The 57,671-nt window shown below is 47.2% G+C and carries 51 protein-coding genes and 1 tRNA gene (1 of these 52 running past the window's edge); 24 read left to right on the top strand and 28 right to left on the bottom strand.

Features of this window, described 5'->3' with window-relative positions:
* The 4 genes from MD588_RS08260 to MD588_RS08245 all read right to left on the bottom strand — a co-directional run.
* A protein-coding gene (locus MD588_RS08260) for a glutathionylspermidine synthase family protein (protein WP_265696608.1) crosses the window boundary here: on the bottom strand, nt 1-279 show its 5' portion. It extends 885 nt beyond the left edge of the window; 279 of the gene's 1,164 nt are visible here — the first part of the coding sequence; the start codon lies at nt 277-279; its stop codon lies beyond the left edge, outside the window.
* A 435-nt stretch (nt 280-714) separates the two neighbouring features.
* Nucleotides 715-1,389: a ChrR family anti-sigma-E factor gene (locus MD588_RS08255; RefSeq protein ID WP_265696607.1), complete on the bottom strand. Its 675-nt coding sequence runs from the start codon at nt 1,387-1,389 to the stop codon at nt 715-717.
* The gene (locus MD588_RS08250) at nt 1,382-1,951 is read right to left on the bottom strand and encodes a sigma-70 family RNA polymerase sigma factor (RefSeq protein ID WP_265696606.1); all 570 of its coding nucleotides are present in this window, start codon (nt 1,949-1,951) and stop codon (nt 1,382-1,384) included. The genes MD588_RS08255 and MD588_RS08250 overlap by 8 nt, the downstream gene beginning before the upstream one ends.
* Nucleotides 1,952-2,031: 80 nt before the next feature.
* Nucleotides 2,032-2,643 carry a hypothetical protein gene (locus tag MD588_RS08245; RefSeq protein WP_265696605.1) on the bottom strand — a complete coding sequence of 204 codons (612 nt, stop codon included), beginning with the start codon at nt 2,641-2,643 and terminating at the stop codon, nt 2,032-2,034.
* A gap of 190 nt (nt 2,644-2,833) precedes the next feature.
* Here MD588_RS08245 and MD588_RS08240 point away from each other — a divergent pair, with 190 nt between their 5' ends.
* On the top strand, nt 2,834-4,180 hold the full coding sequence (locus MD588_RS08240) for a DUF4397 domain-containing protein (RefSeq protein WP_265696604.1): 1,347 nt from the start codon (nt 2,834-2,836) through the stop codon (nt 4,178-4,180).
* A gap of 65 nt (nt 4,181-4,245) precedes the next feature.
* On the opposite strand, the gene MD588_RS08235 is transcribed toward MD588_RS08240, so the two are convergent.
* The 3 genes from MD588_RS08235 to MD588_RS08225 all read right to left on the bottom strand — a co-directional run bounded on the left by MD588_RS08235 (nt 4,246) and on the right by MD588_RS08225 (nt 7,670).
* Nucleotides 4,246-4,494, bottom strand: a complete 249-nt coding sequence (locus MD588_RS08235; protein ID WP_265696603.1) for a CG2 omega domain protein — start codon at nt 4,492-4,494, stop codon at nt 4,246-4,248.
* A 124-nt stretch (nt 4,495-4,618) separates the two neighbouring features.
* A complete protein-coding gene (locus MD588_RS08230) occupies nt 4,619-6,526 on the bottom strand; it encodes a methyl-accepting chemotaxis protein (RefSeq protein ID WP_265696602.1) in 1,908 nt (635 codons plus the stop codon).
* Nucleotides 6,527-7,058: 532 nt separating this feature from the next.
* Complete coding sequence (locus MD588_RS08225; protein WP_265696601.1) at nt 7,059-7,670, bottom strand: TetR/AcrR family transcriptional regulator; 612 nt, start codon at nt 7,668-7,670, stop codon at nt 7,059-7,061.
* A 106-nt stretch (nt 7,671-7,776) separates the two neighbouring features.
* On the opposite strand from MD588_RS08225, the gene MD588_RS08220 reads away from it, so the two are divergent.
* Together MD588_RS08220 and MD588_RS08215 are read left to right on the top strand one after the other, a co-directional pair.
* Nucleotides 7,777-8,949 (top strand): MBL fold metallo-hydrolase, encoded by a 1,173-nt coding sequence (locus MD588_RS08220; RefSeq protein ID WP_265696600.1) that lies wholly within the window; start codon nt 7,777-7,779, stop codon nt 8,947-8,949.
* 143 nt (nt 8,950-9,092) lie between these two features.
* A complete protein-coding gene (locus tag MD588_RS08215) occupies nt 9,093-9,569 on the top strand; it encodes an arsenate reductase/protein-tyrosine-phosphatase family protein (protein WP_265696599.1) in 477 nt (158 codons plus the stop codon).
* A gap of 63 nt (nt 9,570-9,632) precedes the next feature.
* Here the strand turns inward: MD588_RS08215 and MD588_RS08210 are convergent, their stop codons facing one another.
* Together MD588_RS08210 and MD588_RS08205 are read right to left on the bottom strand one after the other, a co-directional pair.
* Nucleotides 9,633-10,184, bottom strand: a complete 552-nt coding sequence (locus MD588_RS08210) for a porin family protein (RefSeq protein ID WP_265696598.1) — start codon at nt 10,182-10,184, stop codon at nt 9,633-9,635.
* A 115-nt stretch (nt 10,185-10,299) separates the two neighbouring features.
* Nucleotides 10,300-11,199: a LysR family transcriptional regulator gene (locus MD588_RS08205; RefSeq protein ID WP_265696597.1), complete on the bottom strand. Its 900-nt coding sequence runs from the start codon at nt 11,197-11,199 to the stop codon at nt 10,300-10,302.
* A 95-nt stretch (nt 11,200-11,294) separates the two neighbouring features.
* Here MD588_RS08205 and MD588_RS08200 point away from each other — a divergent pair, with 95 nt between their 5' ends.
* Both MD588_RS08200 and MD588_RS08195 read left to right on the top strand, forming a co-directional pair.
* Complete coding sequence (locus MD588_RS08200) at nt 11,295-11,894, top strand: short chain dehydrogenase (protein ID WP_265696596.1); 600 nt, start codon at nt 11,295-11,297, stop codon at nt 11,892-11,894.
* Between the two features lie 244 nt (nt 11,895-12,138).
* Nucleotides 12,139-13,419 (top strand): cytochrome-c peroxidase, encoded by a 1,281-nt coding sequence (locus MD588_RS08195; protein ID WP_265696595.1) that lies wholly within the window; start codon nt 12,139-12,141, stop codon nt 13,417-13,419.
* Between the two features lie 93 nt (nt 13,420-13,512).
* On the opposite strand, the gene MD588_RS08190 is transcribed toward MD588_RS08195, so the two are convergent.
* The 9 genes from MD588_RS08190 to tal form a co-directional block, all read right to left on the bottom strand.
* Nucleotides 13,513-14,130 carry a DUF1190 family protein gene (locus MD588_RS08190; protein WP_265696594.1) on the bottom strand — a complete coding sequence of 206 codons (618 nt, stop codon included), beginning with the start codon at nt 14,128-14,130 and terminating at the stop codon, nt 13,513-13,515.
* A gap of 11 nt (nt 14,131-14,141) precedes the next feature.
* Nucleotides 14,142-14,558, bottom strand: coding sequence for a DUF350 domain-containing protein (locus MD588_RS08185; RefSeq protein ID WP_265696593.1), 417 nt, complete (start codon nt 14,556-14,558; stop codon nt 14,142-14,144).
* Between the two features lie 45 nt (nt 14,559-14,603).
* The gene (locus tag MD588_RS08180; RefSeq protein WP_265696592.1) at nt 14,604-15,239 is read right to left on the bottom strand and encodes a YjfK family protein; all 636 of its coding nucleotides are present in this window, start codon (nt 15,237-15,239) and stop codon (nt 14,604-14,606) included.
* Between the two features lie 89 nt (nt 15,240-15,328).
* A complete protein-coding gene (locus tag MD588_RS08175; protein WP_265696591.1) occupies nt 15,329-16,354 on the bottom strand; it encodes a potassium channel family protein in 1,026 nt (341 codons plus the stop codon).
* A gap of 63 nt (nt 16,355-16,417) precedes the next feature.
* Nucleotides 16,418-17,104, bottom strand: a complete 687-nt coding sequence (locus tag MD588_RS08170) for a PspA/IM30 family protein (protein ID WP_265696590.1) — start codon at nt 17,102-17,104, stop codon at nt 16,418-16,420.
* Nucleotides 17,104-17,502, bottom strand: a complete 399-nt coding sequence (locus MD588_RS08165; RefSeq protein ID WP_265696589.1) for a DUF2170 family protein — start codon at nt 17,500-17,502, stop codon at nt 17,104-17,106. The genes MD588_RS08170 and MD588_RS08165 overlap by 1 nt, the downstream gene beginning before the upstream one ends.
* A gap of 246 nt (nt 17,503-17,748) precedes the next feature.
* Nucleotides 17,749-18,225 carry a TetR/AcrR family transcriptional regulator gene (locus tag MD588_RS08160; protein WP_265696588.1) on the bottom strand — a complete coding sequence of 159 codons (477 nt, stop codon included), beginning with the start codon at nt 18,223-18,225 and terminating at the stop codon, nt 17,749-17,751.
* Nucleotides 18,226-18,663: 438 nt separating this feature from the next.
* Nucleotides 18,664-20,658 carry a transketolase gene (tkt, locus tag MD588_RS08155; RefSeq protein ID WP_265696587.1) on the bottom strand — a complete coding sequence of 665 codons (1,995 nt, stop codon included), beginning with the start codon at nt 20,656-20,658 and terminating at the stop codon, nt 18,664-18,666.
* 99 nt (nt 20,659-20,757) lie between these two features.
* Nucleotides 20,758-21,708, bottom strand: coding sequence for a transaldolase (gene tal, locus MD588_RS08150; protein WP_265696586.1), 951 nt, complete (start codon nt 21,706-21,708; stop codon nt 20,758-20,760).
* Nucleotides 21,709-22,324: 616 nt separating this feature from the next.
* Between tal and MD588_RS08145 the strand changes: the two genes are divergently transcribed.
* From MD588_RS08145 to MD588_RS08125, 5 genes are all read left to right on the top strand, one after another.
* The gene (locus tag MD588_RS08145) at nt 22,325-23,476 is read left to right on the top strand and encodes an efflux RND transporter periplasmic adaptor subunit (RefSeq protein WP_265696585.1); all 1,152 of its coding nucleotides are present in this window, start codon (nt 22,325-22,327) and stop codon (nt 23,474-23,476) included.
* 133 nt (nt 23,477-23,609) lie between these two features.
* Nucleotides 23,610-24,836, top strand: coding sequence for a TolC family protein (locus tag MD588_RS08140; protein WP_265696929.1), 1,227 nt, complete (start codon nt 23,610-23,612; stop codon nt 24,834-24,836).
* Nucleotides 24,833-26,050 (top strand): ABC transporter permease, encoded by a 1,218-nt coding sequence (locus tag MD588_RS08135; RefSeq protein WP_265696584.1) that lies wholly within the window; start codon nt 24,833-24,835, stop codon nt 26,048-26,050. Before MD588_RS08140 ends, MD588_RS08135 begins: the two co-directional genes overlap by 4 nt.
* Nucleotide 26,051: 1 nt before the next feature.
* Nucleotides 26,052-27,332, top strand: a complete 1,281-nt coding sequence (locus MD588_RS08130) for an ABC transporter permease (protein ID WP_265696583.1) — start codon at nt 26,052-26,054, stop codon at nt 27,330-27,332.
* Nucleotides 27,333-27,360: 28 nt separating this feature from the next.
* Entirely contained in the window at nt 27,361-28,050 is a 690-nt protein-coding gene (locus MD588_RS08125) for an ABC transporter ATP-binding protein (RefSeq protein ID WP_265696581.1), read from the top strand.
* Between the two features lie 60 nt (nt 28,051-28,110).
* Here the strand turns inward: MD588_RS08125 and MD588_RS08120 are convergent, their stop codons facing one another.
* The 3 genes from MD588_RS08120 to MD588_RS08110 form a co-directional block, all read right to left on the bottom strand.
* Nucleotides 28,111-28,503, bottom strand: a complete 393-nt coding sequence (locus tag MD588_RS08120) for a SirB2 family protein (protein WP_265696579.1) — start codon at nt 28,501-28,503, stop codon at nt 28,111-28,113.
* 98 nt (nt 28,504-28,601) lie between these two features.
* Complete coding sequence (locus tag MD588_RS08115; protein ID WP_265696577.1) at nt 28,602-28,745, bottom strand: hypothetical protein; 144 nt, start codon at nt 28,743-28,745, stop codon at nt 28,602-28,604.
* Nucleotides 28,742-31,015 (bottom strand): nitric-oxide reductase large subunit, encoded by a 2,274-nt coding sequence (locus MD588_RS08110; protein WP_265696576.1) that lies wholly within the window; start codon nt 31,013-31,015, stop codon nt 28,742-28,744. Before MD588_RS08110 ends, MD588_RS08115 begins: the two co-directional genes overlap by 4 nt.
* A gap of 340 nt (nt 31,016-31,355) precedes the next feature.
* On the opposite strand from MD588_RS08110, the gene norR reads away from it, so the two are divergent.
* On the top strand, nt 31,356-32,891 hold the full coding sequence (gene norR / locus MD588_RS08105) for a nitric oxide reductase transcriptional regulator NorR (protein WP_407676557.1): 1,536 nt from the start codon (nt 31,356-31,358) through the stop codon (nt 32,889-32,891).
* A gap of 78 nt (nt 32,892-32,969) precedes the next feature.
* Here norR and MD588_RS08100 read toward each other — a convergent pair whose 3' ends face one another.
* The 7 genes from MD588_RS08100 to MD588_RS08070 form a co-directional block, all read right to left on the bottom strand.
* Nucleotides 32,970-34,388: a YfcC family protein gene (locus tag MD588_RS08100; RefSeq protein WP_265696574.1), complete on the bottom strand. Its 1,419-nt coding sequence runs from the start codon at nt 34,386-34,388 to the stop codon at nt 32,970-32,972.
* Nucleotides 34,389-34,443: 55 nt separating this feature from the next.
* Nucleotides 34,444-35,508, bottom strand: coding sequence for an alanine/ornithine racemase family PLP-dependent enzyme (locus MD588_RS08095; protein ID WP_265696573.1), 1,065 nt, complete (start codon nt 35,506-35,508; stop codon nt 34,444-34,446).
* A 168-nt stretch (nt 35,509-35,676) separates the two neighbouring features.
* Nucleotides 35,677-36,612 carry a LysR family transcriptional regulator gene (locus tag MD588_RS08090; RefSeq protein WP_265696572.1) on the bottom strand — a complete coding sequence of 312 codons (936 nt, stop codon included), beginning with the start codon at nt 36,610-36,612 and terminating at the stop codon, nt 35,677-35,679.
* A 214-nt stretch (nt 36,613-36,826) separates the two neighbouring features.
* Nucleotides 36,827-39,649 carry an ATP-binding protein gene (locus MD588_RS08085; protein WP_265696928.1) on the bottom strand — a complete coding sequence of 941 codons (2,823 nt, stop codon included), beginning with the start codon at nt 39,647-39,649 and terminating at the stop codon, nt 36,827-36,829.
* 234 nt (nt 39,650-39,883) lie between these two features.
* Nucleotides 39,884-41,374: a lactate dehydrogenase gene (locus MD588_RS08080; protein WP_265696571.1), complete on the bottom strand. Its 1,491-nt coding sequence runs from the start codon at nt 41,372-41,374 to the stop codon at nt 39,884-39,886.
* Between the two features lie 385 nt (nt 41,375-41,759).
* Nucleotides 41,760-42,470: a purine-nucleoside phosphorylase gene (gene deoD, locus MD588_RS08075; protein ID WP_265696570.1), complete on the bottom strand. Its 711-nt coding sequence runs from the start codon at nt 42,468-42,470 to the stop codon at nt 41,760-41,762.
* Between the two features lie 42 nt (nt 42,471-42,512).
* Complete coding sequence (locus MD588_RS08070) at nt 42,513-42,683, bottom strand: XapX domain-containing protein (protein WP_265696569.1); 171 nt, start codon at nt 42,681-42,683, stop codon at nt 42,513-42,515.
* Nucleotides 42,684-43,302: 619 nt separating this feature from the next.
* On the opposite strand from MD588_RS08070, the gene MD588_RS08065 reads away from it, so the two are divergent.
* The 13 genes from MD588_RS08065 (at nt 43,303) to MD588_RS08005 (ending at nt 57,546) form a co-directional block, all read left to right on the top strand.
* Nucleotides 43,303-43,818, top strand: coding sequence for a porin family protein (locus MD588_RS08065; protein ID WP_265696568.1), 516 nt, complete (start codon nt 43,303-43,305; stop codon nt 43,816-43,818).
* 196 nt (nt 43,819-44,014) lie between these two features.
* The gene (locus MD588_RS08060; RefSeq protein ID WP_265696567.1) at nt 44,015-44,803 is read left to right on the top strand and encodes a hypothetical protein; all 789 of its coding nucleotides are present in this window, start codon (nt 44,015-44,017) and stop codon (nt 44,801-44,803) included.
* A gap of 337 nt (nt 44,804-45,140) precedes the next feature.
* Nucleotides 45,141-47,282, top strand: a complete 2,142-nt coding sequence (locus MD588_RS08055) for a YfaP family protein (protein ID WP_265696565.1) — start codon at nt 45,141-45,143, stop codon at nt 47,280-47,282.
* Nucleotides 47,283-47,358: 76 nt separating this feature from the next.
* Nucleotides 47,359-47,565, top strand: coding sequence for a DUF3283 family protein (locus MD588_RS08050; RefSeq protein ID WP_265696564.1), 207 nt, complete (start codon nt 47,359-47,361; stop codon nt 47,563-47,565).
* A gap of 364 nt (nt 47,566-47,929) precedes the next feature.
* A complete protein-coding gene (locus MD588_RS08045; RefSeq protein ID WP_265696563.1) occupies nt 47,930-48,655 on the top strand; it encodes a response regulator in 726 nt (241 codons plus the stop codon).
* Between the two features lie 37 nt (nt 48,656-48,692).
* The gene (locus tag MD588_RS08040) at nt 48,693-50,135 is read left to right on the top strand and encodes an ATP-binding protein (RefSeq protein WP_265696562.1); all 1,443 of its coding nucleotides are present in this window, start codon (nt 48,693-48,695) and stop codon (nt 50,133-50,135) included.
* A 24-nt stretch (nt 50,136-50,159) separates the two neighbouring features.
* Entirely contained in the window at nt 50,160-51,407 is a 1,248-nt protein-coding gene (locus tag MD588_RS08035; protein ID WP_265696561.1) for an ABC transporter substrate-binding protein, read from the top strand.
* Nucleotides 51,408-51,581: 174 nt separating this feature from the next.
* A complete protein-coding gene (locus tag MD588_RS08030) occupies nt 51,582-52,094 on the top strand; it encodes a SixA phosphatase family protein (RefSeq protein ID WP_265696560.1) in 513 nt (170 codons plus the stop codon).
* 95 nt (nt 52,095-52,189) lie between these two features.
* Nucleotides 52,190-52,280, top strand: a tRNA-Ser gene (locus tag MD588_RS08025).
* Between the two features lie 87 nt (nt 52,281-52,367).
* The gene (locus MD588_RS08020; RefSeq protein WP_265696559.1) at nt 52,368-53,645 is read left to right on the top strand and encodes a site-specific integrase; all 1,278 of its coding nucleotides are present in this window, start codon (nt 52,368-52,370) and stop codon (nt 53,643-53,645) included.
* Nucleotides 53,646-53,794: 149 nt separating this feature from the next.
* Nucleotides 53,795-54,949: a tyrosine-type recombinase/integrase gene (locus tag MD588_RS08015; RefSeq protein WP_265696558.1), complete on the top strand. Its 1,155-nt coding sequence runs from the start codon at nt 53,795-53,797 to the stop codon at nt 54,947-54,949.
* A 177-nt stretch (nt 54,950-55,126) separates the two neighbouring features.
* Nucleotides 55,127-56,668 carry a coiled-coil domain-containing protein gene (locus tag MD588_RS08010; RefSeq protein WP_265696557.1) on the top strand — a complete coding sequence of 514 codons (1,542 nt, stop codon included), beginning with the start codon at nt 55,127-55,129 and terminating at the stop codon, nt 56,666-56,668.
* Nucleotides 56,669-56,763: 95 nt separating this feature from the next.
* Nucleotides 56,764-57,546 carry a DNA-binding protein gene (locus tag MD588_RS08005; protein WP_265696556.1) on the top strand — a complete coding sequence of 261 codons (783 nt, stop codon included), beginning with the start codon at nt 56,764-56,766 and terminating at the stop codon, nt 57,544-57,546.
* Nucleotides 57,547-57,671: the final 125 nt, after the last annotated feature.

Genomic DNA, 57,671 nt, shown 5'->3' with positions numbered 1-57,671 from the left:
GCGCTGCCAGGAATCAAGCACGTTTTGCCACATCGATTCAGGGATTTGGAATCGCTGCAGCCAGAACTCGTTGCGAACAACCGTATCGACAACGTCGAGGCACATTTGATGGATTTCTTCGGTGGGATCTTCAAGATCACGCTCGATCTGCTCCAGAGTGAATTGATAGTAGGCCGTTTCATCCCAGTAAGGCTGGTCATACATGCTATGGAATCCAAACCCGTATTCCTTGGCAAGATCTCGCCAGTGTGGCCGTTCCTTACTATCAATTCGAAGCATGTTCCATCCTTATGCTGCTGTTTCTTTTAAGATATTTAGACTAAACCCACATGTCAGTATACATCGCTTAGCTTTGAGCGGCTGTGGCTTAAATAGCAGATTTGGGAAAGCTATAATGCTTCTGGGACGTAGAGCGGAGAAGAAGGCCTCTTCAATGGTTGGTTAGTGATGGAGAGAGGCCTTGTACCAATCGAGGACGCTAGTCATTAGGTACGAATTTCCCGAAGGAATGCATGACAGAGCGTAGATAATCCGGTTAGAGCAAACAATCTAATTGATGGTTTTATGAACAGTTTTGACCTGACTGACTCCATTTAAAAGACCGTTGATGCCTTCGCTGTAAACGCGGGTGGCTAACTTATTTTTTTAAATCAGCAGCTTAAATGCCGTCCATTTGTGGTGGACGGCATTTACTTGAGGCTCTAGCCCGATGAATTAACGAAAAAATAATTGGCTAAACGGGTTGAGCAATGTGGCTAGCCCTGAGGTAAAGTGCAGTGGAGCATCAAGCAGCGTCAAGCAAAGACAGTCTTGGTCAGCTCGGGTTTTGGGTGAGTGTTTATGCTCTGAAGTTTGGATGATGAAGTCCCCTGGGCGATAGGTGGCTTGTTCGTCCATAAACTCCCCGGCAAGTACCAAGGTAATTTCCTGCCCCTGATGTGTATGCTGCGGAAGAACGCTGTCACAATCCATATAGATGAAGTTCATCTTGCTCTGACCGGCCGTTGAAACATGGGCTCGTTTAATTTTTCCTGGTAAGCGTGTCCATGGCCCGATTTGATCTTGATGATTTTGTAGCACCCTTGGCAGATGAAACCTTCTGTTATCAAGTTCCAAATAGGTTGCTGTAGGCTCATTTGTTTCCAGTTGTGGTTCAGGGCTGTGGGCCAGGATTTTTTCAAGCATTGCATTCATGTCGTTAGACAGCGGTTCTGCAGTTGAAAGATCCAGTTCTCTGGCCAAGTTTTCTTCCATATCAGCAACTCGATGTCGGCAGTGGCTGCAAAATTCCAAATGGGCACTCATCATAATGCTCGACGCCGAGTCAAGATCGCCAGAAGCATATAGAGCTAGAGTTTCATTTGTAGGGTGGAAATGAATACTAGTCATCTAAAGCCTCCTTCATTTTCTGTAGTGCTAAGCGCAGCCGGCTTTTAACCGTGCCTAATGGGATACCTAATGCCTCTGCGACTTCTTGGTGCGATACTCCTTGCAGGCAAATGAGTCGAACCACTTCAGCCTGCTGTGGCGGCAAGGTATTAACTAGGTCGTCCAATTCACGGCTAACAATCGAGCGAAATTCTTTGGGTAGGCGTTCACTGTCTTGATCTTCGCAAAGTGTTGGCCAAAGATCGTCACCCTGTACCCAGTCTTGCTGGTGTTTAGACTTACGTAACATGTCAAATTTCACGTTTCGTGCAACAGAATATATCCACGTTAAAGCGGCACCCTTAGATTCATCATAAAGGTGTGATTTTAACCAGATTTTCAACATGGTTTCCTGAACTATCTCCATTGCCATCGACTCATCCCTCAACTGTTTGCGAGTAAAGTTGAGAAGTTTGGGAGCAACTAAAACAAATAACGTTTCATAGCTCCTTTTGCAGCGCGAATGTGCAATGTTGAACAACAGGGTTGCCACATCGGGTGCTGGCACGGCTTCGTTGAACATGGGCTCCTTAGTCTTTTCGGAGTCAGATAATCGGCTGAGTTTTATCATTGTTCTACTGCAAGCATGGGATCCATAACCGTTTAACGCAACACTTGGGTGTAAAGATCACTTTGATGAATAATTATTTTTAGATAGCGTAGACATAGCTTTGGGTTGGTTCGCTTTAATAAACGTTGTTTTATTTTTAAGGGAAGTGGCAGCAATTCCAGCCAGCGCCAGCATAGCCAACATGGATCTCGAAAATCAGCAGAGGTATCGACCATTAGCGGTGACTGATAGCCGTATTCGGCAAGCCATTGCTTTAGCCGAACGAACAGGATGTCATTTTCTGGCAGTTTTTGGTTGGTCGTCCATAAAGGAATAATCTTGGCGCATAGCCTAGGGGGATTGAATTGCACCTGGTCTTCAATACACCCCCATGCCTTTAGATCGACATCTACTTGAATTTGAGTGCCGGAGAGCCAATCAATATTTGTGATATGAGCATAGGTCACAATATCCCCTCCGGAAACCGCGACTTGGCCGTCGCTATCTTGCATCACTAACCAGAAACCGCCGGCATGGAGAGCCTCACGGATAGTATTGGAAAATACCATGCTACTTCCCCGTAACTGTCGTTTACCGAGAGGCAGAAAATGGTCTGCCGTGGCTAAAAAGGGCAGTGTGTGGTTTTGATCATTGATAATTTGCACATTACGTCCCCGTAAGGTTGTTTTACTCTAGTACGCCCCAATTCACGATCTAGATGACTTGGGTTTAAAACTTCAAACAAATAAATGGCATACCAGCAGGAATAAGAATAAATCTGGGCAATGCTGATCGATATGTTGGCTGCAAGCGTAAATTATCCCGACCAGTAATTATCAGGAAGAGGGTATTCGTATGAAAGCCAATTCGTTAGCGCTAGCGTTAGGTTCTGCTGTATTTCTATTTGGGTGTTCTGATGATGACGATAATTCGCAAATTCGTGTTACCCATGCCAGTAGTGATGCTCCGTTGGTAGCTATTACACTCAATGATGAAGTTGTTAAGGGCTTAGAAGAAGTTGATTATCAAACGGCCAGTGGATTTATTAGCTTAGATTCTGGTACTTATGATGTCGGGGTTCAGGCATTGCTCGCAGGCGGTGAAGAGGCCGAGGTGATCGGAGAGAATTTGGACTTTGCGCCCGACATGCAGTACGACATCATTGCGCTCAATAATACCGCCAGTATTGAGCCGGTAGTGTTGAGCAGGGATAATTTTGCCCCAGGCGCTGATGAAGTCCGTATTGATGTACTGCATGGCCACCCAGGCGTATCGGGCGTTGATATCTACCTGGCTACAGATAACAGTATCGATAGCGTGGAACCAGCCGTTAGTGGCCTTGAGTTCAAGATTGATAGCCCTGATTTGCCAGTCAGCATTCCCGCTGGTACTTACCGGATTCGAGTGACTTTGACCGGAGACAAAGCGGTTGTCTTTGACAGCGGTGAATTACCTTTGGCTGGGGGAAGTGATCTGATGATTACAGCTGTGCCCAATGTCGATGGCGGGGCGGTATCTCCAGTTAACCTGATGGTTGCTGATGGTGAAGGCGTAGCAGTGCTTCGCAGTTCAGGTGAACAAGCGGCAGTTAGGGTTGTTCATGCTGTCGATGACGCGCCAGAGGTTGATGTTCTGGCATCCGGTGCGCCTGTGGATGGTCTGACGGTGATTGCATTTAAGGAATTTCGAAGCCTAGATCTTGCCCCCGATACCTACAACTTGAGTGTAGCGGCATCGTCCGATAACACCCTGGTAGTCATCGAAGCACCTGATACCACACTGGACGCAGGTACGACGACAAGCATTTATGCTGTGGGTAAACTCAACAGCATTACAGATTCGACGATAGAACCTTTAGTGATTGCCGAAGATCTGCGTTCGGTCGCTACTTATGCCAAGGTACGTGTTGTGCATGCCAGTCCAACCGCTGGCGGTTTAGGGTTAGTTGATATTCATGCTTCTGCGGATGGGACGTTTGATGAGAGTACAGCGGTGCTTAAAGGTGTGGATTTTAAAGGTTCTGCTGTGTTGAATGTGCCTGCCGGTACCTATTTCTTGGCAGTCATCTTAGCCAGCGATGGTACTTTTACTCCAGCAGTCGAAGCGATGGCGACAGTCGATGATGGTGGAGTCTACTCAGTGGTCGCAACCGATGATTTTGCTGGGGGACTGGTGCTGAATGTTGATAATACGGCACCATAGCTGAGTTCCGATGGGCTCTTTATCGCAATTATTGCCAGCCTTTGAGGCTGGCATATTTGTTTATATTATTTGTTATTTTTCTTGCCCTTTTGATCTTTCTTATTGCCTTGTCCTGGGTTGTTGTCACCATGAACACTACTGTTTCCTTTGTTTTTTTTCTTCCATTCTTCACATTCTTCAGAGCTGATTTTGACATTGTCTGATTCCAGTTTCAGGCAGTCTTTACTCAGTTCAAAGCCATCGCCAGAAATTTTGACATCGGCTTGTGCCGAGCCAAGTGATAAGAAGAATATGATAGCCAGCCATTTTTTCATTGAATACCTTTACCTGTTGTTTTCACAAGTTTAAGTGTAGTCAAACTTTGTCTGACTGAATGTGGTTTAGTGCTGGAGACAAAAGGCCACTCGAATCTATGGAGTGGCCTTGCGTTGATGATAATTAAAACTTGAACTGACTGACCAGGCTCGTTAGATGATCAGCTTTTTGTTTCAGTTGATGGCAGTCTCTAGCGGTTTGCTCAACCATTGCATCACTTTGATGGGCAATTTCGGCAATACTGGTGACGTGCGGGGAGATTTCATTGATAACGCTTGACTGTTGATTGGTCGCAGAAGCAATCTGCATATTTATCGCATTCATTTCACTGACATTTGCAGAAATTGCCGTGAGTTGCTGCTCTGAATGGGAAGCCTCTGACTGGCAGGCTTTTCCAAGATCTGAGCTGGTCGCTATCGCACCCACAACTGCTTCGGTACGTTTTTGTAGTTTATCGATAATCTCCCGAATCTCCTCTGTTGAAGCGTGGCTTCTTGAGGCCAGCGTTCTGACCTCATCAGCAACAACTGCAAACCCTCGGCCTTGTTCTCCGGCTCGTGCCGCTTCGATAGCCGCGTTTAGGGCGAGTAGGTTCGTTTGCTCCGATACGCTGCTAATCACATCGAGGACAGTATCAATGGAGTTTGCATCTTGGGCCAGCTGACTGACGATTTCATTGGTATTACCCAGCTGGTGATTCATATTTTCGACACTTTCGTAAGTGGCGGTAACAGACTGATGGCCGGTTGCAATGGCTTCGCTTGCCGATGCGGCACTGTTCGCTGCACCATTTGCATTTTGTGCAACTTCGTCGGAGCTTGCCCCCATTTCGTGTATTGCCGTAGCGACTTGTTCTATCTTGCTGGTCTGCTGCTTTATTTCTTGTTCCATCGAGCGGGCAAGTTGATCGACATTTTGGATTGATGACGAGATTTCTGTACCGGTATCGGACACACTCTGCAACAGTTCGCTGAGGTATTGAACAAACTGATTATAACCTTTGGCAATTTGTCCCACTTCATCGTGTCGAGAATCATCCAGTCTTTGAGTTAAGTCACCGCCCCCTTTGCCAATATCTTCCAATAGCTGGGCAACCCGAGCAAACGGAGAGAGAAGCCTGTTGGTAGACCAAGCAGCGAGAGGAATAAAGATGACGGCGATAATCAGCGCCATAATGATCATGTTAAAGCTGAAATCATTCAGGTAGGCGAGAATTTCCTGTCTGGGCACTTGGCTCACCAGAGTCCAGCCAATGCTAGGCAGGGCTTTTGCCCCGATAATTTGGGGGCTGCCATCAAGCTCCAGTTCACGAACCATAGGTGTTGGGGCACCTAATAAGGACTGATAATTATCTATTCCCAGTGTTGATAGAGAGGCTCCGACGAGTTGTTTCTGCGGGTGGACTTTGATTACCCCTTGGTCGTCAACCAGAAATACGATGCCGCTTTCGCCAATACGGTATTGGCTAATAAGCTGGGTGATACTATCAAGTGTCAGCCCAATACCTGCGACCCCAATTCGGCGGCCGTTGTTAATGACGGCATAGTTAACAAACAGAGTGGGGATCCCGGTGGCCCCTTCAGTATCAATCGACAGCTCAAAGGGCTTTCCTGATTTCATAAATTGGAAGAACCACTGATCAGCCTCTGCGCTTGGGTTTACTGTTTTAAGAATGCCGTTCGGGGTGTAATAGGTGTTGTCTTCGGCCGAAATGAAATAAGATGTGATGGCATTGAATTCATTTTTTACCTTGGAAAGATATGATGACATTTCATTTTGTGACGTGTTGCCGGGATATTGAGTAAATAAGGGAGACAAGGCAACAATTTGTGAGGCAGTAATAGGGACGTTAAGCTGTGCATTTAAATCATTACTGACTTCTCCCAACACTGCGGGTAGCTCGCGATGAAATGTTTTGTCGATGAGAATATTCCAGCTCGAATTAAATGAATAGGTCCCCATCGCTGTAATAACGACTAACACGGCAAATATTGTAGCCAGTATCGCCTTCGTTCTAATTGTGAGTTTCACTTAATACTCCTTGCTGACGGTCTGATTGAATGAATAAACCTTAAGGAGCCTATAGTTAGGGCCTTAAGTGATACCGATATGCTTAGAGATGTAAGTTTTCATTGTTGCTTTGGTGAATATGGCCAAACAGGCAAAAGCAAAACGAGGTTGCGATGATAACTACTTCCTGAAATGCCAAGCAAGCATTCCATCAATATCGATTTTGGGAGGATACAGGACAGAATTTCTGCAAACTGAGACAATATAGACACATTTATCAAAAGTAATTTATAGTGGCTCTGATATTCATTTTGTTTATAAAAGGGAAAGGGATGTTGAGAGTTGGGTAATAATGAACGAATATTTGCATCTTAATTCGGTGCCAGTTGTTCCGGCCAGCTTGTTATTAATCCTGATAGTTTGAATGTTATTACTAATATAATTTACCCATGTTCAAATTAATTATTAATTTACAAATTTGTGCATAGAGCCGGAGAATTGGGTTTCCAGCTCAAGCATGTATTTACCCTGATTACTATCGGGCAAAGGCAAATTAGCTTTCTTTGATGTAAGCACTTAGAAATTGTGCTACAGCCATTTCAATGGCAATATCTCGATCTTGTTGGCTTGCAGGTGGTAAATGAACCAGTATTTGCGGCCAGAAGACGATTGACTTCAAGGCTGCGATAAACTGTTCGGAGGCAACTTCCGGGTATTCAACATCGAGTTTTCCTGCATCGCTACCCGCCTTAATCCATCGAGTTAAGCCCTTGCACCCTTCCAGTTGCTGTACCTTTTCCACCATCAGGGTGGCGGAATTGTCTGAACGCATACACTCCGATAGCACCATTCTGGCCAGAGACTGGAAGGTCGGGCAACACAACAGTTCGACCTCTTTCTCCGCAATGGCGGTGAGCTGTGCTTTGACCGATACCTGTGGGTCAAAGGGGATCTGGCTGATCACTCGCACATTAGACAACATCCGTTCAACAATGACACTGAACAGGCTTTCTTTGGTTGGGTAGTACTTGTAAAGCGTACGCTTGGAAACCCCAGCTTGCTTTGAAATGGCTTCCATGCTCGCCTGTTCCAGCCCTTTGTCAGCGAAAATATCGATAGCAGCGATAATAATATTTTCTTGTTTTACTTCTGCGACTTTTACCATTTTCTTCCTAATGATTAATTAAAAGTAAACGACCGTGTTTACTTCTGGTTTTTTCAAGTTATCATAAAAAGTATACAACAGCGTTTACTTTTGAGGCTAGCTAGAAATGAACACAACACTAAAAACATCAATGGTCGCAGTTTTGGCTGCTCTTGGGGTGGTGAGTGCAGGAAGTGGCTATGTCAGTGGTGACTACGTACGAAGCCAAGATTTGAGACAAGAGCGCATTGCGAGCTCTCCTCAGTTTGTTGATGGCAAAGTGGTGTCTAACTTGCCACAAGTAAACGCTGAAGAAGGTATGTTGAAGACGATGTGGAAGTTCTTCATGCAGCGTGACCGGTATAAGCCTGATAGCCGATTGCAGTATCAGGCTGTCGACACTGGCTTGTTGTCTGAATCAAGTAAGTCTTTGAGAGTGACCTGGCTGGGTCACTCGTCACTGTTTGTTGAAGTGGATAAGACTCGCTTGTTGATCGATCCTGTTTTCGAATATGCCGCGCCATCGTTGTTTTCGCGTTGGTTTGAGCGAAATGTTGATGCGCCAGTCAACCGAATAGAGCTGCCTGTCCCTGATGTGATTCTGATCTCTCATGACCATTACGATCATCTTGAAGAAAGTACTGCCCGATATTATGCCGATAAGGATGTTCAGTTTTTTGTTCCGCTCGGGGTTGGTAGCCACCTTGAGAAGTGGGGGGTCAAGCCGTCAAATATTCAGGAGTTTGATTGGTGGGAAAGCCAGCAGGTGAATTCTGTCACTATTACCTCGGCACCGGCTAACCATAATTCGGGACGAGGCCTGTTTGACTCGAATAAGACGCTATGGTCGTCGTGGGCCATTCAGGCCAATGCTGGCAGTGTGTTCTATAGTGGCGATTCTGCATACGGCGAGCACTTCAAGCAAATTGGTGAGCGACTTGGTCCGTTTGACGTGTCGTTTATTGAAGTCGCGGCCAACGTAAAAAATGGTAAGGGTTATCCAGTCGAAGGCTGGGGACACATGCAAGCAGCCCATACGATGCAGGCGCATTTGGATGTTCGGGCAGAAAAGTTGTTCCCGGTGCACTGGTCGACTTACGAGTTGTTTCTGCATCGCTGGGACGAGCCAGTGAATGATCTGATTGCCGAGGCAGAGCAGTACCAAGCGGATTTGGTAACCCCATTAGTGGGTGAATCGCTGGATTTTTCTCAGCCGATAAAAACTGCCTACTGGTGGCAAGACCAGGGAGAATTCGCTGAGTGGATTGATTACTCCCAGCTGGCTCAGGTTCAGCGTTAGTGAGTGTGGGCTTGCTTGGCGTGACGCGTCATCGGTATTTGTCTCGAATTTGAGTTTTTAATTCGATAATAAAAATTTGTCATCTTGTTTCTGGTATTTCTTCCTAAACTGAATACTTTATGGAGTGAAATTAGGGAAAAAGCATGAAAATAATGTTCACCTGTCGTGATAATGCTTGTCGCAGTATTCTTGCAGAAGCGATAGCACAAAAGTGTTTGCCTGAACGTTTTGAAGTGGCTAGCGCAGGGAGTGAGCCAGTTGGAGAGCTTCATCCCTATATTGAAAGTTACCTTGATGATATGGGGCTTAATCCAGACGATTTTCATAGCAAATCATGGGATGAACTAACAGGTTTCAAGCCTGATATTGTTATTTCCTTTGGTGAGAGCCAGCACAGTGAAATCGACGCAAGTCCGAACTGGGGGGCTGGTGGGATTAGAGTAAATTGGGAATTATACACCCCAATTGAGTCGGGTATGAGCAAAGATGAGTTTGAAGAACAGTATCGCCAGGTGTCGGCGTCGCTGAAGCGTCGTATTGATAAATTGGGTGCGTTCTACTTTGAAAAAATGATGCATGATGATATTTGTCATGAACTGGAAAAGCTCAGGAAAATGTAGTCAGCCTCAAATTTATTCTAAGTGTCGTGCTGAGGCACTTAGAATAAATGATGCTAGCCAGTTCTAAAACTTAATATTGACGCCGGTAAGCCAGTTATCGCTACTGAAATTATGGCTGAGTTCAATTCGTTGGTATTCAATCGTAATACCGACATGCTGGCCAAAGGTTATTTCAGTACCTGCACCATAATATGGATTCACGCCACTATACCTTTTAGTGATGTCCTCTTCTTTACGGATTTCAGAGGTAACTTCAACAGAAGAGTAATTCACTCCGGCCCTGGCAAATAACGTCAGGAAAGGTAACACCGGATATTGTGCTTTTGCGCCTAGTAGTCCGCCTTCAATACTCGATATTTCATCAAGGAAACCCAGGCTGCCCACGTAGCCGAGACCACCTGAGTTGGCATAGTAAGCGGTATCGAGAGCAAGATAGGGGGTAAAAAGGTAGTTATACCCGAGCTGAAATGCAAACCCAGCGTCCGCATGATCGTCATTGGAGATAGAACCGCCACCTAGGCGCAGCGCTACGTGGTGGTCAACTGCAAAACAGCTTGTTGAGCAGGTCAAGAGTAATAGAGGGATCAGCTTTTTCATACAGAGCTTAAAAAACATTGTTCATTTCTTTATGTTACCTATAAGTCGGTTTTATTTATATTCAGGCGGACAATTCCATACAATTTATATAAAGCAGAGGTTTCGTAGTGGCCTAATTTGAAACGCTTTGTTGTCACTCTTTCAGTGGGTGTTCAAGAATATAGTCAATTAATGCTTTGAGGGCCGGGTTGATGAGTCGGTTGGCGGGATATACCAGTGATACCGGCAGAGGTGTAAGGTTAAATTCAGTGAGGAGCGGTATTAATTCCCCCGACTCTATTAGTGGTTGCACCAAAAATTCGGGTAGCTGTGCAACCCCGTGACCGGATGCGGCAAACTGGGCAACGAGCTCGCCTTGGTTGACCTCGATGGCGATATTTACATTAACATGCTGTTCTTTTTTACCTTCGATATAGCGCCACTTACCGGGCTGGCGATTTGAGTTGTCTATTACACAGGGTAAGGTCATGAGCTCCTTCGGGTGTGAGGGTACGCCGTGTTGCTCCAGGTAATTTGGGCTTGCGACAAAAAGGACTTTCATTTCATCGATTTTACGGCCGATCAGGCTGGAGTCTGGCAATTCACCGACCCTAATGGCCAGGTCGATACCTTCTTCGACAATGTTTACGTAGCGGTTGACGAGCATCCATGACAGTTTGACCTCGGGATATTGCTTGAGGAAGTCGCTAAGAAGATACTGCACTCCCAGATGGCCGGAGTTAAAAGGGGCGGTAAGTCGGATATGACCGGCGATACGCTTCTGCCTTTGATGAGCGTTGGTCTCCAGGTTGTCTAGCCGCATTATCACATCTTTAAATTGTTCCAGGTAATAACGCCCCTCAGCGGTTAGGTGCATTGCACGGGTTGTTCGATAGAGTAACTGGCACCCAAAGTGCTTTTCTAGATCACTAACTTGTCGGCTGACGGCTGATGTGACCAGATTAAGCTGACGAGAAGCGGCGCTGAAACTCTGTTGTTCAACGACGACCAAGAAGGTGCGCATGGCCTTGACCAGATCTATCTTTCTTTTCACAAGAATAATCATTTCATTTTTAGGTTATTTTTCTATTTTACGCACAGGCTAAGCTAATACCAACTTAAACGGACAGCAATAGTGTGGAGCAGGTTATGAAAATTCTTCTTATTGGCGCAACAGGTACTATTGGCAGAGCCGTCGCTGCGCGTCTGGCCGATGAGCATGAGGTTATTTCTGCCAGTTTTTCTGGTGGTGACGTGCAGGTTGACTTAGGCCAAAGCGAATCAATTAAGGCAATGTTTGAGACGGTAGGCAAAGTCGACGCCGTCATTTCTACCGCAGGTCAGGCTAACTTTGCACCGTTTCAGGCCCTGAGTGACGATGACTATCAGCTGGCGCTGAATAACAAGTTGATGGGCCAGGTGAATCTGGTACGTATTGGCGCTGAATATGTGAAGCAAGGTGGTTCGATAACTTTGACTTCCGGGGTGCTGTCTCGACAGCCTATGCCGGGTAGTGCGTCAATAAGTATGGCCAACGGCGCTCTGGAAAGTTTTGTGAAAGCTGCTGCCCTGGAATTGCATCAACTAAGATTAAATGTAGTGGCACCGGTATTCGTTAAGGAAACCATGGCGATGATGGGGATGGATACGATCGATGGTGTTTCGGCTGCAGATACCGCGATTGCATACGAGGCTGCAGTCACGGGTGATATGCACGGTCAGACATTGGATATCACTGACTATATTTAAATCTAAACTCGCTAATTGTGTCTTTCCTCTTTAAAGGCATTCTTAATTTTTGCCCAATGTTTGATTGGGCTTTTTTATGCCCCCCGATAGCGAGATTGTAAAAAGAGAGCAAGAGTACTCAAAAGACCTGACCAATATCTCACTAGTCAGAAGCAAGACAATTAACTTACACCTATTGTGGTTATGTGGAGTGATGAGCTCTATTCATAATAATAATTGAGTCGTGAGAACTGGAGTGTTTCTGATGAATACTTCTATGTGTGTATTATTGGTCGTTGCGCTGACGTCTGTAGTTTCATGCCGGGATAATTCTGGTGGTGATAGCGCAAGCGATGCTGAAGGGGGGGCTGCAGCAGCAACATCGGATGGTGCTGATGCCCAAGATAATGCAGAGCCTGAACCACAGCCATTTGAACCGGAAGAGCCTTCTCCACCTGAACCGCGAGTCGATATTGATGGTCTTCCCATGCCTAATCTTGATGTTAGCCATGACTATGAAGCTTATCTTGATGATCAGCCTCGATACTACACTTCGATTACCTCACCGTTTGGTAATGTCCGCTCCCAGGACAATACTCCTTTTTCTAATCCTGTCCGTAATGACAGTGCTAACCTCGGGCGGGTGATTTTTTATGATGTTAGGCTATCAGCCAATAATACGACGTCCTGTGCTTCCTGCCATATCCAGCAGCATGGGTTTACCGATCCCGCACAGCTTAGTATTGGTTTCGATGGTGGAAAAACAGGCCGTCATTCAATGGGGCTGACTAATGCGACGTATTATTCGCCGAAAAGCTTCTTCTGGGATGAGCGTGCGGCTACGCTGGAGGAGCAAGTGTTAATGCCAATACAGGATGCGGTCGAAATGGGGATGGATCTGTTTGCACTGGAATCGAAGCTGGCGGAAACCAGTTTTTATCCCGAGTTGTTCACGAAAGCATTTGGTGATGAAGCCATTACCAGCCAGCGTATCTCAGAGGCGATGGCACAGTTTATTCGCTCTATGGTGTCTTACCAGTCAACATATGATCAGGCCTTTAGTGCCGGTGAGTGGAATGAACCAGACTTTGCTGCGGTGTTTACCGAGCAGCAAATGATGGGGCATCAACTCTTCACGACTCCACCTGACAGGGGAGGGGCCGGTTGTGCTGCTTGTCATCATACGTCTGCTCATACCCTTGATCGGTCACATGTGAATGGCCTTGATGCAAATACCAGTGATGATCCAGGGGCGGGAGGTGGTTTTTTTAAATCACCCTCACTGAGAAATATTGCCGTTGGGGCTCCCTATATGCATGACGGGCGATTTGAGACTCTGATGGACGTGGTGGAGTTTTATAACAGCGGGGTACAGCCGCACCCTAATTTAAGTCCTGATTTGAGGGTTAACCGGAGCCTTACTGGACCGCCTATCCGGCTCAATTTGACTGAGGAAGAGAAAGAGGCGCTGGTGGCGTTTATGGAAGCTCTGACGGATGAGGATTTCCTGGCTAACCCAATATTCAGTGATCCGTTTTCCGAGTAATACAAATTCGGATGATTGGTATTATTTATGTCAAACCTAAAAAAGCCAGCAGATGCTGGCTTATGCTGATTGGTATTATTGGTCATGGCCGGATCAACCGCCCCAGCTTTTGCTGCCACTGGATGATTTGCTCCAGCTTGATTTTGCTGAAACCGTAGAGCCGAAGCCGCCGCGTGAAATCGTACGGCTCACGGCGGGCTTGGGTTTCATCTGATCTTTTGACACCCGAACCTTGGTTTTCTTATAGCTACTGCGGCCATAATCGTAGCCGTCGGCGGTGGTCCAGCGATCATAGAAAATACTGCCGGGGTAATAGGAACGGAACATAGGCTGAGAATAGTAGCCACGGTTACTGTCCATCATACGGCCAAACATAAATCCTGCCATGGCTGGCATAAACCAGTTGTTGCGCTGTGACTGGACACAGGCACCGACACCAAATTCAGCGATACAATCACTTTGTGTCTGGTATTTAGGGGCGGTACGTTCGGCTTCTTCTAGCGCATACTGGTATGCGGCCTGACATTCACTGCTGTAATTGGGGTTGTCATCGATACAGTCATCTAAGCTTTGGTAGATAGATGCTTCGCTACTGGTATCGCTACATCCGGAAAGCATGGCACCGGCAAAAGCAACGGTCACTGGAGCAACGGAGAAGGTCTGCCAGTTTTTGCGCATGCTAGCCAATACCACCTGCTTACTTCGTTTCATAGCGGTAGCTCCTAGTAAGTCATGCAAGCGGCATTGAGTAGGCCGACCGAAACGGAGGTTGCTGCCATCACAATGCCGGCAGGGATCTCGCCGGCTTCAATACGCTCGACGATTTTAGGCATAAAACCGAAGCGTACAATGAAGAAGGCAATCAACTGGGCAATTAGCGCAACGACACCCCAAATGGCAAAATCGACTAAATTGACGGAGTTGCTGGCCGCCCCAGCTATCGCCAGGCAGTAACCGACTATCGAGCCCGAAAGGCCGATAGCGGCAGCTATGTTCTGCTGATCTTTGACCAGTTTCCACTCGTCATGTGGCGTGAATCGTACATACACAAACTTAAACAGCAGCAAGAAGCCTAGAGATAGTGAAAAGTACAGTAAAAAAGCCCCTAGACCAGCAAGAGAGTTTGCAAAAACTTCCATGTGAATTCCTAATAAATTAAATAGTTACAAATTAACGGACACACCTTAGCCAATCAGCTTAAAGTCTGTTGGAGAAAGGTTTATACCGGTACTGGTTGCCAGGCTGCGTTCTGCACGGTGATGAACAATTTGCTCTTCCCCGGCAACCAATACCGATTCGAAAACGTCATTGCCGACTTCACGTTCATAGATCATGACGAATTGATCGGTTTCGCTGATTTTGCCGTTTTCAAGCCAGGTTTTTTCGGTCATTGCAACTGGGCGACTGTTTTCCCATACTTTTTCAAAGAGGTGGCCTTCGAGCTCCCAAGTGGGTTGTACGATTTGGTTGTGAAGTAAATGCTTCCACTCTGACTCGGTATCAATTGGCTTAGTATCATAGAAGTAATAGAGCTTTACCTCGCTGATATCAGCCTCGCTAGTGCCATGGGTCAGTACTTGAATAAATCCGTCGTCATCGGTGTAATAGCGTAGCAGGCGGGTCTGTTCATCGAGTTGAACCTCGCCAACAGCTTTAATCAGTTGGGTGCGGGATGCGCCTTCTATCACCAGATCCGGCTCGATAAGGCGAAGTTTCAGGTCATCTAACTCGAAGGCGCCGCCAAGCCTCAAGCCTAGGATTTCAGGCGGCTTAGGGGCAGAGTCTTGTGGCGCTGTTTTTTTCTTAAACCAATCAAACATATTGGCTCCTGATTTGTGCTTTAGATAGGCTGGATAGCGATTTATCCAGCTGGCTATGTGCGTTTGTTTCTATACAGCAGTTATATGGCTTAATGCCATTTGAAGTTATGGACACGTTCATCTGAAATATAGAAAAGCTTCGCGCCCGGTGGTACTTCACGTTGAAGAGATGGGTTGAGTTCTACGCCGTTGCCAGCATCGATGGCGATCAGTATGGCTTCATACTGCTCTTTGAAAGAGGAGAACAAAGCCTCAATGCTGGTGGTTGTGCAGTCTGCTGGGTAAGTTACTGAATATTGAGTCATACCTTGATGGGTACTGAGCAATTCGTGATGTAGTTCGCTGGAGCCGGGATCAATGGCCGCCTTGGCCAACATCTCAACGGAGACGGAGGGAATACACTCGGCATTCGGGCAGTGTTGCTTCAATAATTGGCTAAGCGCTTCATCATTGAAGTAAGCCAGTAGATGGGCGCCTGGATTTTTGTTAGCACAGAATAAGGCGGCTGACAGAGTGACGTCATCTTCAGGGTTATCGATGAGGATACAGCTCGCTTTTTCGATATTGGCGCGAGCCATACCTTCGCTATCGGTAAAGCTGGCAACCCGGACAAACTCGACTTCACCCGGAAGGGGGTTTTCGATTTCAGGACGGACACACAAGACGATCGGGCGATGGCCTTTCTCTTCGTATTGCAGCATTTTGATAAGGTGGAGGGTCCGCTGTTCGTTCCAGCCCAGTACTAAAATATGGTTGTTCACATTGAGGCTCCGTTTTCCCAATAGGCCACTTTTCCAATAATGAATGAAGACACTGGCGACACGCCCCACGCCTAAAGCAAACAGGCCAAGACCGCCAGGGATCACGAATAAGGAGGCGACCCACTTCCCAGTTGCCGTGGTCGGTGACATATCTCCGTAGCCAACAGTAGAGGCTGTTACAAAGAGGTAATAAATAAAGTCGGTGAATGATCGCGTGAGATCGTGTTCGCCGGCTATCGTCAGTAATAGCCAGCTTATGACACAGTAGCCGAGCAAGGTAAGCAGAAGGTTTCGTCCATTTAACTGGGCGAAATTACGTACCGCCCAGCGTTGGAAGAGAATCCATAGTGACATTGTTACCTCCGGGGCTTACCTGCTTGCGGGCTCTCTTGGGATAATGTAGTCAAAGCAATAGTTTTACTTGCCTAAAATCCGGGCGAGCTCATCTTCGGCTGATGACTTTGCTCCCGGAGTAATCCCGGCTTCAGCCAGTTTCTTGTCAAGACTGCTGCCTGATTGCTCTTCAGCCATCTCCGCAGCCGCTTCCAACTGGGCGGATTTTTCGGCCTGGCGTTGCTTGATTCTATCGAGTGACTCAACGGCAGTATGCATTTTGGCATTGGCGCCGACGTTGGTGGCAGACACTGCAGATTGTGCTTTCTGGACTGCCTCGTTCGCTTTCACTACATCGACTTGCTGTTCAAGCTGACGCAGCTTGTCTTTTGCTTGCGCAATATTGGTACGCATGCTTTGCTCGGACGCGACAAACTGATCGAGGTATGTCTGCTCTGCCTGCTGTTCATTACGCAGTGTCGCCACTTTTTGGGCGCATTCAAGAGCCAGTTCTTGCTGGCCTTTTTCCATTGCGCCGCGTGCATGGCCCTCATACTCTGCAATACCGTTATTGAAGGCGTCGACTTTCTGGTTGGACATTTTGCGTTTGGCGACAATCGTCACCAACGCTTCGTCAGAACGGCGAAGTTCTTGTTTGGCTTCTCGGATCTCCTGATCAAGGATTCGTAGTGCCTGGCTATCCGCCACTGATTCTGCAGCCTCGTTTGCACCGCCTTTAATAGCCGTAAATAACTTTTTCCAAACGCTCATTATGCAATCTCCGCGAGGTGATCTTGGTAAAGGTCGATAAAGGCTTCAACATTACGGAACAGGGTAGCGACTTCAATCACCACACTTTCGGCCTTTGATTGGGAAGATAAAGAGCCAAATGCCACATAGTAGCTGTTGCCCTCTATTTCATTGATTCCAATGGTTGATAACGGGAACATCTTATGGGTCCGCAAGATATCGTTATTCAATGCGTTGATATCTTTGACTTGTGCCTGCGGAAATAGCAGCACTTCAACAAGGATCTGTTCGCCTGCGACAGCGAGAAAAGCTTCGATATTGTCCTCATTACGGAGAATCAGCGTCTGCTCATTGGCCTCGACCTGCCAGCCTTCATGTTCACTCAGGATCGGAAGAAGATCTGATAATTGCCATGTCATAGTTGATACCTTATGGGTTAGTTGTCCGCATGTTGATCAAAAAGTGTACTCTTATTATGGGGTTAAACAACTTAATTGCCATCTAATGTGGATAATTTGTTGTGATTTTGTGAGCTGTTATGGGGCTTTTACTACACGCACTCGTTGAGGGTAGGGTGGGGGGAGTGGATTTCGTTTTGGCAGGACTATAGGCTAGGGTCTACCAGCCTGTATCGTGAAGGGGGTTAGCACGCGGTTTAGGGGCGATCACGCTTTTTCCAGGTTGAGCATGATGTTGAAGCTCTTGCCTAGCAGGCGAGGAAGATCATACTCCTTAGCCTCTTTTCCCAGTTTCTGTTCAATTAGGTCTTCGAGCTCCTGCCAGTTTTGTTTGGCCTTTGCGATGGCTGTGTGATGAGAGATATTGCCGATCAGCAACTGTAATACGGCTCTAAACTTGGGCTGGGTGATGGCTTGCTCGAAAGAGTGGGTGAAGCTTTCTCGGTTACTCAGATCAAGCGATGTCAGTACCGTATCGAAAATTTCGCCGTCGAGTGCATTTAGAAAGTCTACTTTCTTCTTGAAGTGATTCAGTATTCCGCCGCGTGAGATACCAGTCATTGTCTGTAGCCGTGTATAAGTCATTTTCTCGTAACCGAGCTGAGGATCAAGCAAGCATGTGATCACAGCATCGATGATTTTCTGGCGGGTTTTCTGGGATTCTTTCGAGGTTACTTTGGCCATTATATTGTATCCAGTTGCATTGGTAGTGATATCACGGTTTTCTCGGCTTATTCCGATTGGTTTTCATACAAAGCCAGCCAGCTGTAGGCAAACGGATAGCACAACTCCGTTAGGAGGGAGCCCGATATTTACTGCTGATGGGGGATATCTGTCATCAATTGCACCATAGTTATTGTCATTATTAGTGGTTTAAGACCATGGTAAAATCGGATAGTTACTTATGGTATGGTAAACGGTATTTGCCTGCAATATTTTTCAGTGTGGCGTACTGTTTATTGGTGAGGTTAAAGAAAAGAAGGGGGATTGTTCGACGAGAGCCGTTAGTGTGTTTCAGGTAAAAAAAAGCCGGGTAGAATACCCGGCAATTTGGTAGGTACAGAGGTGCAATACAGTGAAGCACCCTATTGTTTTGCGTTATATTGAACTATCGGCAGGCGATTAAGCCAGTAGTTCTTTAGCAGTGTTTACAACGTTTTCAGTTGTGAAACCAAACATCTTGAACAGCTCGCCTGCTGGTGCAGATTCGCCGAAGGTAGTCATACCGATGATGCGACCGCCGAAGCCAACGTACTTGTACCAGAAGTCCGCAATACCAGCTTCGATAGCGATACGAGCAGTTACGTCTGATGGCAGTACCGCTTCGCGGTAAGCAGCATCTTGCTTGTCGAACAGATCAGTTGCTGGCATAGAAACAACGCGAACCTTGCGGCCTTCAGCTGTTAGCTGTACGTATGCTTCTGTTGCTAGTTCAACTTCAGAACCAGTAGCGATCAGGATTAGCTCAGGCTTGCCTTCACAATCTTTCAGGATGTAGCCACCTTTAGCGATGTCAGCAACCTGTGCTTCAGTACGCTCTTGCTGTGCAAGGTTCTGACGCGAGAAGATCAGTGATGTTGGGCCGTCTTTACGCTCGATAGCGAATTTCCAAGCCACTGCAGATTCAACCTGGTCACATGGGCGCCATGTGCTCATGTTAGGCGTCAGACGCAGAGAAGCGATTTGCTCTACAGGCTGGTGCGTAGGACCATCTTCACCCAGACCGATTGAGTCGTGAGTGTAAACCTGGATGTTCTGCACTTTCATCAGCGCAGCCATACGCATTGCGTTACGTGCGTATTCCATGAACATTAGGAATGTTGCGCCGTATGGTACGAAACCGCCGTGCAGGGCAATACCGTTCATGATAGCTGTCATACCGAATTCACGTACACCGTAGTGGATGTAGTTACCAGTGAAGTCGTTCGCTTCAAGAGACTTAGAACCAGACCACATAGTCAGGTTAGAAGGCGCAAGGTCAGCAGAGCCGCCCATGAATTCTGGTAGTAGTTTACCAAAGGCTTCTAGAGCGTTTTGAGAGGCTTTACGTGATGCGATGTTAGCAGGGTTCGCTTGAAGATCTGCAATGATAGCATTTGCTTGCTCTTCCCACTGTGCAGGTAGCTCGCCATTTGTACGGCGCTTGAATTCTGCTGCTAGCTCAGGATGTGCTGCTGCGTATGCGGCAAACTTCTCGTCCCATGCTGCTTCTTTCGCTGCACCTGCTTCTTTCGCATCCCACTCAGCAGCTACGTCTGCAGGGATTTCGAAAGGACCGTGGTTCCAGCCTAGGAATTCACGTGCTGCTGCGATTTCTTCAGCACCTAGTGGCGCACCGTGACAGTCGTGAGAACCGGCTTTGTTTGGCGAACCGAAGCCGATGATTGTTTTGCAGCAGATAAGCGTTGGCTTGCCTGTTTCTGCTTTAGCTGCTTCGATAGCGGCGTTGATCGCTTCTGGATCGTGACCGTCTACTGCTGGAATTACGTGCCAGCCGTATGCTTCGAAACGCTTAGGTGTGTCGTCAGAGAACCAGCCTTCAACTTCACCGTCGATAGAGATACCGTTGTCATCCCAGAAAGCAACTAGCTTGCCTAGGCCTAGTGTGCCAGCAAGAGAACATGCTTCGTGAGAGATACCTTCCATCATACAACCGTCACCCAGGAACGAGTAGGTGTAGTGGTCAACGATATCGTGGCCTTCGCGGTTGAACTGGTCAGCCATTGCTTTCTCAGCAATCGCCATACCTACTGCGTTAGTAATACCCTGGCCTAGTGGACCAGTAGTCGTCTCGATACCCGGTGCATAACCGTACTCAGGGTGACCCGGTGTTTTTGAGTGAAGCTGACGGAAGTTCTTCAGATCATCGATAGATAGATCGTAACCAGTAAGGTGAAGCAGTGAGTAGATCAGCATTGAACCATGGCCGTTTGACAGGATAAAACGGTCGCGATCAGCCCACTCTGGGTTTTGTGGGTTGTGGTTCATGTGGCTACGCCACAATACTTCAGCGATATCAGCCATACCCATAGGTGCGCCTGGGTGACCTGAATTTGCTTGCTGTACACCGTCCATGCTTAGGGCACGGATTGCATTTGCTAACACTTTACGTTCCATATTGGTTTCCACTATAGAATTTATTTGAGTCGATAATTATATCGATACAGAAATGTAAGAAAGCGGCTGGTTGGCCGCTTTCTGAAATATGTCTAAGGCTTACAGACGCTCAGCAATCATTGCTTCTAGTTTGCCCTGGTCAACCGCGAAGTTGCGGATACCGTCAGCCAGTTTCTCAACCGCCATAGCATCTTGGTTGTGATCCCATAGGAATTCAGCGTGAGTCATTGCTGCTGGACGTTCTTTAACTTCAACGTCTGCAGAAAGCTTCTGAACCACTTCGCCTTCAGCGTCGCTTAGTTCTTGTAGCAGCTGTGGGCTGATGGTCAGGCGGTCACAACCAGCAAGTTCTAGGATTTCGCCAGTGTTACGGAAGCTTGCGCCCATAACGACAGTGTTGTAGCCGTGTTCTTTGTAGTAGTTGTAGATGCTCGTTACAGAGATAACACCTGGATCTTCCTGTGCTTCGAAATCACGGCCTTCTTTCGCTTTGTACCAGTCCATGATACGACCCACGAAAGGAGAAATCAGGAATACGCCTGCTTCTGCACATGCACGAGCCTGAGCAAAAGAGAACAGTAGAGTAAGGTTACAGTTGATGCCTTCTTTCTCTAGTACTTCAGCAGCACGGATGCCTTCCCAAGTAGAAGCCAGTTTGATCAGAATGCGATCGTTAGTGATGCCAGCATCGTTGTACATTTTAATTAGCTGACGAGCTTTAGTGATGCTGCCTTCTGTGTCGTAAGAAAGGCGAGCGTCAACTTCAGTAGAGATACGGCCTGGTACAACTTTTAGGATTTCTTTACCGATGTTTACTGCAAGCATGTCGCAAGTGTCTTGAACCTGCTGTGCTTTGTCGTCGCTTTGTGCTTTTGCGTAAGCGATCGATGCATCAATAAGAGGAGCATATTCAGCAATCTGGGCTGCTTTAAGGATCAGAGATGGGTTTGTAGTCGCATCTTCCGGTTGATACTTACTGATAGCCTCAATGTCGCCAGTGTCAGCAACAACAGTTGTTAGCGCGCGCAGTTGTTCCAGTTTAGTGCTCATATCTTTCGACCTTCAAAGTGTTAGGGCTTGTCTGATTGCTAGCTAAAAGTGTAGCCAGAATAGGTAATTTTACCTGTAATTAACCCAAATGTTTCAAACCAAAAACATGGCCTGTGAACATATGGATCATCAAAGAACAATTGATGGGTTGATAATTAGCTTTTTACTGCAACTTGTCAATTATAAACAGTGTCAAATCGTGCATAGGTCTCATTTTTCATTGGCTTTGGCCTGATATATAGCTGTTGATAACAAAATCTGTTGATAATTATGGCTGGTTTCGAATGTTTATGGTGTGAGCATATGATCCGCAGTGTGAGCGGTTGCTCGGGTGGCGAGGGTGAAATTCATGGCAATTTGATAAAGAGTGAGCAATTACGTAAGTAATTGGATATGAAAAAAGCGGCATTAGTTGTTATCTGCAGGCAAAAGTTCAGAGTTTAGGGCGTTGAAGGTCATTACCTCGCAGTTTGTTTTCTTTGTTGTTCTTCAATGCATACATACTCATACATGACACCCATTATTGAACGCTGTATTATTGCGTTCAATTTAAGTTAGACATTAAGGTCCGACTCAAAGTAACAAGACAAATACTCGCCTTTAAACGGAACACATCATGAAAAAACGCTGGATTTCGGCTGCCATTACAACAGCTATCGTAGCCGGTATTGGTTATTACTTCACAGTAAATGCAGAAGATAGCATGCCATTACCTTTAATTACTGTTGAAATAGGGACCATCGAAAAACAAGCCGTTGCCGTTGGGCAAATAGTGCCCGCACATTCCGTTCAAATTAAATCTCAAATCGAAGGGATTGTTGGTGAGATCTATCATTATGTTGGTGAGGACGTTGAAGCTGGTACGCCGCTGATCAAGATCCGTCCTAATCCAACACCACAGCGTTTAACGCAAGCCATCACTGAGCTGATGTCGAGTCAGGCGCAATTAGAATCCTCCAAGCAAAAGCTTTCAAACCTTGAGCGCTTGGTTCAAAACCAGGTCATTCCTAAAAACTACGGTGATTACATTCAGGCACAAGCCGATGTACGCCAGAACAATGCTGATCTACAGCAAAAACAACAGAATTTAGACCTGATCCGCAGCGGCGAATCATCAATAGGTGAATCAAAACTCACATCAACTATCGTGGCACCGATCTCTGGCACCGTTTTGAACCTTAACGTTGAGGTGGGTGAACCGATTATATCGACTGAATCGAGCCAATCAGCCACTCAAATGATGTCATTAGCCAATATGAATGACATGATATTCAAGGGCAGTGTGAGCGAGCACGATGCCGCGCGATTAAGTGTCGGTATGCCCGTTACCATGACGCTCGCCCCTTACCCTGAAACGGAGGTAACAGGCACGTTGAGCAAGGTTGCTGTGCAGTCTGAAAAGCTCAATTCATCGCAAGAATCATCAACGACCGGGCAGCGTAGTTTTGATAACGGCTTCCAGGTCGAAGTAAGCAACATTCAATTCCCTGATGGCCTCATTGTGCGTTCCGGGTTTTCTGCAACCGCACAGATCACTCTGAAGAAAGCCGAGAAAATCACCACGATTCCAGAGCGGGTTTTGCAATTTAGCGGTGATAACGGTGACGAGCCTGAAGTATTGATCCCCGATGAATCTGAGCAAGGTTTCCACGCGGTTCCGGTCAAACTTGGATTATCTGACGGTATCAACGTGGAAGTTATTTCAGGTATAGAGCAAGGCGAGCAGATTGTTGATTACAGCATGATGGGAGCAATACCGAATGCTTAATCTGACTCAACTTGATGCTACAGCTGAAAAAAACGGTTCGTATACAAAGCAAGAGGCGTATACAAAACCGGGGTTATGTCGCAAGTCGGTTTCACCTAAAACAACATTACGTATTTTAGGGGCGGTGTTGTTCATGGGAATAACACCGCCTAGCCACGCCATCACCATTGAGCAGGCATGGGAGGCATCAAAAGCTTACGATCCAAGTTATCAAAAAGCGCAAATTGATACCCAAATCAGCGAAACCGGTATCCGTTCAAGTCGTAGTAATTTGCTTCCGGGGCTAAGTGCAAACGCTAACTCAAACTGGAGCGAGAATGGTGAGAATACCAATGGCTATTCGGTAACCCTGAGTCAAACAATCTGGGACAGCTCCAAATGGTCAGGTTTAGAGGCTTCTGAAGCCTCTTTTGCCAGTTCGCAATTAAAAGAACGTCAAGCACACAATGATCTTGCTGAAAAGCTGGTCACCGCCTACCTTAACTTAGCCAAGGCTCAGGGGGATTTTCGTCTAGCAAAGCAGAAGCTCGATGAAGGGCAGAAAGTGCTCAAAATCACTGAGCAGCGTTATGCTGCAGGCGGTGTAATGGCGACAGAGGTTGAGGATATGCGTGCCAACCATGTTGATGAGCAAGCGCTGATCCTTCAGGTTCGTTCAGATATTGATACGCTGCAAGCCGCTTTAATGGCCTTGATTGGTCAATTGCCTGACTCAGTAGATGAAATCAGTATAACGTCACTGAAACAGCCGCCGATGTTAGTCAGTAGCGAGAAAGAGTGGCTAGCACTGGCGCGAAATAACAGCCCTGAATTATTGGCAGCGCAACAGACGTTAAAGGCCAGCCAATACCGGTATGATCAAGCCAGGGCAGGATATTATCCAACCATTGAAGGTTCGCTGAGTTATAGCGATAACGATCGTCGTAACCATGATGATTTGAGCGCAGGTCTCACCTTAAATATTCCGATTGATTTAAACGGTGCAACCCGTGCGAATGTTGATCGCTCAAGTTTGTCTGTTAACCAGGCCAGACAAGATATCCGTATTGTCGAAATCAACATCAAGCAAAGCATCCAGAGTCGCTTTAACCAACTGCAACTTGACTGGCAGCGGGTTGAGATGGCGCAGCAACAAATTGCCTCGCGTGAAAAAGCCCTAAAAAGCAAACAAGCCGTTTATGACGCTGGTTTAGTTGATGCGACAGATGTTATTACTGCCCATAACAACTTATTTAGCAGCAAAAACAACCTGCAAGCACTGCTTTACCAATACTGGCAACATCGGGTGTCATTATTACAATCTGTGGGTAAATTGGACGACGATACGATTACGCAAATATCGAGAGCGCTTGAATCATGATGCCGATGCTACAACAAATCGCGCAAACGCTATTTGCTCACAGGCTTCGTAGCTTACTCGCCATTATTGCTATCGTATGGGGCATTGTCTCTGTGCTCGTACTGATGGCTTTAGGTGAAGGTTTCTATCAAATTAACGCCAAGTCTTTCTCATTGTTAATGAGCGACACGCAATTAGCCGTACCCGAAATGACCAGTAAACCCTGGCAAGGGCTGCCTGCTCGCCGTGAGCTGACATTTACCGAACCTGAGTTTCGTCAACTCGAAAATCAATCAGCGATAAAAACGGTGTCAGTGTTATACCGTAAGTGGGAGGCCAGTGTTACGGATATCACCGGGCATACGCTACCCGGTTATATTCGGGGTGTAGACAATCATTATGTCGGCATGCGTAAAGTCAAACTCGCACCGGGCTCTCGCGATATCAGCATGAGTGATCTGAATAATCATAACCGGGTTGCGATTATCGGCTGGCAATTGGCACAACAAGGTAACCTAGCCATTGGCGACAAGCTAAAGGTCAATGGTATTCCTTTTCTGGTCACCGGTATTACTAAACAAAGTGAAGGCGGCATGTCGATGGGCTACGAAGACAGCCAGGTCATCATACCCAGCACAACCTTCACCGATCTATGGAGTGATAAACCGTCACAGGTAATGGTGACCCCAGCGGAAGGAATATCAGGGGTGATCCTGCGGCAAAATCTGCTGTCGTTCTTTGCCAATCAAAAACACTTTGACCCGACCGATCGTCGTGCGGTATGGATCCCCGATTTCAGTCAGGATGCCAAGTTCTTTACCGCACTGCTACGCGGTATTCAGTTATTCCTGGGAGCCAGTGGCGCAATGACACTCGCGGTTGGCGCATTAGGTGTCGCTAATATTATGTTCTTATCTGTCACCGAACGAATCCGGGAAATTGGCGTACGCCTGGCGATAGGCGCTACCCCTAACAACATCCTGATGCAATTCTTACTGGAGGGGGGCATGCTGGTGGCCGTAGGAACAGCGCTTGGGATCATTCTCTCTTATTGCTTGGTTGCCATCATGAATCAAGTTGGTTTGCCGGACTGGCTGGGTAACCCGGTTCTCACGATAGACGCTATTGTTATGGCACTTTCTGTCACTGTGGTTCTTGCGTTGCTGGCTTCGTTTTTCCCCGCACGTCGCGCATCAAATCTGACACCGGTTATTGCGTTAAGCGCGAGGGTATAGCATGTTTCCGTTTCGACAAATTCTACAAGAAATGGCCGCCGAAAAACTGCGCCTTGGCCTGACAATACTGGCGATTGTGTGGGCAACGGTATCTATCGCTTCAATGCTCGCAATTGGTGAAGGGTTACGGCAAGGGCTAATTCGCACCACCAGTAATGGTAACGGTAACCTCATCATGTTGACGGGTGGATTTGCTACTCAAGACTACGGTAACTTTTCGAAAGGTAAGCAGCTAAAGCTCAAACCCGATGATGTAGATGTGTTACGGGCTTTGCCTGCGATTGAGCAAGTCGAGCCCAGCGCCACATGGGATGCCTCGGTACGGTATAAAGACACCCCTACATGGCAACAACCTCTGGCAGTCTACCCTCAATATAAAGATCTGACCGGGTTAGATATTGCCGCAGGCGGACGGTGGTTTAACCCTTTAGATATGAAAGAGCAACGAAAAGTCATCGTGGTGGGTCGCAGCACCGCAGTCCGTTTGTTTAACGAAAACGATGATTTTGATTGGGACAATATGCCTGAATTAGAATCTTCCCCCGTAGGCAAACAGGTAAAAGTGGGAGATGAAAACTTCACCGTGATTGGCGTATTAAAAGCCAACAGTTCCAACATTGAGGACGGAGTCCCCATTGATTACGCGTTATTTGTGCCGTTTACGACATGGCTGCGCTTCAATGCCAACGCATCGCTAGGGGCTATTCATATCAAGCCTGCAGATGGATTCGACCGTAAGAAAATCGCCGATACCGCTAAACAAGTTATCGCGCGAAAATATGGCGCCAGTGTACAGGACGAACAGCTGATCCAGACGCAAGATATGCTGCTAAGGCAAAAAACCATGCGCAATTTCCTCATTGGATTGCAGGGGTTTCTTGGCATTATTGGCTTGATTACCCTGGCCGTTGCGGGGATTGGTATAGCCAACGTCATGTACGCTACGGTCAAGCGTGCGACGCGCGATATCGGCGTGAGAATGGCCGTTGGGGCCACACCCGGTGACATCAAATTACACTATATGATCCAGGCGTGTATCACTATCTCTATTGGTGGCCTGATCGGGCTTGGCCTGACATATAGCCTCGTCCAACTGCTTCAAAGCATTCCCATTCAGGGGAACGGGCTTTACGAGTATTTAGGGAGGCCCACACCTGAACTGTCATTCACCATTGTCGGCCTCGTCATACTGGCGCTGAGTATCGTTGGTATTGCCGCAGCATGGTTTCCGGCCCGTCATGCAGCAGGCATTACGCCATTAGAAGCCCTGCAAAGTGAATAGCCGCTCATCAATATATCCGAGGAATATCATGCCCCTAGTTCAACTTGATGGCATTAGCAAACACTACAAAAGTGGTGATGAAGACGTTTACGCCCTGGATGGGATTAACCTGACCATTAACAGAGGTGAGTTTCTATCGATCCTCGGGCCGTCGGGCTCAGGAAAATCGACACTGATGAACGTATTAGGCTGTTTGGATAAACCGTCTTCAGGCCATTATCATTTGGAAGACCGTGACGTTCCTGCCTTGAGCCGCAATCAGCTCGCCGTCATCCGTAACAACAAGATCGGCTTTGTGTTTCAGAGTTTCAATTTATTGGAATATGCCACGGCACTCGAAAATGTTGCTTTACCCTTGGTGTACGCTGGTGTGAATGCGAAAACCCGTCGGGCCAAAGCGGCAGAGCTGTTAAAGCGGGTGGGGCTCGGCGAGCGAATGAATCATAAACCTAACCAATTATCCGGAGGTCAAAAGCAGCGTGTCGCGATAGCCCGAGCCTTGGTCAATGATCCCCAAATCATTCTGGCCGACGAACCGACAGGAGCTTTAGATTCAAAATCAGGAGCTGAGATAGAAGCATTATTTAATGAACTACATCAGGAAGGATGCACCTTGATTATTGTTACCCACGATAATGCCCTGGCTCGCCGAACAAAGCGTATTATTAATATCAAAGACGGGAAAGTCGTCGGTGATGAAATGCTGACAAGTGGCTAGATGAAGATCTCATTCGTTATAACATTGGGATAGGGCGCTCTTTGTTATTGTTCTCTTTTCCTATAGCCAGGCTAATGCATCTAATACAAAGTACTTGCTAATGGCCAGCTTGAGAATAAATACCAGCCATCCCATTGCGCCGGCGAAAAAGCCCCAGCGCTGCCAGGCATTTTTGGCCTTAAGGGCAAAAGCGCCGCAGAGTATATAGGCCACAACACTTACGAGTTTTACCGATAGCCAGGGGGCGGCTGGGGTAAACGGGATAAAGCCTGTTATCCCTATTAAGGAGGTGCCGCTGGTTAGCAGCAACGAGTCATTAATATGCGGTATGACTTTCAGTATCCGATTATCAGCCCAGGCAGACTGGCGACATACCAAGCCGTATCGCAATAAAAATAAACTAATGCTGAGCATCACGGTAATGACATGAAATGTTTTAATCGCTAAATACATAATGTTTTTACTCTAGGGAGTGATGTCCCTAAATTATGTTACGCCCCGGTGAATCGGCTCAGGCCGCTAATCTAGCAGAGCGACCAGAGCCAAGTGAGTTACAGAAGAGTGGGAGTTATCCATCCCATTTCCACGGACAACTGGACAAACAGTTGTGGCAAGCTGGTCAGAAAGGCACTGCCGAGGTAGATGCCTGAGACTGCCAGTAATACCTTCAGTCCTGATAGGATGTGATGGCTCATCGTGCTAGTGCCTCTGCTTTTTTGCCGGAGCCTTGCTTGATTGCATTAACAACAAGTTTGGCTAGGAAAATCCCGAGGAAGATCCCGCCGGCACCAAACAGCATATCGCCAGGCATGCGTAGCCAAACTAATGTTTCAACGAGTGGGCTATGCAGGACTTCCGGTGAACGTGCAAACCAGTAGCCATTCTCGATGACCGCGAAGAACTGAACTAGGCCGACAGGCAGCAGTGACATGGCAAGCATCGCAACCAGACCTATATTCAGTGACCAGAATGCCCACTTCAACCATTTGTCATCCCAGCCTTTTGTTTCGCCGGCCAAGCCGCGCAGACAGAATAACATCAGGCCGATACCCAGCATGCCATATACGCCCATGAAGGCTCCGTGGGCGTGGGTTGCCGTGGTGTTAAGGCCCTGAATGAAGTATAACGCGACAGGTGGGTTGATCAGGAAGCCGAGTACACCGGCGCCAATGAGGTTCCAGAATGCAGTAGCAACAAAGAACATGATTGCCCACTTGTAACGTGCCATCCAAGGGGTTGCATTACGCATGCGGTAGCTTTCAACGGCTTCAAAACCGATAAGTGCCAGCGGTACGACCTCCAATGCAGAGAAGATGGCCCCCCATGCAATAACAGATGTTGGTGTACCAGTGAAGTAAAGGTGGTGCAGGGTACCAATCAGGCCACCGGTTAGGAACACGACAGTCGCGAACAAAACGGCGCTGTTGGCTGTTGCGGCACGCACTAAACCTAGGCGAACAAACATCAATGCAATAACCGAAGTGGCAAAGGTCTCGAAGAAGCCTTCAACCCATAGGTGGACGACCCACCAGCGCCAGTATTCTGCAATAGCCAGATTGGTGTGTTTGCCCTGGAACAAGCCGGCACCGTAGAACAGGCCTATTGCCACACAGGATGCATATAGTACCCAAATAACAGCACGCATTTCGCCTTGCTGCGAAAGCGCAGGACGAATAGCCCGAGTAACCAGTGCTAGCCAGATCAACAAGCCTACTAACAGTAGAATTTGCCATAGGCGACCAAGGTCAATGTATTCCTGTCCCTGGTGGCCAAGGAGGTAGCTAGTATCAAGATCCAAGTACTGCTGAACAGCCAGCCACTCACCAGCCATCGATCCAAGTACAACCACCACCAGTGCAACCCAAAGAACATTTACACCAAGGCGTTGGAACTTTGGTTCATGCCCAGATAGCGCTGGGGCAATATATAGGCCCGTGCCCAACCAAGCTGTTGCGATCCAGAATACCGCTAGCTGGGTATGCCAGGTACGTGTTACCGAATAAGGCAATATTTCAGAGAGTGGGATCCCGTAGAAGTCTTGTCCTTCGACACCGTAGTGGGCGGTAATCCCCCCTAGGAAGACTTGCAGCAGGAATAAGCCAATGGCAGTAAAGAAGTACTTACCTACTGCTTTTTGCGAGGCAGTTGGTTTACCATCAAACAGCGGGTCATATTTGGGTGGGGTGGGTAGTGGCTCATGTTTTAATGCCGCATGATACCAGGCCAGAGCACCGACACCGGCAATCAGTACCACCACACTCAAGATAGACCAGACGATATTACTGGATGTGGGGGTGTTGCCTATTACCGGATCATAGGGCCAGTTGTTGGTATAGGTGTAGTTTTGGTTAACGCGTTCAGTGGTTGCCGCCCATGCGCTCCAGAAGAAGAAGGCAGTGAGCTGCTCACGGCGTTCAGCCGTTGATACTGTACCTTCTTTCATCGCGTAATCTTCACGCAATGGCTGGTAGGCAGGATCATCGCCAAATAGGCCGATATAGTGCTGCTGTAACATGGAAACCGCATCAGAGCGGGTTGGAGAAATGGTGATAATACCGGTTTCCGGGTTGTAGTTGTTCGGACGCAAGTCGTCGCGCAGCAGTTGCTCCAGTCCTGCCTGCTGGCTTTTCGACAACTGAGTGAAAGGCTTATTGAACTCCTCTCGCGATCTGAGCTCGAGCCAGTTATTTGCTTCGCGGTGCAGCCAGTCAGCAGTCCAGTCAGGTGCTACGTATGAACCGTGGCCCCAAATAGAACCTAGCTGGTGGCCGCCCATTGAACGCCATACCAGTTGGCCTCTTTGGATATCATTTTCTGTGAAGATAACCTTACCGTTTGTGTTCACAACCTTGGTTGGGATCGGGGGTGCCTCTCGATAAATGTCGCTTCCGATGCTGAGCAATACTGTAAATGAAGCAATGCAAACGATGAGAAGCGATATGATAGATAACTTTTGTTTTGTCATATCTGAATACTCGAATAGTTGTTGTAATGTCGAAACTAGATAGTCAAGTATCGTGCCAAAAGTTAAGTTGTTGATTTGGTGGTTTATTCTGTTTTGATTTTGTCATAATGACACCCATAAGTAAGTGTCAATTAAACAGTGTGTTGTTATTATGACACTATTGACGGTGTGTACTATTTGGCTGATTGCTTTTTAGCTCTCGATTTGAGGTGATAATTAGTAGCAATATTTCAATGAACTAGACATTGCACCGGAATCATTCCTTGAGGTTTCTATAGTTAGTGTCATAGTGACACCGTAAATATGACACTCACTATCAATATCTGCGGAGATGACTGACATGGTTTTGCCAACGCGAGACTTTACCCATATCGCACTGGATTTAACGACTAGCATTTCTAACCAAGACCGCTTTCAGCGCCTGCTTAATACGATTCGGCAGACCTTGAACTGTGATGCGTCGGCATTGCTGGTATTTCGGGGACAGCAGTTTACGCCGCTGGCTATTGATGGGCTGGTTCCTGATGTTCTTGGCCGACGCTTTACGATCAGTGAGCACCCAAGGCTCGAAGCGATAGCACGTGCCGGTGATATTGTCAGGTTTCCCGCCGATAGTGATCTGCCTGACCCATTTGATGGCCTGATCCCAAACCGGGAGGATGAGCTAAAAGTCCACGCGTGTATCGGGCTTCCGCTTATGGCGGACGATAACCTGATTGGCGCTCTGACAATCGACAGTTTTGATACTTCGTCATTCGCTGATTTTAGTGATCAGGATTTGCGAACTATCAGCGCGTTGGCTGCAGTTTCGCTCAATAATGCACTGATGATGGAGCAGCTCGAAAAACTAGCGTCTGAAAGCCCTAGCCAGGTATCAAGCCTCAAGATTGGCGATACGGACAATATTGAGATGATCGGCCAGTCTGCGCCAATGCAAGCCCTCAAGAATGAAATTGACGTGGTTGCCAAGTCTGATTTGAATGTCTTGATCCTCGGTGAGACAGGTGTCGGTAAGGAATTAGTCGCCAAGGACATCCACCGAAAATCAAGCCGGGCAAACCAGTCTCTGGTTTACCTTAACTGCGCAGCACTGCCTGAATCCGTTGCTGAGAGTGAGCTTTTCGGCCATGTGAAAGGGGCGTTTACCGGCGCAATCAGCAACCGCAGCGGGAAATTCGAAATAGCCAACGAAGGTACTTTGTTTCTTGACGAGATTGGTGAGCTGCCACTCGCGCTTCAGGCCAAATTGCTTAGGGTCTTGCAATACGGTGACTTGCAACGGATCGGTGATGATCGCAGCCTGAAGGTGAATGTTCGGATCATAGCGGCGACCAATAAAGATCTCAAACAAGAAGTGCTCGATGGGCGATTCCGGGCTGATCTCTATCATCGGCTCAGCGTGTTCCCATTGCATGTTGCTCCGCTTCGAGAACGTGATAATGATATTGCCCTGTTGGCCGGTTACTTTATTGAAAAATGCCGGGCAAAGCTGGGGTTACAGACCCTTCGTATGAGCAAGGCAAGTCTGGCGGTGTTATCCCAGTACAATTGGCCCGGTAATATCCGCGAATTAGAGCATTGTATCCACCGCGCCGCGATCTTGGCCCGCTCCGAGTGTGGCGCGGATGCACCGCAAATTTGCCCTCATCATTTCAACTTTGATGGAAATCATCCTAAAACGTCAGGGCCTTCTGTTCGTTCAGCAATGCCTGCCTTTTTGGGGGATAGCTTGCGGGATGCGACAGATACATTCCAAGGTCAGTATATAAAGCAAACGCTGGAGGCCAATAACAATAATTGGGCGGCAACAGCAAGACAGCTTGGTATTGATAGCGGTAACCTGCACCGATTGGCTAAGCGGTTAGGGTTAAAGTAGTAAGAAAAAGTAAGTCATTAAAAACTGAATTCCCCCCGCTTGGAGAACCAAACGGGGGGATACCTATAGCTAAACGTGTTAGCTGTAAAGGCCTGCGCCAACAGAAAGGATGACGACGTTAAGAGCAACAAAGAAAGCAACCAGCGGGGCGATAAATTTCAGCCAGGTCACATAAGGGATACGCGCAATAGCGAGTCCGCCCATCAGTACGCCATAGGTCGGGGTAACAAACAAGATAGTACCGATCCCGCTCATAAACGCAGTAACCACTAACTCACGACCGGTATTGGCAAAATCACTCAGTGGTGCCAGGATTGGCATGCTCATTACTGCGAGGCCGGAGGTAGACGGCACAATGAAAGAGAGCAGCATTTCAATTCCGTAGACGGTGTTGATAAACAACACCGAACTTTTGCCCGCTACAAGCCCTTCAGCATAGTTTAGAATGGTGTCGGTGATATTGCCTGCTTCCATTACTACGACAATGCCGCGTGCGACGCCGACAATTAACGCCACCCCAATTAGATCAGCAGCACCGGCAACGAATGAGTTGATCAGGTCGTCTTCGCTCAGGCGCCCAACAATCCCACATAGAATTCCCATAAAGATAAATAACGTGGCCATTTCAGCCATCCACCAACCGAGCACTGACACACCGTAGATCATGATGCTGAATGTCAGGATAAACAGTACTAGTACACCTTTCTGTGGGCCGGTAAGCACAGGGAGACTGTCGGCTTTATCCTTGTCTCCCAGGAAGTGTTTTTCGTGATCATCGCGAAGATGGGCAAGCATAGAAGCATCCGGATTATTCTGGATCTTTTTGGCATAGCGCATAACGTAGCCGATGCCGACAACAAGGGCGATGGCCAAGATAGCGAAACGCAATTCGACACCACTGAGGAAGTCAACACTGGCAGCATTTGAGGCAATAACAGTACCGAATGGATTAATGGTCGAGCCAAGCGTACCGATACCGGTACCTACGAAAATCACAGCGACCGCCACCAGAGGGTCGAATCGTGCTGTCATGAAAATGGGGATAAGCAGGCCGTAGAAGGCGAGGGATTCTTCAGCCATACCGTAGGATGTGCCGCCCAGAGCAAATAGTGTCATTAGAATCGGGATCATGTAGATCTCTTTTCCTTTCAGGCGCACCATGACCCGGGCAATACCGGTATCAATAGCGCCTGTCTGGGTCACGATTCCCAGGAAACCACCTACCATCAAGACGAAAAGACTGACATCAATGGCACCGATGACCCCTGTGATCGGGTCATAAAAGCCTGAGATAGGTGCCATTAAGGTATCAAAGAATCCTTGTGGTGAAGATTCAATAACATGATAGGAGCCCGGTAACGGGACTTCTCGGCCTAGCTGCTCATTCATTTCACGCGTATATTTACCGGCTGGTAATAGGTAGGTCAGCGAGGCAAAGAATGCTATTAACAGGAACAATATTGTAAATGTATTGGGAAACTTCTTAATCTTTAACATGGTTTATCCTTAGCGGGCAGACCAACGCTCAGCCCGCGTTAGCAAAGGGCTGGAACTAGATAAAGTGTTTTGTGATGTATTCAGAGGTCATGCATTGCAGAACCCCGCCGTAAGAAAGGTCGAACTCAATTCGACTGCCGATCTTGTAATCGTGTTCGCTGTCGTCAATATCGAGGATCAGATGGTCGCTGCTGCCTCCGATAATAATGATGCTGCTATCTTTGGGGGTGATTTGGTCGATATCGACATCTTGCTTGCCGATAGCGCAAATGGCACGTTTACGTAGCCCGCGGTCGACAAATTCAGGTTTGTTGCCAAAGGCGTCTAGTGCCGTTGAATTAGCCGGAACCGAAGGCTTGACTTTGATTTCGACGATTTCAGCGGTGAGGTCAAAAGTATCCTGGCGGGTATTGGGAACCGGATCATCATTCAGGCCAATCCCCATCAGAACAGACGCGCCCAATCGTAATTGGTTAATGCCCTGGGGAAGCTCGCCGTTCAGCATCAGCGGGAGTCCGGCAGAGCTTGCGCCCGACAGGTATTTCAGTTTGATGTTATGTTCCGTTTCAACCTGCTTGGCAAGGGAAACAAGTCGACTCTGATTGTCTACAGTTGGCTCGACTCCACCATAACAGGCGAGGTTGGTTCCAAGACCCACCAGATTGATACCGGGAAGCGCTATGGCCTGACGTGCAAGGGCGAGGGTTTCTTCTTCGAAAAAGGCGCCTTCACGGAGATCGCCCAGATCATGCATGAGAATAACCTGGTGAATTTTATGCTGGGCGAGAGCGGCGTTAGAGAGGGCCTCCAGTGTCGCGAATTCGGAATTGAGGGATATATTGGCATACTGAACAACCTCATCGGCCTCGCTAATGGCCGGGATCCGTAACAGCATTTTTTGTCCGTCAAGGTGGTGCATTTTTTTCAAATTTACAATACGTGAGTCTGCGAGGAGTTGAATGCCACCATTCAGAATAGCCTGACCGACTTCAGGATAGGCGCAGGCCAGCTTTGTTACTCCGGCTGGTGTGACGCCATAATGCTGGCATACCGAGACCATATTTTGGGTATTACGGGTGATCGTATCTAGGTGGATATTAATACATGGATAGACGCTCATATATTTACCTTTTGGCAATATTATTATTTATGAACATTGAGCGCTTTTTGTTAATGAAGATAAATAGTGGGTTTAAGATGGTTACTTTGTGAGAAATCGATGTAATTATTGGGTTGAAATAATATCCACGGGATAAGGTTAATTATCCCGGGATATATTTGTGATTTTTTATACTAATGCCTTAATAGGTGTTTTTTTATTCTTATGAACATCAGTAATGGCATTGACTAATTCAGAGGCGGCCAGCGAGAGTTCTTTGGATTCTAGGGTGGTTAAATGAAAAGATGCGAGATATTCAAGAGAGGGTGCGTTGACTTTCACCATCTCCCCCCTCTGTTCCCAGATGGAAGCATAATGATCAGGAAGGTAGCCGACAAAGGTTCCTGACAAGATGAGATGAGCTGTAGCCTCCATGTTGGTACTGCTGGCAAGGTGCATCAAATTCTTTGTATCGCTGAGCGGGGTGATTTTGTGAGACAACCCGCGTTCGACGATGGGAAATTCAAGCAATTCCTTAGTGGTTACTTCTCCTTTCTCGCTCTGCGTTGACAATATCGGATGCTCTGGCGCGCAGTAGAGGCACTGCTTTTCCTCAAACAGGTAAGTATAAGCCAGCCCGTCCTTTTGCACTTCGGACGAGGTGATTCCTAGTTCCACCTTACCTTCCAAGATCATCATTTCAATCTGGTAAGAATCCCAGATATCGGTATCAATGGTCACTTTGGGGTGGTCATTACAGAACTGTCGGATACCTTTCTGGATTTTGCACTGTGGGTTGGTAGCAAGGTTGTCGGTAAGTGCTAGGCGGATATGGCCATGGGAAATGTTTCTAATTCCATCGAGTTGTTCTTCGAAGCGACCAATATCTTTAAACAACGTTTGGCTAAGTTGGTAAACTTTTTGGCCATCACTGGTTAGGCGAAACCCCCTCCGACCGCGATGACATAAAGTCATTCCAAGTCGTGTTTCCAAATCATTCATACGCGTACTAATTGTCGACTGATGCATGTTTAATTTAAATTGCGCGGCTGAAAAACCGCCGGACTCAACAATGGTGATAAATAAATGGAGCAACTTTAAGTCAAAGTCGTTTATTTTTCGCATCTCATATCTCTTTTTATTGGTTTTTTATAGGTATCAAAACGAATATTAGTCTGTTCATTATTTAAAGTCTGAGAGGGACCGCACTAGTTTCATAAGTGCTAAATAGGAGTATTTAAATTCGGTGGGAAGAAAGTAGTAATAGAAAGGCGTTATAGTTATTACCTTGCTGGCTATTAACTATAACGCCGATCTAGTGGTGGTTTAGGCCCCTTGGTTATGCCATGGCGTCAAGTTTCTGGTGAATTTCGTCAATAAGTAATGTCATTGCGTTATCAAGCTGGGTCATTTCAGCCTCTGTTGGCTGTTTATTTTTTTTGGCTTGTATCTCGATTAACATTGCCGCTTCCCGGACATTAAAGGCGCTGATACTTCCCGACGCCCCTTTTAACGAGTGGCTCAGCAAGATAGCGTTATCAAAGTCCTGTTGGGCGAGGGCAAGTTTTAGCTTTTCCACATCATGTTGGTGTTCGTCGGCGAACATAACCAAAAACTGCATAATGAGATCGTAGTCATCATCCATCATCTCAAGCAGTGTGCTTAACTCGATTTGCTGGAAATGCTCAGAACGCAGTTTGCCTGTTGCGCTGCTCGTTTCTGTGCTTTGCTGGCAAGCATCATTGTTCAACTCGCTTATTTTTTCATGGCTATGAGTGGGCAATATCTCGATTTTATCGATGGTATCGGGCGCATGGTTTTGATCTAACTCATTCTCATGCTCTGTGGGGGCCTCCAGCACCGCTCGTAGTGAAGCCATATGCGTAATTTTACTTTTAAAGCGTTGAAGAGCATCAAGGAGTTTTTGCTCGTCTAATGGTTTGGTGATCACGCAGTCGACACCGGCATTTATCATGTTCTTCTGGGTTTCTTCGAATACATCGGCAGTGCAGGCAAAAATTGGGATTTGACTGATAGGTGAGTCCCATGAGCGGATCCGTTGCGTAGCCTCAATGCCATCCATTACCGGCATATGGTTATCCATAAGGATGACATCATAGTATTGGTGTTCGAGCAATTCGAGCGCTTCAGCGCCGTTCTCAGCGATTTGTGTCGTAAACCCCCGCTGCTTGAGGAAGGAGTCGATGATTAAGACATTCAATTGATTATCTTCGACGATCAATACCTTGAGGTTGGCAAACGCGCTGTGGTCAAACTCAACGTTTTCTTGCTCTGGCAGCATGTACTGCCCTTGGTGAATTTGCAGGGTTACGGTGAAGGTCGAGCCGATACCGGGCTGGCTGCTGAGATCGATAGTACCGTTCATGAGTTCGGCGAGCTGTTTGACGATACTGAGTCCCAGTCCGGTTCCACCAAAGCGGCGACTGGTAGAGGCTTCAGCTTGGGCAAAGGGGTCGAAAATGTGTTGGATTCGCTCAGGGTCGATACCGATACCTGTGTCCTTGGTGATAATGGTGAGGGTTTTCTCTCCCGGGTTAAGGCCATCATTTAGCTTTAAGGTAACTAGTACTTTGCCACGTTCGGTGAACTTGATGGCATTGTTGATTAGATTGAATAGGATCTGGCGGATCCGGGCTTTATCGGCGTAGAACCAATCATTTTGATTAAATTCGCAAATAATATCGAAGCTGATCCCTTTTTCTTTGGCCAGGGAGTGGTAGGTGCTTTCGATGGCACCGATTAGATCGGTGAAACTGAAGTTGGTTGGATCTAGCTTTAACTGTCCTTGCTCAATTTTGGAGAAGTCGAGAATGTCATTGAGCAGTGACATCATATGCTTGCCTGAGTCAAGTAGGCTCCGGAGGTGGTGCTCCTGCTCTTCGGAAAGCTTGGTTTTTAATAGCAGTTGAGATAAACCCAGCATGCCATTCATCGGGGTGCGAATTTCATGAGATAGGTTGGCTAGAAACGCGGACTTTGCCCGATCTGCAGATTCTGCTTTGTGCAGTGCCCGATTCAATCGCTGAGTATCATAAGAAATCTTGTCTGCACCCTGGTTAAGTGCTTCATGGAGGACTTGAAACTCGTGGGGGCCTTCAAAATGGTCGCTACGAGTGTAGTTACCAAGTTTAAACTGTGCGGCAAATCGAGACAGTTTTGTCAGCGGTACGGTGATTCGCTTGGTTAGGAACACGGAAAGGATAATAACAATGCCGGCCGTTAATAACAGCGCAAGCATGAAGTAACGATGGAGATAATCGATGGCGCCGGTCACACTGTGCTGCGGGGTAATGGAAACCAGAGACCAGATGGGTTGATTATCATTCCCTTTCGTTTTGAGGCGAGAGATGGTCGCGAACAAGGCATCATCGTAGCGATTGGTGTAATGGATGATTTGGCTGTCTGCCGACGGCTCACTGAGTGCATGTTGGTTATACGCCTGTTTGAAGTTGTCGAACATCTGTAGCGAGTGGCCTTGGTGACGTCCTGATAGGACCACGTTACCTGTTTGATCAATGAGGATAAAGTTGTCGCTATCATTGCTGCGCTTACCAAGAAAGGTCAGCTGTTTGTTAAGTTCACTGAGTTGGTATTTGACCACCAATAGTTGCCCTGTAGCTTGCGAGCCATGGGAGCGATGTAGGTTTTTTATTTGAGTGATGAGGTAGACAAACGGAGAGCGATCTAATTGTTGTGGCTGAGAAATATAGATTTCATTGTGTGAGGAATTGAGTATTTTGACTACTTCACTAAGTTGGGTAATACCGGCTTGGGCGAGCTCTCTTTTCAGTGCCTGGATGGAATGAGTTCGAGATGATTCGACGATTTTATAACCGGCTTGATCGGGTTCGAGTAAGAAAAGGGCAGAGAATGCGGTATCAACGGTGGTAAGTTCAGCGAGATAGTGACTAATAAATTGCTCGCTGGCTTGTAGGGAGTCTGATTTCAGCTCAAAAACGGGTGAGTTTGCCAACGCTTTTATGCTAAGAACGCGCTGGGCAATAATATCATCGATGTTCCGTGCCGCAAGCTCGGTATGGCTGCTTAGTCCCTTTGATATTTGAGAAAGCGCAACAGTCGAAAGTTTCTCACTACTTACCCAGCTATAAATAAATGCTGGAACAATGCCCACAAAGAGCATACTGGCAAGTAAAATAGGTTTGATTCTGTTTGGGACTATCCTTATCAAACTACACCCCGGTACTTTTATTTATTATTTCTCAATAAATATAAGCTCATTATCAATCACAACATATGACTGAGGGGATGAAAGTTGATCTCTCCTGCAAATAAAGTCGGCAAGCGAGAATAAGACAGCTCTGAGGGATAGTTGAGACAGCCCTTGGCAGGGCTGCCCGAGAAAACATGGGGGAAGTTAGTTCAGCAATTGTTCCAGCGTTAGTGGGGATGACGTTAAGCCCATCTGCTGTGCTGGTGTCAGGCCAGAACGGTCCTGACGGCACAAGTTATGCCATGCTCGGTATATATCGAGTAATGGCAGTAAGCCCGCAGGGCGTAGCTTACGGCGGGGTTCATCAACTAGCTGGGCAAATTGGTCATGGAATCGGCTTTGATAGGCACTGATTGCATCGTGTGATGCTAACTCGAGCCATTTCTGTTCATTACCTTTTTCACCGCCGAGGTGACAAATTCCTTTGCTGATATCACCATGTCGGGTGAAAGCCCAGCGATCTCGCCACCAGCCCATTAGTACAATATCAATTCTTCCGGCTGACTGACCATGCTGCCAGCCATTGTCTTCTTCAACGTATACGGGATGAATTGTCTTTTCTTTAATACGCTCCATGAATACCGAAATACAGGCCGAGCGCAGCAAAGGCTCCTGAGGCATGAAGATTGAGAGAGACTCGTTATACTCAAGCATCTGGGCCAGGTGTAGGTAATGCGCATACACCGTATATTGCGGACGAATGAGACAGCCTTTCGCCGGGTAGTTAATCCGAGGCATATTCGTGAGCGGATCCTCTAGATTAGGACGAGATAGAACCTCTCTGTATTTGGTATCGACTCGCGCGAGTATCCCTTGGGGCGCCGGCGGCGGTACTTCTACCAGTCTTGCGCCAGGAGGCGCCATAAAGCGCGTCCCATCCACATAGGGGTCATGGTGCTCGCTTGGATGCTCGACATCAGCTTGTTGATAGTTGACATGCTGGCCGACCACATAGCCCGATGTTGCCTCGCAACTGGCAATCCAGTTAACCCCGTTGCTGCTATTAGGCTGTAACGGGATGATGTCTGAAGCGAGTGACAAGGTCTGGGCATGCTTGAACAGGCGAGCATCAAACATAGACAGTTGACGACGGCACCGACTGGCAATGTGAGAAAGCTGATCGTAAAAAGACTTCGGGTTCATGCTCAGGCGGCGGCAGATATCCCTGACGGAATAACCGGTAAAAAGCAGTGCCAGTAATTTTTGCTGAACCAGGTTCTTACTATTGAAGCCTGACCAACGATCAACGAAAGTGGCTTGGCAGCATTTACAGCGATAACGCTGGCGATCGCCACTATAGCCAAATGCGTGGTAAAGGTGACGATGGGTTAGAACCGGTAGTCCAAGGTTTTCACAGTCGGGATTACTGCATGCTGGTAAGCCGCTGCTCTGCATAATCTTGAGGCGAGAGACTTCATCGACGACATCGTTGTTATTCAGAATTGGCGGGAAGGCACCACATTCGCGGCAGACAAGAGTCGGGCGCTTGGGGTTAGTACGCTGAAGAACATAATGATGCTTATCTTTAGAGCCAAAATTGCAGCAACTGACTGTTTTGCAGTGATTAAGCTGAAGTTGACCGCTAGCTGGAGGCAACAAGGTTTCATTGCTATCGGAGTGAAGTTTTTTCATCATATCAGCCTAACCTTATCCTTGTGCCTGAGCAATATGTGCGGAGTTCAATATCCTCACATATGAAGGGGGTAGGGAGTGGTACTGAATAAAAGGAACCGGCCTTTTATTCAGTACTTAATTAGATGCCACAATTATACAGATATATAACCTAGTCCGCGTGAGAACGTTATGCCTTAATGGCCAGCCCTCAATCAAATTGTGTAAGACGCCACATTTTACAAAATATTGAGCTGCAACTACGCTCGATATATGCATCTTTGTGAGCACTAATTTCCCTAGTTTTCACTAATACCAATACAATTTAATGGTAATCATATTGGTATTAGCACTAGCTAAATAAGTAAGTGGCCAGCACATCGGGGAACACACCAGCCACTTTAATTAATTAGATGTTGATAGCGGTTTCAAGCGCAACATTCATCATCTGGTTGAAAGACTTCTGACGGTCTTCAGAGCTTAGTTTCTCGCCACGCTTGATGTGGTCAGAAACTGTCAGGATAGTCAGTGCTTTTGCACCCAGTTCAGCAGCAACACCGTAGATACCAGCCGCTTCCATATCCACACCTAGCATGCCAAGTTGTTCCATTTTGTCGAACAGGTCAGCTTCTGGGCTGTAGAAAAGATCTGCAGAGAATACGTTACCAACACGAACTGGTACGTTTTGCAGACGAGCTTGGTTTACAGATGTTTCCAATAGGTGGAAGTCAGCAATCGCAGCAAAGTCGTGATTGTTGAAACGGATACGGTTCACTTTAGAGTCAGTAGATGCGCCCATACCGATGATTACATCCATCAGTTTCACATCGTCATGTACTGCACCACAGCTACCTACACGGATAACATTCTTCACACCGAAATCTTTGATTAGCTCGTGTACGTAGATAGAACATGATGGGATACCCATACCATGGCCCATTACAGATACTTTTTTACCTTTATATGTACCTGTGTAACCGAACATATTACGAACGTCACAAACAAGCTTTACATCTTCCAGGAAGTTCTCTGCGATGAATTTTGCACGTAGTGGATCACCAGGCATTAGGACTGTTTCTGCAAAATCACCAAGTTCAGCATTGATATGTGGGGTAGCCATAGCTCACTCCTAGGAATTTGTTAATAATTAAATACGGGGGAATCAAGAGAAAAAACGTTCAACAATAGTTTGGTATGCAATACCACCTAAGTAAACACCGACGATACCCATAATGCCTGGCAGTACAGGTGGCGCTGGCAGCGGAAGTTTGATGGCTGAAAAAAACAAGCCAACAATTAACCCTGCAAAAACAGCAAGCAGAATCTCGTTCATGTGTTTACCCTCTATGTGTTGCATATTGTTGTCACGGCTAATTTAGGCTGCTCTTTATTGGCGCCTTTTACTGTTGCCGTTTGATGGGGTTAAGTGTAAGGAACGCGGTCTTTTATTCTCGCGATCTTGATCACAAATTGTTTCCCCATTATCCAAAAATAGCCCCTTGATTACCAATTCTGTTGAAAATGGGAGGGAAACCGTTTGCTTAAAAGTTGTTATTAATTAGGTTGTCAATTCAAATTTCCCACATTAAATCTATTTTTTTCAGCATGTTATCTGTATTTTTTGGATCAGATTAACAATTGTATACAGAGTGAAACACTAGGTACCAATATGTGATCTTGTAATGGATTTCATGGCTGTTTTAGCCAAAAAGGAATAATTAGGCAGTTTTATATGTTCATTATGTCTTTAGATTTTCTTGCCTTCCGTGAGAGTCGCTAAGCAGCATGTAAACGATGATTCTTCAGTGAGGGCTTGCACGAAATTTAGCTAACGAATTGGTATTAGTGGAATTTGTCGTCTAATTGTAAATGGTGATAAGAATAAGTTCATCACACAGGTTATACCTGAGTAATTGAGGTGGGCTGGGTGTTTTTAACGAGGGATTGTGGCTATGAAGAAGCGTTTGTTATTTACGCTGCTGGCGCTGATGGCATTACCAGCGAGTGCTGATATTTTGGGAGTATCGGTTGGGGCGAGTGCGGGGGCTGCTCGTCTTGATTTTGATGGAAACAGCGAGTATGGCTTTGAGTATGGGCTGAATGCGACTTACCAAATTAACGATATCTTTAGTGTAAATGCCGGGGTAGTACAGGGTAGTGCTGAAGTCGATTCAGATCTAAGCGAGGCGGACAATGATATTGACTACACCGCTTTTCCGATCACGGTTCGAGGTGACATTCCTTTGCTAATTGGTAGTTTATATGCCAAGGCGGGGACAAATTACTACGATGTTGATATTGAATCTCAAGGCATTAAGAACAGTGATGATGGCTGGGGGTTTACTGGCGGAGCTGGTTTTGTCCTAACAATTATTCCGTTAGTGGATTTGAGCCTAGGTTATGAATACCGTGATATGGGGGATGTAGAAAATAACGCAGTCATCCTGGGGGTCGGTGTCGGCTTATAGTTATCATTACTTATAACGGACTAAGTGCCGCCGTGAGGCGGCATTTTACATATTGGATTCAAAATACCGATGGTTCAGGTTATGTTAAGTAAAAAAAGCAATGAATTAGCTGAAATTCGAATCGGATCAAGGTAGCCACGAGGATATTCATTTACGATACCTTAAAAGTGGTAGATGAATATATCGGAGGGTGGCCATGACGAACTATGAGCATTATCAGGCAACAGTAGAAAGAGTAAATGCCACTATTCTCCGTGATATTACTGTCCCATGGAAAGTCAAGTATCAGCCGTTTGGTAATCTCGCTACTCTAGAATCTAATGAACAGTTGTTGTTTATGGTGGCGCCAAGTGGCACGGTGAGCCAACGGTTACTGCTTCCTCCATCTTTAGCGCAGAAAATTTGGCCTGATAATGAGCCGGTAAATCGATTGGTTACAGAATATGTAGTGCGCGGTGCGGCGCGATTGGCCCCGTTGCGTCAGCCGTCTTATCGGAACAATTTCCCTCACTGGCTAGAGCAATCCCTCCAGCAGCTACATTACCTGGTTTCGTCAAAAGAACAGTTGTTGCAGGTAATGGAAGACTCTCACTATCCTTTTCCGAGTAAAGTCAAAATTGAAGGCAGCTATTTGCCCTGTTGGGTCTGGTATCAAAAAGATGGTCAATCTGCTGTATCGGTGATTGATCGACGTACCGGTTTGTTCAGCAAGCCTCGCTCAGTTGACCACAATCAACTTGTGGACAACGAAAAGTGGTTAGGTGCTCAGGTTATTGATTCTGTCGATGAATCGATTGAAACCATTACCTACTATGTATCTGAACTAATCAAAGGGCAAAAGCAACCAGATAAAGATGAGCCGACTTTGACGGATGCTATTCATAATCCTTGTTCATCGACATTAAGCCCAGTATTTAGTGTGGCACTGACGATGGGAGTTGTGGCTGGCTTTTTTATTATTTTGAAGATGTTCCTCGGCTTTTAGGATCCCATAACTCGTTATTATGACATCTGCTGTCTGTTCTTCCGGAACAGGCTCACTTGTGAGAACAACATTACTGATCAGGTTATTATTCTCCTCGCTGCGTTAACCGGGTAATGGTACCCGTGCCTCCAATTTACTCCCCAAAAGACTCAAAACTTGTTTTGTTCTCACATTAATATGCGGCGGGCTGCATATTAATGTGAGCATTGGATCGCTTGTCTCTATTACTCACATTACTCTCTTGTGTGTATTCGTCCCCATTAAGTTAATTCACCTGATCCATCTATAGAGCAGTTGAATCATTAACTGTTTCTGTCAGGTATAAGGAGATACCACAATGATAAGTAAAGTGATTAAGTTAAGTTTGCTGGCATCGGTAATTACCTTGGTTCTAGCAGGCTGCAACGATAGTGATAATTCAGATGAGCAGGTGACTAGCGGTAGGATCTTATCTCCGGCACCAACCAATGCCACGGAAGATATATCGTTTCAATACCAGGTAGATGTTGGTGGGTTAGCAACGCCTGAATTTTCGTTGAACAATGCCCCTGAAGGGATGACGGTATCTGATTTAGGCTTGGTTCAGTGGACGCCTATAGAAGGGGTTCTGACGTCTGGCGAAGTGACTGTGGTGGTGAAGTCTGGTGATGAAACAGTAACTCAGACGTTTAAGCTGACAGTTACTCCTGTTAATGATGCTCCTGTTGTAACGGTGGTGGGCGATCAACAGGTTGATTCCGGCGAGACTCTGATCTTGCAGTTGGGAGTGGCAGATCCGGATGACGAAAATAACGGTACCGATCTTCGTTTCGAAAAAGTTGCAGGCCCTGAGAAGTTAACTGTCAGTACAACCGGGGAAATTAGCTATACCTCGGCAGTAACCGCTTCACAAATAGGTAATGTCACGGTTCGAGTGTCTGATGGCGGCGAAGATAATGCTCAGCCGGCTGAAGTGACATTCTCACTTGATGAAATCTATCATCTGATCATCTCGGGCACGTTAGCAGATTATTATAATAATGACGTGATTGCTGGCGGTAAGGTGAAGTTGTCGGCGAATAATGTCGTGGCTTTTGAAACAGAAAGTGATGAAACCGGAGCCTATAGCGTTGCTATTGCTGATCGTTTATTGGCCGAGCGGATGACATTGTCTGCCGATGCGCAGGGTTACCGTGAGGGGGCGGTGACAATCCGTCCTGCAGAAATAGCGCTACCGCAAAAAATCCTGTTACCGCCTGTACATGGCTCAGTGGTATTTGAGCCAACACAGGCGCAGCAACTTAAAGTTGAAGACCAGGTGTTGGTATCACTGCCGGCTAATAGTTTGGTTGATTCCCAGGGCAACGCTGTCACCACTGCGGTGACGGCAGAACTGAATATTATTGATTCAACAATGGATATTCATCTGATGCCGGGTGAAATGGTGACCCGGGATGAAAATGGCGAGATATTGCCGATAGAGTCATTCGGCGCAATAACGGTGACCTTTGCCGATGAAAGTGGTGCACCTCTGCAACTGGCGGAAGGCCAACAGGCTGATATTCGTATCCCGGCAACAGGAATTGCCGCTCCAGCCGTTATTCCTCTCTATTATTACGATCCGATACAGGGAATTTGGATTGAAGAAGGCGAGGCCACATTAGTTTCGGATGTCAACGGTGATTATTATGCCGGTACGGTTAGCCATTTTACCACCTGGAATGCGGACCGAATATACGAGACAGTCTATATCAATGGCTGTGTCGAGAATACAGAGCAGCAGCGTATTGCCAACGCTCGGTTGCAGTCAGAAGGACTGGACTACAACGGTCGTTCGACGAGCTACTCGAATAGTGCTGGCGAATTTTCTATCCCGGTCAGAATGGAAAGTGAAATTTTATTGTCAGCCCGTTTGGGCCAGCAGAGCCGAACACAGACCATCTCGACGCTAACAGAAGATATAACGCTTGATAGCTGCCTGTTGTTGGATACGGCCTCGACCCAAATTACTTTGCGCTGGGGGGAAGCACCGCGGGATCTGGACTCTCATTTTTTCGGGCCTGACGGAAATGGTAGCCGCTTCCATGTGTATTTCAGCGCTAAAGAAGCCGTTGTGAATAACGAGCGGATCTTCCTTGATGTCGATGATACGGATAGTTATGGGCCAGAGGTCGTATCTTTATTTGAGTATCCTCTCGCTGGGAAGTATTCCTATTATGTTCATAACTACTCGAATGAAATATTGATGGACAGAACGACAACCAATGTCAGGCTGGCGATTGATGGCCAGGTAACGCCGTTCATGGCCCCCGTTGAACAGCCAACACGCTGGTGGCATGTATTTGATATCGAAGTTGCCGAAGGCAAGAGTTTTGAGGTGGTTACCGTTAACCAGTGGGTTGAGTCACCAGATCAAAATCAGGTCGTACCGCAATCATTCAGCGTTACGATGCCATCAATCTTGCAGCGATTTGTCGAGAATAAGTATTACGCAAAGTAAAGCTGCGGGTTTATCATTGGTCTGGAGAAAAAAATCGGCTAAGATCGGCGCTGTGTTTTACCGTTGGTGCTGGGTTATGCATAACTTAACGTTGTTATCTGAAGCTGAAAAAAATCGAATTGAATTAGACAAGCAGGCTGCTTATGCCGTGTGGCAGGTCAAAAATGCCAAGAAAGGCTATGAGGTGTTTGCTGAGCTGAGTAACAATATTGAAGATGACGATGACCGAGATTTTTTTAATCGCGCGGTAAGCAAGTATAAAACCCAGATGGGTGTTGCATAGTTCCAAAAAGCTGCCAATGGCAGCTTTTTTGATCTTGAAGACAGTAATACTGCGTAGCAGGCCGGTAGGGAGTGGAGGCAGGTACAGGGTATGGCGTTTTTACCAAGGCCTATAAGGTCTTTGGTTTTGCTGACTAAATCATCAATATTAGCCGTGAAGTTCATGATTCTGAGGCATAATACGCGCCTTTTTCGATGCGGTCTGGTATCTTACGTAAAGAGATAATCAGAAAAGCAGCAATGGTTCCCTGACCTTGATGTTCTGGTTCTAATAGTAGGTAACATATCGGTGTCCGCAGTATAGATAGAGCTTGTCGTAAGCTTGCTGCTAGCGAGAAATACCGCCGGTACAGAAGGAAGATGAAATGAGTGCGAGCAAGAAGGTCCTTGTTGTTGATGACGATCAGGAGATTCGCGAGCTACTGGATGAATACCTGACAAAAGCAGGTTTTACGGTAACGACCGCTGCCGAAGGCGAGGAAATGAAACGTCGCTTGGCGATGGGTTACCCCGATCTCATTTTATTGGATGTAATGATGCCGGGTGATGACGGATTCACCTTATGCCAGTACATTCGTAAAACTTCTGATGTACCCATTATCATGCTAACGGCAGTTTCTGACGAAATGGATCAGATCATTGGCCTGGAACTGGGTGCCGATGACTATATTGCAAAGCCGTTCAGTCCACGGCAGCTGATGGCGAGAATCAAAGCCTTGCTGCGCCGGGTTAAGCCAACTGAGACCCAGCAGGCTCCCTCGACCCCAAAAGCAATTCGTTTTGCCAACTGGCGTCTGGAAACGACATCTCACCGACTGTTTGATCTGGAGAAAGGTCGTGACTATGAACTCTCGGGCAGTGACTTTTCTCTGCTGATGCTATTTCTGACCCGCCCGCATGAAGTGCTGGATCGCGATACGATCTCCTTTGCGACCCGTGGCCGCGAGGCACACCCATCAGAGCGAGGTATTGATGTGCAGCTTAGCCGCTTGCGCCAGCGTTTGGGAGACAAGGGGACACAGCAGAGATTGATAAAAACCATTCGTGGGAATGGCTACTCCTTCAATGCCGAAGTCACTTACGAAGAATGATCTAGCGCTCCTGACGTGACAGAAAAAGGCATCGTTCATGAATTGGAAAAAATGGTGGCCCAAATCGCTTTTGGCGCGCACTCTGTGGTTTACGTTATTGGCGGTGTTTCTGGCCCAGATGATCGCCACCATTATTTGGTACGGGCAGTCTAAACAGCGTGACTTGGAAGGTCTGGAGTCGGCATCGTCAAGTATGGCGTCTATGTTTGCATCAACGGTTACCTTCTTTCAGTCGCTGCCCCTCGAATATCGCCATATTGTTCTGGATCAGCTGCGCAATATGGGCGGAACCCGTTTCTTTGTATCGTTCAACGAAGAAGAAATCCTCATTGATCCAATTCCCTCCTCGCAGATGAAAAATACTGCCGTCAGGGTTTTTGAAGAGGTGTTGAGCGAGAAGTTGCCGCGGCTAGATGTTATTCGAGTCGAGTTTTCTCGTCCGGAAACCCTGCACGTTCTGAAGAACGATATCCTATTGACGGATCTGCCGCGTTCATGGGCGCACTATACCTTGAGCCTGGAGCCGTTTAACCCGCCCATTTTAGTTGTGCAGTTAGAGCTGGCGACAAACGAATGGCTGTACATTGCGGCCTTATTACCTTCGCCTTATGTGACGCTGGAAGATGAGATTATTACCGGGCAGCAGGTGATTTTCCTGGTCTTTATCACGACACTGCTGCTCGTTTTCACCTATTTTATGATCCGCCGTCAGACCAAGCCGTTAAAGCGCTTGGCCAATGCCGCCAATGCGCTCAGCCTCGATATCTACCAGCCTCCACTGGTCGAAGAAGGAGCCAGCGAATTGGTAACGGCGACACAGGCGTTCAACCGAATGCAGCTAAGATTGCGACGTTATATCGATGATCGCGAACATTTGTTTTCCGCGATTTCCCATGACTTGAAAACTCCTATCACCCGGTTGCGCCTGCGGGCCGAACTGATCGATGACGAAGCGAAAATCGATAAGTTTAACCGCGATCTTGATGAGCTCGAAATGATGGTTAAAGGGGCCTTGCAGACGGTAAAAGATACCGATCTGCATGAAAACCTGATTCAGGTTGATCTGTCTGAAATGCTGCGCAGCATTGCCGAGCGGCACAACAGCAAGCAGATCAAAGTTCATTTACCGAATACCCCCATTGCCCCGATGACCGGTAAACCGTTGGCGTTGAAGCGCTGTTTGAGCAACCTGATTGACAATGGTGTGAAGTATGGTCATGAGGTTAACATCATTGTTTCAGATGAGCCCGATTCACTGATATTGATCATCAAAGACAAGGGACAAGGTATCCCGGAAGAGTCGTTGGAGGCGGTATTTGAACCTTATTTCCGAATTGCCAAAGATGACGAAGGCCATGGGTTAGGCATGGGCATTGCCCGCAATATTATTCATGCCCACGGTGGTGATATGACCATTCACAACGCCAAAGAAGGCGGTTTGGAAGTCAAAGTCTATATTCCGCGTCTATTGAAAGAGTAGATAGCTTTTTTTAAGAGCAAGATGATGAAAATGAAACAGACTGTTACCGCACTGATGCTTGCACTGAGCTCGAGCGTAGTTCTAGCTGGTGAAGTGGAAGTATTGCACTGGTGGACATCCGGCGGCGAAGCTAAATCTGTCTCGGTCTTAAAGGGACTGATGGAGGAGCAGGGCAATAGCTGGAAAGACTTTGCGATCGCTGGTGGTGGTGGTGAAAGTGCGATGACCGTACTGAAAACTCGCGCGGTTTCTGGCAACCCACCTTCTGCTGCGCAGATTAAAGGTCATGATATTCAGGAGTGGGGCAAGCTGGGTTTTCTGACGGATCTGAGTGATGTGGCCAGGGCTGAAAACTGGGACAGTGTCCTTCCAGAGGTCGCGACCCAGACCATGAAATATGAAGGTGACTATGTTGCCGTGCCTGTGAACGTCCACCGTGTAAATTGGCTGTGGGTAAATCCTGAGGTACTGAAAAAGTCAGGGGCGAAAGTGCCGACGACGTTGGATGAGTTTTTTGCCGCAGCCGATAAAATCAAGGCGGCAGGCTTTATTCCGTTAGCCCATGGTGGTCAGACATGGCAGGATGTCACATTATTTGAAGCGGTAGCCCTTGCGGTACTTGGCCCTGAAGATTATCAAAAAGCGTTTGTTGATTTGGATATCGATGTTCTGTCAGGCCGGAAGATGACCGAGGTATTTGTCCAGTTTCGTCGAATGCGAGATTATATCGATCCGAATTCCCGTGGACGTGACTGGTACTCAACCACCTCGATGGTGATAGATGGTGAAGCCGCCATGCAAATCATGGGGGACTGGGCAAAAGGTGAGTTTGCGGCGGCGGGCAAAGTACCAGGCAAGGATTATCTGTGTGTGGCGGCTCCCGGCACGCACGGCCAGTTTACCTATAATATCGACAGTTTTGCCTTCTTTAAGTTAAGCGATGAAGCAAACCGCCAGGCACAAAAAGACTTGGCGAAGACGATCCTTGATAAAGATTTTCAGGAAATTTTTAATCTCAACAAAGGTTCTATCCCTGTTCGTCTAGATATGGATATGAGCAAGTTTGATCAGTGTGCGCTCGATTCAATGGCCACCTTTAAGGCAACGTCAAAAAGCGGTGGTCTGGTGCCAAGTGTTTCTCAGGGGCTAGCAACAACCAGTTATGTGCAGGGAGCGATTTTTGATGTGGTGAGTAACTTCTTCCATGCCAAATCACCGGATCCCGAGAAAGCCGCCAGCAAGCTTGCTCGGGCGGTAAAATCCGCAATGTAAATTTGGTTGGCCTCAGGTCGCGAGGCCGCCTATTCATACCAAGCTGAACAATTATCAGGCCTATCGCTAAGCCTTTCTCAAACGCTTATATATACTTATATCCAAACAACATATATCTGACCATTTAATGGTATAGATAATTTGCGCTATACCGGAGTGGAGGGGGGATAGAAAATGAAGCTACTTTTTCTTGTTCGCCATGCAAAATCTTCTTGGGATGATCCAACATTGGATGATCACGAGCGGCCGTTAAACTCAAGGGGGATGAAAAATGCCCCGGAAATGGTGCACCGCCTCAATGCCTGGCAAAGCGGCCCTCAGTTGATTGTATCCAGTTCGGCGTTGAGAGCCGTTCAAACGGCATGTTTTTTTTCTCAAGGGCTCACTGGGCAGCCAAAGTTGGAGACCCGAGCCGAGCTCTATACCGAATCGGCTTTTGAACTTTTCGATTTAATTAAGGAAAGTTCAGCTCAAGTTGATCGCTTAATGATGGTGGGTCACAACCCGGCGATTAGTGACTTGGGTAATATGCTGGGGCTGGCGACTGATAATATTCCGACCTGTGGGGTGGTCGTTTTTGGTTTTGAAGTTGATTGCTGGCAGGCCATTGCGAGTGAGCAGGCATCGACGTTTTACTTTGACTTCCCAAAGCGGAAAAGCTTTAAACCAGAGCAACGTGAAGTTTAATTACACTATGCGGTTGATATTTAAGCATTCAGGCTGAATTGTTATAGATGCTGCTTTACAACCGAAATGAGGCTCTGTATTATCCGCCGCACAAAGGAGAGATGGCTGAGTGGTTGAAAGCACCGGTCTTGAAAACCGGCATACGTTTGTAGCGTATCTAGGGTTCAAATCCCTATCTCTCCGCCAAATTAAAAATGAAGAAAGCCGTTGATTATCAACGGCTTTTTTTGTATCTGGGCATTGCAAGCATCCACAATAGGATTGACTGAGACAATGTACCTATTCCGCGCTGCAAATTGTACCTACTACACTCGTATCTGCCTGCCAAAATCCTTAAAAGACAGAGGCTTCCCGTTTGACATCAAGGTTTCGCTCCTAACCAAGTGTCGTGCCGAGGCTGTAGAACGTAACCTTGAAGTCGCCCGAACCCTACGCCCGCTGGTTGCCGGTGTTCGGCCTGATGAAACCGTGGCTGACTTTAAGCGCTTGGTTGACCAAACTATCAACCAAATCCGCATCGGTTTTACCTCCCCTGATAAGACAACAGTTCCTATTCGGATAGCCAGCAAAGCAAGCGACGTTGAAGCATCGAAGCCGCCACCGGGTATCACATTAAGTGAAGCTTTATCGCAATTTATCGCTTCGAAGGAAAAAGAGTCGGTGCGACCACTAACGGTAAAACAGCTTAAACAGCGCATAGAACACTTTATTACCTCTACCAAAGCGACAACGGTGTTTCAGGTTACCAGCGCAGAGGCACTCGTGTATCGGGATGTCTTGCTAGGAGAGGGGCGCAGCCATAAGACGAACAAGGAATATCTATCGGCTGTTTCCCAGTTTTTTAAGTGGTGCAAGCTGATGTGCTATACCACGGTCAACCCCTTTACGGGTATTCCGATGGCTAAATCGTCGAGCACTGGCGATGGTTCAGCGCGGAAGCGCTGGCAAAAACACGAATTAAAGCGGCTGTTTCAGTCTGCTGAGTTTAAAGCAAAGGATGCCGCGTTCAAGTGGGTGACCCTCCTGATGTTGTTCCACGGCCTCAGGCCTTCGGAGGCATGTCAGTTAAGGGTTGAAGATATTTGTGATCAAGATGGCATGACCTGTATCCGTGTCAGTTCAGAAGGGGGTGAGCAGCGTGTCAAAACCGACAGTTCATACCGTCTTGTTCCGGTGCATACCAAGATTTTGTCATGGGGATTTCAAGATTATGTGTCTGAACTAAAGCAAGCAGGCCAGACACAGCTATTTTCTTACATCCCGTTAGGGGAGAACAAAGACTGGTCTCGCCAATATTGCCAACAGCTTGCGAGATTGCAGAATAAAATCGGTATGAAAGCGGGACAGCGACCGACTGCTTATTCGTTTCGGCATACCTTTGTTGATGAATTGAAACAACAAGAGGTAGATGAAAACATCGTTGCCCAACTGGTCGGCCATAAAAACCAAAAAATAACCTTTGGTCGCTATGGAAAAAAATACAAGCTCAGTGTGTTAAAGAAGTACCTGGAGTTAATCAACTATGGCGCTGATTGTACTGTGGATTTTTGACGCGCCTTATATGAGAATATGTATAACCAATTGTTTTGATTGACAAAAAAGCATCAAATATTAGCAGCTTAGTATGTATTTGCCCTTTGGGGCGTGTTAGCTTGTGACCAAATAATGATGAAAAGCGGCTCGAACCGCGGAGGTCACCAATGGCTCAACACACTTTTGCAGATTATGCTGCGCAATACCTCGCAGAGCGCCAATTTGAGGTAGCGCCTTCTACCCTGAAATCCGTCAAATCCAAAGTAAAAAACTTGGTCCGGCGCTTTGGCAACAGGCCGATAGCGGCCATCAGGCAATCCGATATCAAAGCCTGGAAAATCAAGGCGCACAAGAAGTTTGCCAACAAAACGATTAATGAACATTTCACTGTGCTTCGGGCTATTTTTAGCAGCGCTCAATGCGATGGCGTGATTGTTCGCAACCCCATGGACGGCCTGAACAACTTAGCGGTTGAAGCCACCGAGCCTCTGCCATTTACCAAGTCAGAGCTAACCCTGCTGGTGGAAGCGCAAACCAAATACCAAGGTGAGCAGAACCTGTGCCTGGCCAACTGTGCAACCGGCTTACGGATTAGCGAGTCGATAGCGTTGGACTGGGATTGCGTCGATTTTGAACGCCGTCAAATTGACATCAACAAATGCAAAGTGCTCGGTGGGTATAAAGTACCCAAGACCGCCTCCTCACTGCGGACCATTGAGATGAATCCGCATGTAGTGGGTATTTTAAAGCGGCAATATCTGCTGACAGGTCATCTCAGGCCCAGACGGATAAAAGTGTTACAGGCGGATAATAAAACCTACAAGACCCTGTATGTACGCCATGTATTTCTGAATACCAAAACCGGGAACCCCTTCATTGACTCGCGGCAGTACGCCAAAAGCTTTTTTACCCCTTTCTTGAAGGCGCTGGACATTAAGCACCGGGGGCCGAACCAGCCCCGCCACACTTTCGCCAGCCATTGCCTCACTGCGGGGATAAGTAAAGAGTGGGTTGCGCGGCAACTTGGTCACGAAGATACCACTATGGTGGATAAACATTATTCCCGCTGGCTGAAGGAGGATGCCCCTAACTATGCAGGCCAGTTTTATGAATGCATGAATGATGTCTTTGGCGTTGTCGATAACCCTGTTGAGGAAACCCTAAGTCAGTCCGTTAGTAAAGCAGCACCCTCATTGCCAAACCGCTCCTCCGAAACCTCACTGGGCCTGGTTGGACAGTTATTGATAGCCCTGGAGCAAAATCCGGCGTTGGCCAGCACACTTCAGCAGGCGTTGAACCTGTCGGGAGGTGCGCATGACTAGTTTTTTGATTTTGGCCGGAGACAGTCTCGACATGGGCCGCGCCCAAAAAGGGCGACGGATGTTTAACCAGCTAAGCTATCGTCTCACTTTTAGCTGCGCAAAAGATGAGACGACAGCTGCTGGCAAGGGAGCCCCCTTGACCCCGAATTCGGCCCCCACCTATACAGGAGGTGGGGCATGAAAACCATCCATGTCTTTCACCGCCATTTCAATCCCGATACGACGGGCAAGGGGATTGCAATAATCGCCAAGATACTGGGCCACACGCTGCGTATCCTCTCCCAAAAGGCTAAGCCGCCGGAGTGGGATGAATCGCTGGCGAAGGAAAATTTGCTCTGGTTTAACGGCGAAACCAAACCGCTAGATGACTATAGCTTAGAGCAAAAACAAGCCATCTTAGCCGCGATTATGCCAGCCCCAAAAGTGAAGAATCAGTCGCGACTAAAGACCCGGCGTCGGCAACTCAAAGCCAAAATTAAAAAGGCGATGGAGGTTGAACGTCAAAAAGGCCATGAGGATGCGGCCGAATTGCTGCGGGAGCTCTGGACGACATCCGATAATTGCCCGATTCCTGCGGGAAAAGTAGCGCAATTGGACATGAAAACGCTGGCGCGTCATCAGCAAAAAATGGGCACGGTCAGAAAGTTTGTTGATGTGCATAACAAACTGACTGGAGCCAGGCCCAACCAGAATGCCACATACCTTCAAGAGGGGATAATTAAAATCCCTCACCGCTGGAACGTAGATAACAAAACCATTACGCCGCAGGACTGGCTGGACTTTACGGAAAAGTTCCTCACGCACTATTTTCCGACATACCCCATCCACGCCATGGCGGTGCATGCTGATGAGCGACTAAAAAATGAAGAGACCGGTACGCATTGTCACTACTTCCTGTCTGGGCAAGACAGTGTTTTTGGCAACTGGGATTTACTCAAAACCCAAATTGAAGTAGTTAATCAGTATGTCCGCGAGCAGAACAAGCTGCGTGCTGAAAGAGAAGAGAAGGAGGAAGAGCTGCTTCCGGAAAACTGTGTGCTCACACAAGCGCAAATGGTGCTGCACGGCGAGCGGTTGCAAGCCATGTTTCGTGACTTCATCAACGAACACCTGCTGCACAAACGAGGGTTTCATGCAGAGATTGCTCCCGAAACCGAGCGCCAATCTGAGGAGGGTAAGAAAATGAACCGGCAAGTAAAAATGCCCAAGTCCAAGCGCAGCCATAATTACGCGACCCGCAAATGTGAGCTGGAAGAAAAGCGGCTGGAAAAGCTGAAGATGGCAACCAAAGAGGCGGCCAGCAAGCTTGCTGAGCTTGAAACAGCCAATGAGCAGTTAGCGCGTGAGTATGCCGGGAAACAGGAGTTATCGGCGCAACTTGACCACGATATCGCCAAGAAAAAAGAAGAGGTTGCTGACCAAGAGCAAGCCATCAAGACACTTGATTTTGAATATTGTCGCTTGAGCACAATGAAGTCAAAACTGAAGGGGGAACTAAGAGAGTTGCTGGGTGAGATGATTCGCGAGGCTTATATAGGTGTGGCGTACCAGCAGCGCGGCCTGGTGCATCAGGCTAAAGATTACTTTCAGCGCCTGGCAGAGCAATTAGATAGCGAATTGTCGCTGGATTTACAGCCTGTGGTGCACAGCATTATCCATGCCGTGGGCGATGAGCCATGCGACACAAGTCCTGAGGATTGTGATGTGGGCTATGACTAATCTGCTAACAACAGAGAAAGCCGTTTCTTTCGTTACTTTCTTTATTTCTTTCTTCTGTTTCTTACTTACTTTCTTCAGTGCACCGGAGGTGTGTAATGAGTGAAACTCAAATTGGCCGGACACCTGAGGTGTCCGACGAAGTGATTATTCGTGCCGGCAATGCCTTACTGCAACAAGAGCGCCGGGTTACGGGCTTTGCACTGCGCAAGGCTGTAGGCAATAAAGGCGATGCCAGTCGATTGCTTCGCGTTTGGCAGGCGTACCTAAGTGCTCAAGGTAATGAGCAAGAAACTGTAGCAGCTGATTTACCCACCGAGCTCTCAGAGGCGCTATCATCGGTTAACCAAAAGCTGATACATGAATTGCATTCCATCGTCCAACGGTTAAATGGCATAGCAATTCAAACAGCGGAGTCGCGTGTGGCGAGTGCCGTTAACCAGGCAAATGAGCGGGAACGTGCCGCTGAAGCCGAGGTTCGCGATGCAATGAAAAGGATTGATGATTTGGAGGCGCAGCTGTCTTCGCTGTCACAGGCACGTACAGGGCTTCTTGCAAAATTGCAGCAGCGAGAGCAAGAAAATCAACAAGCCAGTGAGCAACTCGAAGCATCCGTCAATGCACTTAATGACACCCTCAGGCAACTTCATGAGGAGCAGCGTCAACATGAGCGGCTGGCTCAGCACAATGACGCACTGGAAGCAGATTTGGACAGCGTTCAGGAACACTATGGTGAGCTTAAGGCAGACTTTGCAGCAAAAGAAAAAGAGCTGGAAATGTTAACCATGCAGCTGGAGGTCGTTTCGGAAGAGAAGGTAAGGTTGTTAAATGATCTGGTTTCTTTGGCTGCAAAGTCACAAGAAGCCTCTCTTGAAAATTAATCTTTACAAGATTAACTGAATCAGGGTAGATGTAATCATGTGGATTAGTTGAGATGTTACGAGTCAACGTTTAAATTACGACTCGACCAGATCTTACAATTGCTTTAAAACGTTTTTGCCCCTTA

Origin of the sequence: Photobacterium obscurum, from assembly GCF_026191635.1 — a bacterium.
GTDB lineage: Bacteria > Pseudomonadota > Gammaproteobacteria > Enterobacterales > Vibrionaceae > Photobacterium > Photobacterium obscurum.
The sequence above is the reverse complement of the archived record's forward strand: the minus strand, read 5'-3'. Positions and strand labels throughout refer to the sequence as shown.

Excerpts from the sequence above, each read along its gene's own strand:
- MD588_RS08255 (WP_265696607.1), bottom strand. The coding sequence starts at position 1,389 with ATGACTAGTATTCATTTCCACCCTACAAATGAAACTCTAGCTCTATAT.
- MD588_RS08250 (WP_265696606.1), bottom strand. The coding sequence starts at position 1,951 with ATGTTCAACGAAGCCGTGCCAGCACCCGATGTGGCAACCCTGTTGTTC.
- MD588_RS08240 (WP_265696604.1), top strand. The coding sequence starts at position 2,834 with ATGAAAGCCAATTCGTTAGCGCTAGCGTTAGGTTCTGCTGTATTTCTA.
- MD588_RS08235 (WP_265696603.1), bottom strand. The coding sequence starts at position 4,494 with ATGAAAAAATGGCTGGCTATCATATTCTTCTTATCACTTGGCTCGGCA.
- MD588_RS08225 (WP_265696601.1), bottom strand. The coding sequence starts at position 7,670 with ATGGTAAAAGTCGCAGAAGTAAAACAAGAAAATATTATTATCGCTGCT.
- MD588_RS08220 (WP_265696600.1), top strand. The coding sequence starts at position 7,777 with ATGAACACAACACTAAAAACATCAATGGTCGCAGTTTTGGCTGCTCTT.
- MD588_RS08215 (WP_265696599.1), top strand. The coding sequence starts at position 9,093 with ATGAAAATAATGTTCACCTGTCGTGATAATGCTTGTCGCAGTATTCTT.
- MD588_RS08210 (WP_265696598.1), bottom strand. The coding sequence starts at position 10,184 with ATGTTTTTTAAGCTCTGTATGAAAAAGCTGATCCCTCTATTACTCTTG.
- MD588_RS08200 (WP_265696596.1), top strand. The coding sequence starts at position 11,295 with ATGAAAATTCTTCTTATTGGCGCAACAGGTACTATTGGCAGAGCCGTC.
- MD588_RS08195 (WP_265696595.1), top strand. The coding sequence starts at position 12,139 with ATGAATACTTCTATGTGTGTATTATTGGTCGTTGCGCTGACGTCTGTA.
- MD588_RS08190 (WP_265696594.1), bottom strand. The coding sequence starts at position 14,130 with ATGAAACGAAGTAAGCAGGTGGTATTGGCTAGCATGCGCAAAAACTGG.
- MD588_RS08185 (WP_265696593.1), bottom strand. The coding sequence starts at position 14,558 with ATGGAAGTTTTTGCAAACTCTCTTGCTGGTCTAGGGGCTTTTTTACTG.
- MD588_RS08180 (WP_265696592.1), bottom strand. The coding sequence starts at position 15,239 with ATGTTTGATTGGTTTAAGAAAAAAACAGCGCCACAAGACTCTGCCCCT.
- MD588_RS08175 (WP_265696591.1), bottom strand. The coding sequence starts at position 16,354 with ATGTCACTATGGATTCTCTTCCAACGCTGGGCGGTACGTAATTTCGCC.
- MD588_RS08170 (WP_265696590.1), bottom strand. The coding sequence starts at position 17,104 with ATGAGCGTTTGGAAAAAGTTATTTACGGCTATTAAAGGCGGTGCAAAC.
- MD588_RS08165 (WP_265696589.1), bottom strand. The coding sequence starts at position 17,502 with ATGACATGGCAATTATCAGATCTTCTTCCGATCCTGAGTGAACATGAA.
- MD588_RS08160 (WP_265696588.1), bottom strand. The coding sequence starts at position 18,225 with ATGGCCAAAGTAACCTCGAAAGAATCCCAGAAAACCCGCCAGAAAATC.
- tkt (WP_265696587.1), bottom strand. The coding sequence starts at position 20,658 with ATGGAACGTAAAGTGTTAGCAAATGCAATCCGTGCCCTAAGCATGGAC.
- tal (WP_265696586.1), bottom strand. The coding sequence starts at position 21,708 with ATGAGCACTAAACTGGAACAACTGCGCGCGCTAACAACTGTTGTTGCT.
- MD588_RS08145 (WP_265696585.1), top strand. The coding sequence starts at position 22,325 with ATGAAAAAACGCTGGATTTCGGCTGCCATTACAACAGCTATCGTAGCC.
- MD588_RS08140 (WP_265696929.1), top strand. The coding sequence starts at position 23,610 with ATGGGAATAACACCGCCTAGCCACGCCATCACCATTGAGCAGGCATGG.
- MD588_RS08135 (WP_265696584.1), top strand. The coding sequence starts at position 24,833 with ATGATGCCGATGCTACAACAAATCGCGCAAACGCTATTTGCTCACAGG.
- MD588_RS08130 (WP_265696583.1), top strand. The coding sequence starts at position 26,052 with ATGTTTCCGTTTCGACAAATTCTACAAGAAATGGCCGCCGAAAAACTG.
- MD588_RS08125 (WP_265696581.1), top strand. The coding sequence starts at position 27,361 with ATGCCCCTAGTTCAACTTGATGGCATTAGCAAACACTACAAAAGTGGT.
- MD588_RS08120 (WP_265696579.1), bottom strand. The coding sequence starts at position 28,503 with ATGTATTTAGCGATTAAAACATTTCATGTCATTACCGTGATGCTCAGC.
- MD588_RS08115 (WP_265696577.1), bottom strand. The coding sequence starts at position 28,745 with ATGAGCCATCACATCCTATCAGGACTGAAGGTATTACTGGCAGTCTCA.
- MD588_RS08110 (WP_265696576.1), bottom strand. The coding sequence starts at position 31,015 with ATGACAAAACAAAAGTTATCTATCATATCGCTTCTCATCGTTTGCATT.
- norR (WP_407676557.1), top strand. The coding sequence starts at position 31,356 with ATGGTTTTGCCAACGCGAGACTTTACCCATATCGCACTGGATTTAACG.
- MD588_RS08100 (WP_265696574.1), bottom strand. The coding sequence starts at position 34,388 with ATGTTAAAGATTAAGAAGTTTCCCAATACATTTACAATATTGTTCCTG.
- MD588_RS08095 (WP_265696573.1), bottom strand. The coding sequence starts at position 35,508 with ATGAGCGTCTATCCATGTATTAATATCCACCTAGATACGATCACCCGT.
- MD588_RS08090 (WP_265696572.1), bottom strand. The coding sequence starts at position 36,612 with ATGCGAAAAATAAACGACTTTGACTTAAAGTTGCTCCATTTATTTATC.
- MD588_RS08085 (WP_265696928.1), bottom strand. The coding sequence starts at position 39,649 with ATGCTCTTTGTGGGCATTGTTCCAGCATTTATTTATAGCTGGGTAAGT.
- MD588_RS08080 (WP_265696571.1), bottom strand. The coding sequence starts at position 41,374 with ATGATGAAAAAACTTCACTCCGATAGCAATGAAACCTTGTTGCCTCCA.
- deoD (WP_265696570.1), bottom strand. The coding sequence starts at position 42,470 with ATGGCTACCCCACATATCAATGCTGAACTTGGTGATTTTGCAGAAACA.
- MD588_RS08070 (WP_265696569.1), bottom strand. The coding sequence starts at position 42,683 with ATGAACGAGATTCTGCTTGCTGTTTTTGCAGGGTTAATTGTTGGCTTG.
- MD588_RS08065 (WP_265696568.1), top strand. The coding sequence starts at position 43,303 with ATGAAGAAGCGTTTGTTATTTACGCTGCTGGCGCTGATGGCATTACCA.
- MD588_RS08060 (WP_265696567.1), top strand. The coding sequence starts at position 44,015 with ATGACGAACTATGAGCATTATCAGGCAACAGTAGAAAGAGTAAATGCC.
- MD588_RS08055 (WP_265696565.1), top strand. The coding sequence starts at position 45,141 with ATGATAAGTAAAGTGATTAAGTTAAGTTTGCTGGCATCGGTAATTACC.
- MD588_RS08050 (WP_265696564.1), top strand. The coding sequence starts at position 47,359 with ATGCATAACTTAACGTTGTTATCTGAAGCTGAAAAAAATCGAATTGAA.
- MD588_RS08045 (WP_265696563.1), top strand. The coding sequence starts at position 47,930 with ATGAGTGCGAGCAAGAAGGTCCTTGTTGTTGATGACGATCAGGAGATT.
- MD588_RS08040 (WP_265696562.1), top strand. The coding sequence starts at position 48,693 with ATGAATTGGAAAAAATGGTGGCCCAAATCGCTTTTGGCGCGCACTCTG.
- MD588_RS08035 (WP_265696561.1), top strand. The coding sequence starts at position 50,160 with ATGAAAATGAAACAGACTGTTACCGCACTGATGCTTGCACTGAGCTCG.
- MD588_RS08030 (WP_265696560.1), top strand. The coding sequence starts at position 51,582 with ATGAAGCTACTTTTTCTTGTTCGCCATGCAAAATCTTCTTGGGATGAT.
- MD588_RS08020 (WP_265696559.1), top strand. The coding sequence starts at position 52,368 with ATGTACCTATTCCGCGCTGCAAATTGTACCTACTACACTCGTATCTGC.
- MD588_RS08015 (WP_265696558.1), top strand. The coding sequence starts at position 53,795 with ATGGCTCAACACACTTTTGCAGATTATGCTGCGCAATACCTCGCAGAG.
- MD588_RS08010 (WP_265696557.1), top strand. The coding sequence starts at position 55,127 with ATGAAAACCATCCATGTCTTTCACCGCCATTTCAATCCCGATACGACG.
- MD588_RS08005 (WP_265696556.1), top strand. The coding sequence starts at position 56,764 with ATGAGTGAAACTCAAATTGGCCGGACACCTGAGGTGTCCGACGAAGTG.